The sequence below is a fragment of the Pseudomonas sp. BN411 genome (assembly GCF_029871235.1).
GTDB lineage: Bacteria > Pseudomonadota > Gammaproteobacteria > Pseudomonadales > Pseudomonadaceae > Metapseudomonas.
The window spans coordinates 1-45,340 of sequence record NZ_SSOM01000085.1; the positions used below are offsets into that span (position 1 = coordinate 1).

Sequence of the window (45,340 nt, forward strand, 5' to 3'; positions counted from 1 at the left end):
TACCCCCACCAGGGTGATGTGGTTGCCACCGATGGTGACCAGAGTGTCCGCCCCGACATCGGTGATCGATACGCGGGTTGCGAAGTTCGCCGCGGTGATGCCCGGCACTGTCAGTTGCATCAGGTCCTGGCCACCTGCCGGGTTGGCGTCGAAGTCCAGGATATTGTCGTTGCCAAAGCCTGCGGCAAACACGAAGGTGTCATTACCGAGACCGCCAGTCATGAAGTCGTTACCGGCCCCACCGATCAGCCGGTCATTACCGAGGCCTCCAGTCAGTGCGTCGTTGCTCGCACCGCCGCTGAGAGTATCGTTACCCGCACCACCACTCAGGCTGTCATTACCGGCGCCGCCGATGATCATGTTATTCAGGTCATTGCCAATCCCCGCGAACGCGCCCGCCCCAAGGTTGGTGAGGTTCTCGAGGTTCGCGCCCAGCACATAGCCCGATCGTGTGGCCTGAACCAGGTCGATACCTTCACCAGCGAGTTCGGTCACGACATCCGGGGTGTTGTCGATGAGATAGACGTCATTACCCGCACCGCCGACCAAGGAATCAGTGCCGGCGTCGCCACGTAAACTATCCGCACCGGAACCGCCAACCAAGGTGTCGTTGCCACCGCCACCGCTTAGGCTGTTATTACCTGCCCCCCCCGTGATCACGTTATCGAGCCCATTGCCAATCCCCGCGAATGCCCCTGCGCCCGTGTAGGTGAGGTTCTCGACGTTCACGCCCAGCGCATAGCCCGATCGTGTGGTCTGAACCAGGTCGGTACCCTCACCACCCAGTTCGATCACGGCGTCCAGGGTATTGTCGATGAGATAGACATCATTCCCCGCACCACCGGCCAGGGCATCGATGCCTGCGCCGCCGTTGAGTGAGTCATCCCCTGCGCCCCCGTTCAGGTTGTCATTCCCACTGCCGCCAATAAGCACATCGTTGCCGACACCACCAACCAGCGAGTCGCCGCTCGCACCACCAATCAGGGTATCGTTACCGTCACCACCGCTTAGGCTGTTACCAGCTGCGCCGCCGGTGATCACGTTATCCAGCCCATTGCCAATCCCCGCGAATGCCCCTGCGCCCGTGTAGGTGAGGTTCTCGACGTTCGCGCCCAACACATAGCCTGACCGCGTGCTCCGAACCAGGTCGACACCTTCGCCAACAAGTTCGGTCACGACATCCAGAGTGCCGTCGATGAGATAGATATCATTCCCCGTGCCGCCGATAAGCGTATCGACGCCAAGGCCACCATTGAGCGTGTCATCGCCATCACCGCCGATGAGCACGTCAGCTCCAGCCAGGCCATTCAGGGTGTCATTACCAGCAAGCCCCTGAATCTCATCGATTCCTGCCGTGCCGTTAAGCACGTCGTCCCCTGCCGTACCGACGATCAGTGTCCCCACCGCCGTCGTTGCCGCCGAGGCCACCGACTCCGCGGTGCCGCCGTCATCCGTAAAGCTCGCCACCACCCGCAGCAGTTGCCCCAGCTGCGCCGCCCCGACCGTGAAGCTCGTCCCCGTGGCGCTGGCAATATTGTCCCAGGTCGCCCCGCCATTGGTGGAGAACTGCCACTGGAAGCTGAACACCGAGGTAGCGGTGCCATCCGCGTCGGCGATGGTCCCGCGAGTCGCCGTCAACACCTGGCCCAGGCTCGGCGTGGTATCGCTGATCGCCGGCGCACCCGTCGGCGCATCGTTTGACGGAGTCGCCGAAACCAAATCCGTCACGTTCGACAGCACGGTCTCCAGCACACCATTGGCGTCCTTGTAGATGGCCATCACCCGCAAGGCCAGGCCGGCCAGGTCGGCGGTGACGCGGAAGCTGCGGCCCGTGGCGCGGGAGACCTCGCCGGCGGCGACGAAGGTGATGTCGTCGAAGATGCCGCTGCCCGCGTTGGTTTCCACCTGCCAGTAGTAGGACACCGCTCCGGTGATGGTGCCGCCGGCATTGTCGGCATCGGTTACGCCAGCCAGGGAAGCGGTGAGCAGCGTGCCGACTTCAGGTGTAGCGTCGTTGATGCTCACCGCGCCTACCGGGCGTGCGTCGACGCCGGACAGGTCGATGACGCCGTCGGTGAACTGCAGGCGCTCGATGCTGTTCAGTTGGTCGGTACCGTCACGTCCAGCCACCGAGTCAGTCACGGTGACCGTGCCATCGGCATTGACCACGAAGTCGTACTCCGACGACAGGCCGCGGTACGCCGCCGTATCCAGCGCGGCAGTGCCTTGCAGGAGCTCCCGCACGATCACCAGTTGCCCGGCGTGATAGGTACCGTTGACCATCAGCGGCACCATCTCGGTCATGTTGTTGAAGCTCGCGATCTCCGCGCCGCTGCCATCGAGGTTGGCCCGCACGCTGATGCGTACGTTCAGCCATCTGTCGCCATCGATCAGGTCATCGCCACCCCGTCCCATGATGATGTCGCTGCCGCTGCCGCCGAGCATGATGTTGCCGCCGTCGAAGAAGGCCACGGACGGCACGGCCACGGTACCGAGCATCTGGTTGAGGAAGCCCTGGAGCCCGGAGATCAGCGCGATGTTGGTCAGCACGCTGCCCTTGGCGCCGGCCACCGGCAACGAAGCGGCATCGGAATCGTCACCGCTCAGCACGTCACCGAAGGCGGAACCCGACAGACCTTCGACGAAGTCGAAGCGGGACAGTACCGAGGCACCTGAACCCGGCTGTTGCGGCTGGTCGAAGAAGCGGTCACTGATGTCGATGGTGACACCGCGGGTATCGTTCTTGAAGGTCGCCCAGTCGTAACCGGAGGAACCGATGTAACGGTCACCCTGGCCAGCGCTGCCGACCATGATGTCGTCACCGCCCTCGGCGTTGAACTTGTCGTTTTCGCCGCTGCCGACGTAGACGTCGTTGCCGGCGATCGGGTCGTTGCCAGCCGGATCGAAGTTGTCGCCAGGGGCGCCGTCCGAGGTACCGGCTTCCAGCCAGTCATCACCCTCGTTGCCCATGTCCTGCTCGTTGGCTTTGGAGCCCAGGATGAAGTCGTTGCCCTGGCCGCCGAAGGCTTCGCTGGCGTCTTCACCGGTGATGATGAAGTCGTTGCCGAAGCCGCCGAGGATCAGGTTGACGCCGTTGCCACCCTGGATCACGTCGTTGCCGTTGTCACCCTTGATGTTGTCGTCGCCACCCACGTCCGTGATGATGTCGTCGTTGTCGCCACCATTGATGAAGTCATTGCCGTAGCCGCCATCCAGACGGTCATCTCCGCCGTCGCCGTAGAGGGTGTCGTCGCCCTCGCTGGAGCGCAGGATGTCGTTGCCGGCACTGCCGCCCAGTACCACATGGTCCGGACCGCGATACATCAGGTAGTTGGTGTCCAGCCCGGCAGTCGCCGGATTGTCGCGATCCACCAGCGGCAGCAGCGGGTTGTCACCCAGCGGGTCGGAGTTGCCGGCTATGGCATCGGTGCCGACCACATCATCCAGGGTGCCCTGGATGCCATCCGCGCCGGCATCATTGAGGCCGGTGTGCTGCACCAGCGGATTGACCTCAAGGGTAAAGGCCGGGGTCAGGAAGACCACGCCCGGCAGGTGGGTGGCATGGGTGTTGGCCATGATCAGCTTGGCGAACGAGTTGCCTTCCAGCTCAGCGTTGAAGTTCAGGCCGGCGGTACGTTCCAGGTAGTAGAAGCGGTCGCCGTCCTGGAGTTTCTCCAGCTGGTTCTCGAACACGAAGTTGAAGGTCGAGCCCAGCATGCCGCCGAACGGCGTGACCTTCTCGGCCAGGCCACCGATCCAGAAGTCCACCAGGTTGAGGCCGGTTTCCACGCCGGTCCATGCGCCAGTGCCATTGAGGAAGTCCAGCCGGTCGGCAGGTGCCGCTGCCCCGCCCAGGACGATGGCGGTCGCCGCGGCGCGCTTCTCGGCCAGGGTAGTCGCCGTTACGTCGATGGAGTCATGGGTACCGTAGGCCGCGATGAAGTTGATCAGCGACTCCGGATGCTTCAGGTGCATCACCATGTCGGCCCAGCTCACGTAGGGCTTCAGGTTGGCGTCGCCGGTAGCGTCGTAGAACGAGGCCCGGGCATGGTTGAGGCTCGGCACGCCGGTGTCGCGGCCACGGGCGATGTTCAGCGCTGCCAGGTCCAGCGGCAGGCCCACCAGGTTGTTGCGCAGCGCCTCGGTGACGAACTCGTCGATCTGGTTGCCCACGGTACGGGTCACGCCACGCACGATGGCACTGGTAGCGTCTTCCGGGGTCACGCCGCTGGCGGCATAGGCCAGCGGGTTGAGGAAGGCGGCGATCAGGCCCAGTTGCTGGTCGTTGGTCGGGTGCAGCGGGTCAGCGACGATCGGGTTGAAGTTGGCGTCGAAGCGATCGACTGTCTCGGTCAGCATCGAGTGGCCGAAACGGTAAACCGTGTGGGCGAACTCGGCGACGATCGACGGATCGAGGTTGACGTCATAGACCTGGGTCGGCGCGAAGAACGGGTCGACGTTGGGCTGGATGGTCCGCGCGAACTCTTCGAATACCAGGTGCTGGTACTGCATTTCAGTACCGAACTTGGCGGTCTGGAACAGCCGCTCGCCATTCCACTGCAGGGCATTGATGTCGGCCGCGGTGGTCGGGAAGGCAGCCGGAGCCGTACCCGGCAGCAGCCACTCGGCGAGGAACGCCAGGTCGTTGCTGGCCAGCACGGTGGACTTGGTCTGTGCCACCAGGCGATTGTGCTCGGAGTGGAAGATCGCGTGGACGGAGGTCAGGCCGATGTTCTCGTTGACCCGGCCGTCGCCGGCCATGTAGTGCGCGTCGAGCAGCTCGTTGTCGTAGGTTCCCGCTGCCGGCGGGGTGCCCACGTTGACGATGTTGTCGGCGTCGGCGGTCAGGCCGCCGGTGGGATCTGCGCTGTGGGCGATGTCGATGAGGAACTGGTGACCGGTGCTCACTGCACCTACCAGGCTGATACCCAGGCCGCCGTTGGCAGCCGGGTTGCCCTCCACCAGCTCGTCGTCGGCAGTACCCACAATACCGTCCGCGCCGGGGAACACCACTTGCGGGAAGCCGTTCGCCCCCTTGATGAAGTTGCCGTAGTCGTCGGTGGCCAGCAGCGGCACATCGAACACGTTGGCATCGGTCAGGTTGATCCCGAGGATGTCACGAGCCTGGGCCTTGACCACTGCCCAGGTGGCCATGCCACCGATTTCCACGTCGTCGGCTGTGCCGAACTCGCCATCGGCACCCAGGTTGCGGTTGGTGATCAGTTCACCGGTCGCCTTGGGCCCAGTCGGGGTGGAGATGTACTCACGCAGGAACACCTGGTGCGACGGGTGCGAGCTGTAGGTCTGGTTCTGGTCGACGAAGGGCGAGGTGGTGTTCTCGTTCTGCCCCGGTACGCCGCCCACCTGGGTAGCGCGGGTGAGGACCATGAAGTTGGTCGGGCTGCCCGCGACGAAGCGCGGATCATCCGGCTGCAGCGGGATGAACACGGTGCCGCTGCCACCCTTGGTCACCAGGTCCAGGCCGTGGTCGAAGAACTGCCCGAAGAAGGTCATCCAGGCGTTGAACGGAGCGGTCAGGCCAGCATCCGGCATGGTGTTGGCGATGAAGTTCACCTGCTGGTCATCGCCCGTGCCGAACAGACCGTCCAGTCCAGGACTGGTCACGACCAGATTGCCGTCCTTCAACACATCGTCGGCTGTCCCGAGAATCCCGTCCACGCCAGGATCGAAGGTCGACGCCACCGCCGCCGGGTTGTTGGCGGTCTGGTCGACGATCAGATTGCTGATGGTGCGCGGGTCGCTGTCCACCACACTGACGGAGCTGTTGTAGTTGGTGTTGGTGACGCCGTTGAAGGCGGCCTCATCGTTCTCATTGGTGAATTCAGGCGGCAACAGGCGCGGGAAGGTGTTGTCGGCTGCACCGAACTGGCTCTGGTCGATACCGGAGAAGTTCAGCAGGTTGTTGAACTCACCGGTGACCGTGCGCAGGCCCATGGAGGCGCGGATGTTCGGCAGCAGGGACAGCAGGTCGGCACCGCCAGCATGAGCCTCGGCGATGCGGATCTGATCGAGGATGAAGTTCAGGTCCCCGCGCACCAGCTGGATGCCTGGTCCGCTCTGGGTAACACCCGGCCCCACATCGACCACCGGAGTGGGCGGCGGCGGAGTGAAGGCCGCCACGGCGGCGGACGGTGCGGAGAACACCTGCTCGGTGACGCCGCCGGCATCCTGGTAGACGCCCTTGACCCGGATCGACAGACCCGCGAGGTCCGGAGTGATCCGGAAGCGGATGCCGTTGGCGCTCTGGAAGGCCAGGTCGCCCGCCGGTGCGGCAATGATGTCCTCGAATACGCCGCTGCCCGGAACGCGCTCGACCTGCCAGACATAGTTGACGTCGGTGATGTCGCCACCAGGGTTGTCACCGTCGTTGACGCCGGCCGCGGAGACGGTGAGGAAATCACCCACCTCCAGGGCGCCACCGTTGGTATCGCCGATGGTCAGCAGTCCCGTCGGCTCGGCATTGAGACCGGCGACCAGCACCTGCCTGCTGTCGGAGAACTGGATACGCTCGACGTTGGTCAGGCGATCGATGCCGTCACGGCCAGCCACCGAGTCGGTCACGGTGACGGAGCCGTCGGCATTGGTTACCACCGTGTAATCGGCAGCACGGCCTTGGTAGTTGGCGGTGTCGAAGCCGGCACCGCTATCGAGCAGTTCACGCACCGCCACCAGCTGACCGGGGTTGAAGGTGTGGTTCAGCATCAGGGGGATCAGGTCCACCATGCTGTCGAAGGTGGCGATTTCCGCGCCGGTGCCGTCGGCATTGGCACGTACGCTGATGCGCACGTTCAGCATCAGGTCGCCATCGATCAGGTCGTTGCCGCCGCGACCTTCCATGATGTCGCTGCCGCCACCGCCGAGGATGATGTTGCCGCCGACGAAGGTGTCCACCAGGTCGTCCGCGGTGCCGAGGATGCCGTCCGCACCTACCGCGGCCTGGTCACCGAGGAAGGCCCGCAGGCCGGTGATCAGGTCGAGGTTGGTCAAGGCACCGCCGGTAGCGCCGCCGTGGTTGATGATGGTGGTCGGGTCCACGTCGTCGCCGCGCAGGATGTCGGCGAAGGCGGAACCGGACAGGCCTTCCACTTCGGCGAAGCGGTCGAAGATCGAAGCCGGCGACTGTGCCACCGGGAAGGCGATGTGGTCGCCCACTTCACCGATGCCGAGGAAGGCCGCCAGCGCCAGGTCGACGGTGACGCCGATGTTGTCGTTCTTGTAGGTGACCCAGTCATAGCCGGACATGCCGTCCATCTTGTCCTGGGCATCGCTGCCCACGAAGATGTCGTCGCCGCCCTCCCCGATCATTTCATCGAAACCGCCGCCGCCGATGAAGATGTCGTGGCCGATCACGTTGTCAGCCAGCAGAGGCGCGAAGTTGTCGCCGGGCGCGCCGTCCTGGGTACCCCACTCGATCCAGTCGTTACCCTCGTTGCCGGTGGGCGGCAGGCTGGTCTTGGCGCTGTAGATGAAGTCGTCGCCCTGGCCGCCGAAGGTGGTGGACATGTCTTCGATGGTGACGATGAAATCCTTGCCGTTGCCGCCGAGGATCAGGTTGCCGGCGCCGCCGGCCATCATGTTGCCGACTTCGATCACGTCGTTGCCGTCGCCACCTTCCATGCGGTTGTCGCCACCCATATCGGTGAGGACATCGTCACCGGCGCCACCCATGACGGTGTCGTTGCCGTACCCGCCTTCGAGTTCGTCGTTGCCGCCATCGCCGTAGAGGGTGTCGTCGCCGTCGCCGGAGATGAGGGTGTCGTCAAGCGCTGTGCCACCGAGCACTATGTGGTCTTCCCCGGTGTAGCGCAGGTAGTTGGTTTCCACGGCAGCGGTATTGGGATTGTCGCGGATCACCAGCGGGGTGATTTCAATACCGTTGATGACGATACCGCCGGTGGGGTCGGAGTTGCCGGCGATACCGTCTGCGCCGACCACATCATCCGCCGTGCCCTGGATGCCGTCCGCGCCGGCGTCGTTCAGGCCGGTGTGCTGCGCGGCCTGGTTGACCTCAAGGGTCCAGGTCGGTGTGGAGAAGATCGCGTTGGACAGGTGAGTGGCATCGGTGTTGAGCATCACCAGTTTGGCGAAGGAGTTGTTCTCCAGCTCGGTGCCGAAGTTCATCCCCGCAGTACGCGACAGGTAATAGAAGCGGTCACCGTTCTGCAGGGACTCCAACTGGGTCTCGAACACGAAGTTGAAGGTCGAGCCCAGCTTGCCGCCGAACGGCATCTTCTCTTCGGCCAGGCCGCCGATCCACAAGTCCACCAGGTCCAGGCCGGTAGTGGTCACGCCATCGGCGCCGCTGGCCCAGGCCCCGGTGCTGTGCAGGAAGTCCAGGCGGTCAGTCGGTTCGCCGGCGCCGCCCAGCACCAGCAGGGTCGCAGCGGCACGTTTGGCCGCCAGGGTAGTAGCGCCGGTGATGCTGGTATGGGTGCCGTAGGCGGCGATGAAGTTGATCAGCGATTCCGGGTGTTTCAGGTGATCGAGGAAGTCCACCCAACTGGTGTAGGGGTTCAGTTGCTCGTCGCCGGTCATGTGGTAGAACTCGCGGCGCGCGGCGTTCAGCGAGGGAATGCCGGCATCGCGGCCACGGGCGATGTTGATGGCGGCGAGGTCCAGCGGCAGGCCTACCAGGTTGTTGCGCAAGGCCTCGGTGACGAATTCGTCGATCTCGTTGCCCACGGTGCGGGTCACACCACGGACGATGGCGCCGGCCGCAGCTTCCGCAGTCGGGCCACTGGCGGCGAAGGCCAGCGGGTTGAGGAAGGCGGCGATCAGGCCCAGTTGCTGGTCATTGGTCGGGTGCAATGGGTCGACTGTGACCGGGTTGAAGTTCGGATCGAAGCGATCGATGGTCTCAGTCAGCATCGAGTGGCCGAAGCGGTAAACCGTGTGGGCGAACTCGGCGACGATGGACGGATCGATGGTGGTGTCATAGCCCGATGGCGCCAGGAATTCGTCCACCTGCGGCTGGATGGTACGGGCGAACTCTTCGAACACCAGGTGCTGGTACTGCATCTCGGTGCCGAACTTGGCGGCCTGGAACAGACGCTCGCCGTTCCAGTCCAGGGCAGCGATATCGGCCGCAGTGGTCGGGAATACGGTTGGTGCCGTACCCGGCATCAGCCAGGGAGTCAGCTCCGCCAGGTTGCCGGAAGCCAGCAGTGTGCTCTTGGTCTGTTCCACCAGGCGGTTGTGCTCGGAGTGGAACACGTGGTGCACGGTGGTCAGGCCGATGTTTTCGTTGACCCGGCCGTCACCGGCCATGAAGTGCGCGTCCAGCAGCTCGTTGTCGTAGGTCCCGGCTGCGGGCGCGGTTCCCACGTTGATGATGTTGTCGGCGTCGGCGGTCAGGCCGCCGGTGGGGTCGGCGCTGTGGGCGATGTCGATGAGGAACTGGTGACCGGTACCGACCGCATTGGTCAGGTCGATCGGTGCCAGCGGGTTGCCTTCCACCAGGACGTCGTCGGCGGTGCCGGCCAGGCCGTCGACCCCTTTCATCACCACCTGCGGGAAGCCATTCGGCCCCTTGATGAAGTTGCCATAGGCATCGGTGGCCAGCAGCGGCACGTCAAACACGTTGGCATCGGTCAGGTTGATCCCGAGGATGTCGCGGGCCTGCGCCTTGACCACCGCCCAGGTGGCCATGCCGCCGATTTCCACGTCGTCAGCGGTGCCGAATTCGCCATCGGCCCCCAGGGCACGGTTGGTGATCAGCTTGCCGGTGGCATGGGGATGACCATCGGCACCGATCTCGTAGGCACGCAGGAACACCTGGTGCGACGGGTGCGAGCTGTAGGTCTGGTTCTGGTCGACGAAGGGCGAGGTGGTGTTCTGGTTCAGGCCAGGGCCGCCGAACTGGGTGGCGCGGGTCACGACCATGAAGTTGGTCGGACTGCCGGCAACGAAGCGCGGGTCGTCCGATTGCAGCGGGATGAAGATGATGTCGTTGCCGCCTTTGGTGACCAGGTCCAGGCCGTGGTCGAAGAACTGACCGAAGAAGGTCATCCAGGCGTTGAAGGGTGCGGACAGGCCGGCATCCGACGCAACGTTGGGAATGAAGAAGGTCGGCTTGTCATCTGCCGTGCCGAACAACCCGTCAAGGCCGGGGCTGGTCACGATCTGGGCGCCGTCCTTCAGCACGTCGTCGGGCGTTCCGAGAATCCCATCCACGCCAGGGTCAAAGGCCGTCGCGACTGCCGCCGGGTTGCTGGCGGTGTCATCGACGATCAGGTTGCTGATGATGCGCGGCTGGGCGTCGATTACCGTCCCGGTCGTCTGCGCGTAGGACGTGCCGGCATCGGCTGGCCGGAACACCGGGTCCAGCAGACGCGGGAAAAGGTTGTCCGCGGAACCGAACTCGGTCTGGCCGGCGAACAGGTTGTTGAACGAGCCGTCTATGGTGCGCAGGCCGAAGGGCACCTGCACGTTGGGCAGCAAGTCAATGAGCTCCTCGCCATTGGCGTGGGCTTCAGCGATGAGAATCTGCTGGAGAATGAAATCCAGGTCCGCGAGGTTGAAATTGGCCATTTGCTGATTCCTCAATTCCGACTGCGTAAGGGCGTGCGCCATGGCAGCAAGGACAGGGCTCCACGCTTTCGACTTGACTTCGGGATTTGGGGGACTAGATGACGCCTACCTTGAAGCGACGCTGGTGCTAGCGCGATTCACGCTCTTCAGCAGGAGGTTCTATCCCTGAGGGTGCCGGCAATATCGTGCCGACACCGGGGCGTCATCCGCCCGGCGGACCGTGAAATTCGGAAAGATGCTGCGAGACGGGCGAAAACGCCCCTGGTGATGCGGTGTGCGAAACAGTGCTCATGACGTTCTCCCTAGCGTTCATTGTTTCTCGGCTAAGGCTGCAACGCCCTCACGATGCAGCTATCCGCATTGCGAAACAATTTCTTACATACCTGACTAAAGATTCGCCAAAAAACACTGTCAAGCGTCCGTCATTCCCACCAAATTCGACCGTTTATATCATTTAAGTCATTGTTTTTAATCGCATTATCCATGAAATATGTTCTTACAAAGGCAATTCCGAGGGGCACTCCGGGGCCATCTCCACCCATTTCGGGGGCCATCCCCAATTGCTGGAACACCCGTTCTAGAGCGCTTCGCGACTGACGCTTCCGTTAATCCGCTGTTTGCCACCGCCCGGAGGAGCCGGGCCTAGCCTTGCAAAATCCGCGACTTCATGAGTCAAAAAACCGTGCTTTTTGCCTGAATGGGCAGCAGGAGTGGAATTTGTGTAGGAGCGAGCTTGCTCGCGAAGTGGCGGCTCAGGAGGTTCGCGAGCAAGCTCGCTCCTACAGTCCGCTTGCGCCCCGGGATGAGGCGCGGGAAATGGGATCAAGCCAGGCGAACGCCGGGGGTGCTATGGGCGACTTCCAACTCGCCAATCTTCTCCAGCCGCGCCCTTACGATGTTGCGGCTGATGCCCAGCAGGCGGGCGGTCTGTAACTGGTTGCCGTGGCAGAAGCGGTAGGCGGTGCGGAACAGGCGTTCCTCGATGTGTTCGTAGAGATCCGGCCGGTTCTCCTCGAATAGCGCCTCCAGCGCGGCTTCCAGGCCAACGGGCTGGAGCGGCTGGTCCTGGCGGATGGAGGCCAGGCGAATGTCCACCAGGTGCAGGTCGGCCGGTTGTACCTGGCGGTTGCGGCACACCAGCAGCGCGTGGTGGATAGCGTTTTCCAGTTCACGGATGTTGCCCGGCCAGCCATGGGCGAGCAGCTTGCGCTCGGCTTCCGGACTCAGGCTCGCCGGGGTGTAGCCCAGGCGTCGGCAATGTTCTTCGAGGAAGAATGCCGCCAGGGGCAGGATGTCCCCCTTGCGCTCGCGCAGCGGCGGCAACTGGATCTTGGCCACATGCAGCCGGTAGAAGAGGTCCTCGCGGAAATGTCCGGCGATGACCGCATCCGCCAGGTTGACGTTGGTCGCCGCCACCAGGCGCACGTCAATGGGGATCGGTGTGCGCGAGCCGAGCCGCACCACTTCCCGCTCCTGCAGCACCCGCAGGAGCTTCACCTGCATGTTCAACGGCAGGTCACCGATTTCGTCGAGGAACAGGGTGCCGCCGTTGGCCGCCTCGAACCAACCGGCCTTGCTCTGCGTGGCGCCGGTGAAGGCCCCCTTCTCGTGACCGAAGAGCTCGCTCTCCACCAGGGTTTCCGCGAAGGCGCCACAGTTCACCGCCACGAACGGACCACCGGAGCGGCGACTGAGGTTGTGGATATGCCGGGCCACCAGTTCCTTGCCAGTGCCGGTTTCCCCGACGATCAAGGCGTTGGCCTCGCTGGGAGCCAGGCGCTCGATGCGGCCGAGCAGGTCACGGGAGGCCGGGTCCTCGAAAACCAGCACGGTGGCCCGTACGGACTTGGTCAATTCACGGGCATTGGGGAGGGTAAGCAGAGACATGGTGCATTCCTGGCATCCGAAAGCGCAGAGGAATGATGCCCGATGCCCATATAGATAAAAAAATTATCTATTCGCATTTATATATTCCAATTTTACATATACGAGAACACCCCATCGCCAGCAGAGGTGTTGCCAGGGCAACACCCAAGCAACACAACTGCTGCCCATCAGCCAGAGAACATCCGCAAAACATCACCGAACTGCCCTGATTCCGCACACTTTGCGCTTTGGTACGCCCCTTGCTCTGTCCTGCTGCACACCCAGCAACATCACAAGGGATACCTCATGAGCAAGTCGATCAAAGTGGTCGCTGTTACCGGCAGCACCTTCCGTCCTTCCCGCACCCTGGTGCTGATCCAGGCCATCGTCGCCGAGCTGGGCAGGCACCTGCCCATCCAGAGCCACCTGATCGAACTGGGCGACATCGCCCGCTCGGTGGGCGGCGCGCTGTCGCGCAAGGAACTGCCGGAGACCGTCGAGCACGAACTGCGCGCCATCGAGAATGCCGACCTGCTGGTGGTGGCCACTCCGGTCTATCGCGGCACCTATCCGGGCCAGTTCAAGCACCTGTTCGACCTGATCGACCAGAGCGCGCTGATCGACACCCCGGTGCTGCTCGCCGCCACCGGTGGCAGCGAGCGCCATGCGCTGGTCCTCGACCACCAACTGCGTCCGCTGTTCAGCTTCTTCCAGTCGCTGACCCTGCCCATCGGGGTCTACGCCTCCGAGTCCGATTTCGACAACTACCAGATCAGCAGTGACGCGCTGAAAGCCCGCATCCAGCTCGCCGCCGAACGTGCAGCGCCTCTATTCCCCGGCGCTGCCGCCGACCTGCTGAAGATCGCCTGAAGGACCTGACATGAACGTTTTCTGGTTTCTCCCCACCCACGGCGATGGCCATTTCCTCGGCACCACCCAGGGCGCCCGGCCGGTCTCCCTGCCCTACCTCAAGCAAGTGGCGCAGGCCGCCGACAGCCTCGGCTACCACGGCGTGTTGATCCCCACCGGCCGCTCCTGCGAGGACTCCTGGGTGGTCGCCTCGGCCCTGGCGCCGCTGACCGAGCGTCTGCGCTACCTGGTGGCAATCCGTCCGGGGATCATCTCCCCCACCGTCTCCGCGCGCATGGCCGCTACCCTCGACCGTCTCTCCGGCGGACGCCTGCTGATCAATGTGGTCACCGGCGGCGACCCGGACGAAAACCGCGGCGATGGCATCCACCTGAGCCATGCCGAACGCTACGAGGTCACCGACGAGTTCCTGCGCATCTGGCGCCGCGTGTTGCAGGGCGAGTCGGTTGATTTCGAGGGCAAGCACATCCAGGTGGAAAACGCCAAGGCGCTCTACCCGCCGCTCCAGCAGCCCTATCCGCCGCTGTACTTCGGCGGCTCTTCCGACGCAGCCCATGACCTGGCCGCCGAGCAGGTGGACGTCTACCTGACCTGGGGCGAACCGCCTGCAGCAGTGGCGAAGAAGATTGCCGACGTACGCGAACGCGCCGCCCGCCATGGCCGCACCGTGAAGTTCGGCATTCGCCTGCACGTGATCGTGCGTGAAACGGCGGAAGAAGCCTGGCGCGCCGCCAGCAAGCTGATCGAGCACATTTCCGACGACACCATCGCCGCCGCCCAGCAGTCCTTCGCCCGTTTCGATTCCGAAGGCCAACGGCGCATGGCCGCGCTGCATGGCGGACGCCGCGACAACCTGGAAATCGCCCCGAACCTCTGGGCCGGCGTCGGACTGGTGCGTGGTGGCGCCGGCACCGCCCTGGTGGGCGACCCGCAGCAGGTGGCGACGCGCATCAAGGAATACGCCGACCTCGGCATCGAGAGCTTCATCTTTTCCGGCTACCCGCACCTGGAAGAGGCCTACCGCTTCGCCGAACTGGTGTTCCCGCTGCTGCCCGAGCCCTACGCCAGTCTGGCCGGTCGCGGCGTCACCAACCTCACCGGCCCGTTCGGCGAAATGATCGCCAACGACGTATTGCCCAAGGCCGCTGCGAGCTGAGCCTGCCCGCCCCTTCTCGCCAAGGGGCGTCCCAACAAGAATCTCACCTGAAGAGGTATCCCGCGTGAATGCCCTGCAGCATCTCCCCCATCCCTCGCCGCTGGAAATTGCCCGCGAGCTGGCGGCCGGCTTTGCCGAAACGGCCGCCGAGCGCGACGCCCGTGGCGGTACACCCAAGGCCGAACGCGATGCCATCCGCCAGAGCGGCCTGCTGTCACTGATCATTCCCGAGCAATACGGCGGACTCGGCCAGGACTGGCAAACCACCCTGGACGTGGTACGCGAATTCGCCCGCGTGGACAGCTCCATCGCCCACGTCTTCGCCTTCCAGCACCTGATGCTCGCGACCGTGCGGCTGTTCTCCCGCCCCGAGCAATGGCAGCCCTGGTTCCAGCTCACCGCACGCAGCCAATGGTTCTGGGGCAACGCGCTGAACCCGCTGGACACCCGAACGACGGTGAAGCGCTTCGACGGCTGGCGAGAATTCTCCGGCAAGAAGAGCTTCTGCTCCGGTGCCCTCGATTCGCAGATGCTGATCGCCTCTGGCCTGGACGAAGAAACCGGCAAGCTGCTGATCGCTGCCATCCCCACGGCCCGCAGCGGCATCAGCCTGGCAGACGACTGGGACAACATCGGCCAGCGCCAGACCGACAGCGGCAGCGCCATCTTCGAGCGGGTGCGGGTCGAGGAAAACGAACTGCTGCTGGACCCGGGCCCGCTGAGCACACCCTTCGCCTGTCTGCGCCCGCTGATTGCGCAACTGATCTTCACCCATATCTACCTGGGCATCGCCGAAGGCTCCTTCGAGGAGGCCCGCGCCTACACGCTCAAGGAAGCCCGCCCCTGGTTCAAATCGCCGGCCAGCCACATCGGTGAAGATCCCTACGTGCTGGCCCATTACGGCGAGTTCTGGGTTGGCCTGGAAGGCGTCCGCGCCCTGGTGAGGCGCGCCACCGCCCTGCTGGACGCAGCCTGGAACCAGGGCCCCGACCTCGGTGATGCCCAGCGGGGCGAACTGGCCCTGGCCATCGCCACCGCCAAGGTAGCGGCCACCCGCACCGGCCTCGACCTGTGCAGCCGCCTGTTCGAGGTGACCGGCGCGCGCTCCACCCATGCCGCCCTGCGCCTGGACCGCCACTGGCGCAACCTGCGCACCCAGACCCTGCACGACCCGGTGGACTACAAGGTCCGCGAACTGGGCGAGTGGGCCCTCAACCAGACCCTGCCGAAGCCGACCTTCTACTCATGAAAGCACCGCGCCAAGCCCCTTCCGGCCTGCTCACCCTCCCCCCGTCCCCGGCCCTGGCCACATCCGTGCGAGCCACCGCCCAGGTGTTCGAAGACCCCAAGTCCCAGGCGCTGCTGGCGCACCTGCAGCAGGTTGCGCCGAGTGAGGCCAGCGTGCTGATCATCGGCGAAACCGGTACCGGCAAAGAGCTGGTGGCGCGCCACGTGCACAACCTCAGCAGTCGCCGTGACGGCCCCTTCGTGGCGGTCAACTGCGGCGCGTTTTCCGAGTCCCTGGTGGAGGCCGAACTGTTCGGCCATGAGAAAGGCGCCTTCACCGGCGCGCTGGCGGCCAAGGCCGGCTGGTTCGAAGCGGCCAACGGCGGCACCCTGTTCCTCGATGAGATCGGCGACCTGCCCATGCCCATCCAGGTCAAGCTGCTGCGGGTGCTGCAGGAGCGGGAGGTTGTGCGCCTGGGTTCGCGCAAGAGCATCCCCATCGACGTGCGGGTGCTGGCCGCCACCAACGTGCAACTGGAAAAGGCCATCAATGCCGGGCATTTCCGCGAAGACCTGTACTACCGGCTCAACGTCGTCAGCCTGGAACTCAGCCCCCTGCGCGAGCGGCCCGGCGACATCCTGCCGCTGACCCGCCACTTCATCGACGAATACAGCCGCCGCCTCGGTTACGGCCGCAGCGAACTCAGCGCCGAAGCCGAGCACAAGCTGCGCGGCTATTCCTGGCCGGGCAACATCCGCGAGCTGGAGAACGTCATCCACCACACCCTGCTGATCTGCCGCGACGGGCTGATCCAGGCCGCCGACCTGCACCTGTCGAACCTGCGTATCGACCGCCCGGAGGAACCCCGTGCCCACGAAGGCGGCGCCGAGGCGCAATTGCAGCAGGCGTTCCAGCGCCTGTTCGCGGAGCAGGCCGACAACCTGCACCAGAAGGTGGAAGACGCCCTGCTCCGCGCGGCCTACCGCCACTGCCACTACAACCAGGTGCACACGGCCAACCTGCTCGGGCTCAGCCGCAACGTCACCCGCAGTCGCCTGATCGCCATCGGTGAACTGGTGGTGAGCCGGCGCGGCGTGCAACGCATCGACGGCCAGCGCGAGGTGCAGCTATCGGTCTGATGGCTCAGCTCGGCCGCAAACCCTGAGTGGGCAACGCCGCGGGACCGCAGCATTCGCCCGTCTCCGGCGAAGAATCGTCGGTGGCGCTGACCTGTCGTCCCTCGGCATCCAGCCCGACAACGCCCACCACCCGGTAGCAGTCGACGTCATCTTCCAGCGGAATGGCAAACAGCCGCACCGTTTCATCCAGGGCGAAGTGGTGCACCTCCTCGCCTACCGCAACACCATCGCGATAAGCCTGCAGGTACAGCTCGGCGGCCACCGCGTCGCCTTCTTCGGCACGGCTGAGCACGCCGACCAGGCTGTCCTCGTCGTCCACCACCTGCAGCCAGTGCCCACGCAGATGCACCTCGGCCGCCCACACCGGGGCGGCGGCCAGCCCTAGCAGGCAGCAGATCGCCAATGCCCGCAGCGGAAATCCCATCAGCGGCTGCTCAACTGGCTGTAGTCGTCGGGTGTCGGCAGACCCAGCCATTCCTGCCAGCGCTGCAGGTCGCCACGGGCACTTTCGAACAGGGCACTGGCCTTCATCTTGTCCAGGGAACTCACGCACTCCTCCAGCGGCGCCTCCTCGCGCAGGCAGGGGTTGCCCGGCGGCAGCTGGGTTCCCGCCAGGTACGACACCAGGAAGTAGGTGGCCGCGTTGTCGGTGGGGAAGATGTGCCGGCCGCCGGTACGCAGCCAGCCGCGCAGGGCTTCGGTCAGGTTGTCGGCATAGGCCTTGGCGTCGGGGGTGAAATCGACTTCGGTGCAGTCCTTCAGGTAGAGATTGCTTGCGGTTTCATCGCTGACCTTGCCGTACACGGTGCAATAGAGGTCGACGTATTTGCCCTCGACTACCGGCTCGGAGAATTTCTTCGGATCGCTATGGAGTTCCGCCTGCACGTTGAACATGTCGTTGGCGCCGGGCAGCTCCAGGATCACGTCATCGGCATAGTCGATGCGAACGGCCAGGACTTCGCCGGTAACGATGAGCTTGCGCCCCCTGAAGAAGGGATCGACCGCCTCGTCGTCACCTTCATACAGCCGCGCCAGCTTCGAGCTGGGCATGCGCTCCACCGGGTTGACCATCGACAGCGCGTTCAGCGCCGACTTCCCCCCGGCCAGGGCAACCAGGTAGTCCTGCTCCATGATGTGGCGAAAGAAGTTCAGGGCGCCCGGGTCCACCTTCGGGTGATCGCCACTCTCCTGCCTGGACAGGGCATCGCCATCCTTGGCCTGCAGCGCGGGAGCGGGCGCCGAGACCAGTTCCCTGGCGGTGGTACTGATGTGCACGCCGAGAAGGAACAGCGGCACCGCGAGAATGGCCACGGCGACACTGCTGCCGGCTTTCCCGGTGAGGCTTTCGATCGCGCACCAGGACGCCGGGCACAGCCAGATCGCACCGGACAGCATCAGCAATCCGCCGATGATGGAACTGCCCATGACCCCGAAAGACGCGGCAACCAGGACCGAACAGACGATCCAGCAGATCGGCCGGATGACAGGTACGAACTTCATTCAATGCCCCTTCTCGTAGCAAGACTGGTCCCGGATGTTCCCGGAAGGCCGTGACCCTCCCCGGGTCATCGACCTCGGGACAGCAGGATTCTTGGAGGGGGAAGGCGGAAATCAAAATCAGCAATCTTCATTTCCCGTCAGCAATGCGCCGCCTGCGGATTCCGGGGATTGAAGGGTATGTCTGCGTTAGTGGTTGCGACGTTGGCGGGAGCCTTCTTGCACACGACTTCCAAGCTCAGCCGCCAGTCTGATTCAACCCTCTCCCCCGGCCCCTCTCCCGCAGGCGGGCGAGGGGTGACTCGCGCTGGCGCGGCATAAGCCATCCTGAGGCAGCCAGCGGCCTGAAACCGGGTAGAAGCGGTGGGGCGGCGACTCCGCCCCTTCAGGAGGCCGAGCGGAATCATTGTGGAGGGGGACGAGCGGCATGGATGCCGCGAGAGGCGTGTGGGGCCATGGATGGCCCCTCTCGCCGTGCCCCCGGAACAACGATGGAGGGAGGGCACCCCGGCGAAGCCGGGGCCGGATGCAGGGGCAAGCCTTTTGGTTCCTTTTTGGCGTTTGAAAAAGGGACTCGCCTGGGAAGGCGAAACCAAAACCATCCGCAGAACTCGGCAAGCGGCTTGGCTCAGGAATCTCTAGCAACCCTTAACACGGACATCGTCTTTTCAAACGGGCCATGGCGATAGCTCCCACGCTTTGAGCAGCACCGGCAGCAATGACCATTTTTGATTCGCATCAGGCGCGGAGCGGCTTCGACAATCGGCGGCGTGACAACTTCAGTGGAGCGTTTGAAATGCTGGTCCTGTGTCGAAACGTCGGGGAATCCCTGGTCATCCAGCAGACGCCGGAGACCCTCACTCGCATCAAGGTCATTCGCACGGAGCGGCCCACGGTCATCCTGAGCGTGGAAACCCGAACCCTGGATGGACAACTCATGGAGCGGACCGAGCTGCACCTGCCGGAAACCGCCTGACAGGGACGGGCGTCGGAGAGCGGTCCGCCCGAGGCCGCCGCTCCGCCCCGGCCTGGGACTCAACGGTTGAGACAACGGACGTTGTCGATCTCGCGGGCGTAGTAGCAGATCACCCTGTCATCGGGCACCGGCAGGAATTCCAGGCGCAGTGTCGCCCCTGTCGCCAGACCGTACTGTCGCCCGAAGAACACATCGGGAATCTCGCTCAGCTGTTGCAACGGCTTGGCACGGCTGGTCTGGGCTTTCTGCAACTGGAGTTCGAGACTGCGGGGACCGACATGAACGACGTCCGCCAGCAGGGACGCGTAGTTCACCTCCGAGCCGACCCGCTCCATGGCGGCAAAGCTCAGCACATCACCGATGATGACCCGCTCTTCCGAACGTATCAGGCTGCCGTCGTTGAGCACGATGCGATTCGCGCCATGGTAGGAAACCCCGCGCGAATAGGCCGCGTGATCGAACGCCAGTCCGGCCACCGCCAGCAGGGCAAGGCCACCGAGGATGAAGGCATGCTTGTAGCGGCGCAGCATCATGGCCAGCCCCTCATGCAGCGGCGGACCATCTCCAGTTGCAGATTGGCCATTGGGTTGTCCTCCAGAAAGATCAGGTTCTCCGTCGCGCCATCGGTACGGACGCAACTGAGGTCGTAGAGACGGTTGGAGCGGTTGATCCAGATGTGCCCGGCCAATCCATCCTCACGGGCGTCCAGCGCCGGCTTGAACGCTTCGCGGCTACGGGCGATCTCCTCTGCACTGTCACCGACGAAATGGAAGGTCGTCGGCCCCGCCACCACGTCCTCGACCACCAGGTCGGACGCGGCGCCATCGAATACGCCCAGGCGATACAACGCCACCAGGGCGAGCAGGCAGAGCATCGCCCCATAGGCCGGCACCAGCAGCTTCGGCGAGCGCAGCAGGCGCGCCAGCCGATTTTCGCGAGCGGTGATTGGCGCAGCCGACGCAGGCACAGATTCCACCGGCTCAATAGCGGTTGGCGCATCGGCAACGGCCGCTGCGGACTCAGGTGCGGAATCGTCCACCACGTACTGCGCATTGAACCGATAGCCCCGGCGCGGGACCGTCTGCAGCAGTTCGTGGTCGGTGCCGTCTTCGATCAGATTGCGCAGGGTGAATATCGCCTGGTTGAGACTTCCAGCGGCAACGACGCGATTGTCCCAGGCGTATTCCATTATTTCGTTGCGACTGCGGGTTTCCCCGGGACTATCCAGCAGAAGTTGCAACAGGCGCGATTCCGAATAGGACAAGGTCACCGCACGCGGATCGCCGGAAGTCAAACTTATATGTAACTGATTATTCGCGGCATCGAATACTGCAGTGCCGCCACTTTTCAGCTGAAACTTGAACTGGCTTTTCATGAAAGTTTTCTGAGCTTATTGATTTCATTACCCGCAGGAGAGACTGCGAATTCTCTCGCACATCGACTTACCGCTGCACGCTCCACGGCATAAATAACGATTTTTGATTCTTGTTTTCCGCGCCCCTGCTTCAGAGTGCCAGGGCGCCGGAAAAGGCGCGGCAGCGCGGCGTTGCAGTTCTCCTCCCCTCCTGGCGGCACGCCGCGCTGCCACTTTCGAAGCCGGTACCGGCGAGCCTTTGCCGGTCTCAGGCGCGCGCATGCCGACGCGTCTTCAACAGGAATCCCCATGCATTTCAAAGAACTTTCCATCCTTGCGCTTTCGACAGCGCTGTTCGGTTGTTCAATGGCGCCGAGCATCGACCCCTCGATAGTTTCAGGAAAACAGACCGATGTGCTGATGAAAGTCATCGAACGAGATGACAGCACAATTGCCTGGAAAAAATACCCGGCACCTTTTTCCAACAACCATGACAAGGTCGTTTTCATCGACTTGCCAAAAACCTCTTCATTCGCCAGCAGCGACTTGGAGCTCGGCGCGTCCAATACGGATATCAACAAACTGCTCCTCCACTTCCGTGGCCAACTGGAACGGCAACTGACATCCGCCGGCTACCGCCTGGTGGCACGCCCCACACCGGGGGCTCTGTCGTTGCGCGTGTCGATCAGCGACCTGGAACGTACACCGCGCGATCCGAGCGTCATGGAATACATCCCCATCGGCTTCCTGGTCGGCCTCTCCCTGCACGCCACCGGCGTACGCGACGAGACCCTCTACGTGTTCTTCGACAGCGAGGTCCGTGACGGCCTGACCGGCGAAACCCTCGGCCGCGCCGTCGACCGGGCCAAGGGCCGCAATCTCGGGCAGTCCGACAAGCCCGTGGTCGAGGACATCTACCCCGCCATGGACGCGGCGGTGCTGCGCATCCGCGAGCGCCTGGACCGCGAGTTCCAGCGCAAGGGACCGGCCTGATCCCTCCATTCCCATTCCAACCAACAAACCATGCAGGACCACAGATGAAATTCGGAAAACACCTTGCAGCTGCCTTCCTTGCCTTCAGCACCCTCAACGCCGTCGCGGATGACCGCGGCTTCTACGTGGGTGGCGGCGTGACCAAGGTAGAAACCGACGAGCACAGCCTCGGTGACGACGACAACGCCTACAAGGCCTACATCGGCTACCGCCTGAACCCCTACCTGGCCTTCGAAGGCGCCTGGGTCGACCTCGGTAGCTTCGAGGGCGAGCGTGGCGACTTCGACGGCCACTCCGTACAGGCCGCCGCCCACTTCGGCGTACCGGTGGGTGACCGTGTGCGCCTGTTCGCCAGCGCCGGCGTCCATGCCTGGGATGCCGACGCAGACGTCGCCGGCGACAGCAACGATCTGGACCTGACCTACGGCCTCGGCGTCGAGCTGGATGTATTCCGCAACGTCGGCGTGCGCCTGGAACAGGAAGTGCTGAAGGTCGGCGACATCGAGCTCGACCAGACCACCGCCAGCGCCTACCTGCTCTTCTGACGCCCTTCGCGGCCCCTGCCCCGGCAGTGGGCCGCGCCCTCCTCAGATTCCCTCCAGCCTGCCCAGCATCCTTGCCGGCTGTGCTTCCTCCCGGTCCCGGGCGAACTTGTAGGCGATGTAGTACTTGTACACGTTGCTCACATAGTCGATGGGCTCGCGGCCCAGCTCCCTCGCCACCACCGCCTCCACATGGCCAAACCAGCGGTCCGGGTCCAGGCCGCTTTCCCGCGCCATGCGCCTGGCCTTCTGCAGGTTGCCCGGCCCGGCGTTGTACGCCGCCAGCAGCATGAACATGCGATCGTCCGGATCGAGCGCCGGATCGTCGAGATAGGTGTCGGCGAGAAAGCGCAGGTACTTGCTGGCCGCCTCGACGTTCCGTTCCGCGCTATTGCGCACACCCGCCACCCCTACGTTGGGGTCGGCCGCCGTGCTCGGCAGCACCTGCATCACGCCCACCGCGCCCTGGCTGCTGCGTGCGCGCTGGTTGAAGCGGGACTCGTGGAAGGCCTGGGCCATCAGCATCAGCGGGTCCAGGTCGTAGCGTCCGGCGGATGCAACGAAGGCCTGGTTGAGCTGACGGAAACGGCGCAGCTCCTCAGCCGATGCCGGTTCGCCGAGAAAGCGTCCCGGATCGCGTCTGCCATTGCGCAGGTCCCGTCCGAGGCGGCTGCCGCGATCCTGTTCGGCGAGGAATTCCGCCAGCACTGCATGCAGCTCGGGATTGTTCTGGCGCACCGCCCAGGCGTAATGGCCGCCCCAATCGAGCTCCACTGGCCGCTGGATTGCGATCCGGCCCAGGGTCGGCTGCCAGGCCTGGGCCACGCGCCGATCCACCACGGCGGCGGCATGGACGCCGGCATCCACCAGCGCCAGCAGTTCTTCAGGCTCGGTCCCTTCGGCCAGGGGCACCACGTGGATCGGCGCCAGACCGCGCTCGATGAAGGTCCGGTTCAGCGCCAGCAGTTCCCAGAAATCATTGCCAAGTGCCGGCACCGCCACTTCCTTGCCGGACAGGTCATCGAGACTGCCGATCGGCTCGCCAGCCGGGCCGGTCACCAGCACCGGGTCGGCGCGGAACGAACCGGGGGCGGTGACCACCTGCCCGCCAAAGCGCGCGGTCTCCCCTTCCACCAGCCCGCCCGCGGCGATATCGCCGACGCCCCGGACCAGGCTGGGCAGCAGCTGTTCGCGGCTTACCGGAATGAACATCACATGCCAGCGGCGCTTGCCGGCCTGGCGCGGGTAGCGCTGGTTCAGCCAGCGTTCGAAGGCGAGGCCAACCTCGTGGCTCACGCCTTTCTGGCGGCCCTGGTCGATGTGGAAGAAGGTTCGGCTATAGGGCACCAGGATGCGGATGCTGCGGCGCTCGCGGAGGCAGTCGAAATCGTCCGTGCGATCCGGCGGCGGCTCGGGGGCGAGAATCGGCACCGCAATCCGCGAGGCTTCCTGCTGCATGGCATTGGCCAGGGCCACCTGCAATGGCAGCAACCCCATCAGCAAGCCGGCCGGAAGGGCAAGCGATCCCATCAGAGAGCGCAGCGGTCCGCGCCGTGTTCGAGTTCCCATCGGGGTTCCTGTCGTCTGGTTCGTGGAGCGTATCGCTCCGCCCCAGGCCGGACAGGTCGGTCTGAGAGCGGCGATGCACGCAAGGCAAGGGTCAGCGCCCGTGTGTCGGGTCAGTATTTTTCTTCGATGTAACGGAAGGGATAGTCGGGCGACTGGTAGGGCCCCAGCTTGCCGCGCTTCGGCAGCCTGACTTTCTTCTCATCGGGGACGTCCTGGTAGGGCACCTGGTCCAGGATGTGCCGGATGACATTGAGGCGCACCCGGCGCTTGTCCTCGGAGCGGGCGATGTGCCAGGGCGCCCAGGACGTATCGGTGGCGATGAACATTTCATCGCGGGCGCGGGTGTATTCATCCCAGCGGCCAAAGGAGCGGATGTCCATCGGCGACAGCTTCCAGGTCTTGCGGCCGTCGTTGATCCGGTCTTCGAGCCGACGCTGCTGTTCCTCCGGGCTGACTTCCAGCCAGTACTTCAGGAGGATGATCCCCGACTCCACCACCGCTCGCTCGAACAGGGGCGTGAAGGCAAAGAACTTCTGCACGTCCTTTTCACTGCAGAACCCCATGACCCGTTCGACGCCGGCGCGGTTGTACCAGCTGCGGTCGAAGATCACGACCTCCCCGCCCGCCGGAAAGTGGCTGATGTAGCGCTGCACGTATATCTGCGACTTCTCCCGCTCGGTGGGCGTCGGCAGCGCGACGCTTCGGAAGATGCGCGAGCTGGTGCGTTCGGTCAGCGCCTTGATCACGCCGCCCTTGCCCGCTCCGTCCCGCCCTTCGAAGACGATGCAGATGCGCATGCCTTCCTGGACGACCCAGCGTTGCAGCTTCACCAGTTCGACATGCAGTCGCTTCAGCTCCGCCTCGTATTCCTTGCGCGGCATTCTGGGCGCTTTGCTTGATTCCCTGGATTTGTCGGATTTCCCGGTCATACATCCCTCTCTCTTCCAGACATCCGGACTCCGCAGGGCGGAATCCAGCCGATTGTCCGGACACGCTCGGGTACTCCCTGTGACCGTCCCGCATCCGGCCGGCGGGAACGTCCCGCCAGTCCTTGAAACCGGAGGGCGGCAAACCGTTGCGCCGCCCAAGCCGGATTTCCCGCAGCCAAAAAAAATCACCTGCCCGTCGCCCCGGCACCCGCAAGGGGCTCCGAGACGAAAGGCAGGTGCAACGCTCAATGGAAGGGGAAGATGTAGTTCATCCAGGCCGCCATGCGCAGGAGGATCTTGCGCATCACCGCCACATGATGGAAATGCTCGCTGTAGAGCGCCGCCTGGCCGTAGGCGCCGCCGGGCATCAGGGCCGCGTACTGGGCATAGTCCGGGTCGGTGATCTCGACGATCACCGGCACCCGGCCAGGAGGCGGCGTGCCGGTGAAGCTGAGCAGGTTGCCGGAGGGTTGCACCTGGCCTTCGCCGATCACCGAAATCACCTGTTTCACCTTGCCCTTGAACACCTGGCCCGGGATGCCGTCGAAAGCCACTTCGGCCTCGTCACCGGGGGTCAGGCGCAATTGGCTGTTCTGGCGCATCCAGGCGGCGATGTAGTGCCCCTCGTCCGGGATGAACACCATCGAGGGACGCAGCGGCAACCGCGTGGCCATCATTCCCGGGCGCAGCGACACATGGGTCACGAAGCCCTTGCTCGGCGCGCGCACCACGGTGTGATCCAGGTCGAACTGGGCGATGTTCAGCTGCGCCTGCAGGTCATCCACCCGCGCCGTGGTGAGGTCCACGTCGCGGCGGTTGCCGACATTGCGCGCCGCCAGCTCACGAGCGCGGGATTGGTCGGCGCGGGCCGACACCAGCTGCGCCTTGATGGATTTGACCTTGTTCTCGAACGGCGTCGGGTCGATGCGGAACAGCACATCGCCCTTCTCCAGGGGCTGGTTGGTCTTGACCGGCACCTCCACCACCTGGCCGCTGACCGTCGGAATCACCGGCGTCGACACGAAGTAGCTGCGCGCCACTTCGGAGTACGGGTGGTTGTAGTTCATCAGGAAGATCAGCGTCCCGATCAGAACCACGCCGCCCAGCGCGGCAGTGGGCACCGACCACTTGTTCAGCGGAATCTTGAAGATCTTGAAGATGGCGACGCAGATAGCCGTGTAGGTGAGGATCAGCAACAGGTCCATATCAGGCCTCCTCTACCGCGCGGGCCGAACGGGACGCGCCCTGCCCTTCGAGGCGTTCGAGGCGCCAGCGCATCTCGGCCAGTTGCTGCTCCAGCTCCGCCTTCGGCGTGCCGAAGCCCCAGCCACGATCGTCGCGGTACAACATTGCCCAGATCCACAGGAACGGCCAGATCGCATGCAGGGTGAACAGGCTCACCCAGCCAGCGGCATGGATCGCGTCCTGGTGCGGGTGGTTGCGCCGCTTGGAGATTTCATAAGGGATGTCGTGGATCACGATGATGCCGTAGAACAGCACGATCACGACGAAGAACAGCACGCCAAGGGCGAAGTAATCGAGAATCCCGTCACTTACCATTTCATCACCTGGTTTTCGGGGGGAGGACATCCGCATCCGGTTGGGTTGTGCAAGGCGCCGGACTTGTTGCGGATTTGTGGCCAGGCCGTCGCGCACCAGGGTTTCCGGCACACGCGAAAGGGAACCGGCCATCGACCGGTTCCCGCCTGGAGGTTTATCGGGGGAGGCCCGTCAGGGCCTGAAGTCGCGCGCGTCCCGCGCCCAGTCGTCGAGCACCGGCTTGAGGTCATCCAGGACCAGCGGCGTCTTGCGGTTTTCCAGGCTCAATCCCTGTCCCTTGCGCACCGCCCTGACGACGGGCTTGCCGCTGGCCGCGTCCACCGCTTCCACTTCGGCGTAGATGGCCACTTCCTGGTCGCGCGTTCCCGCCGCCGTGGTGGTGGCAGCCGCCAGCAGGGCAATCGGAATGACCTCGTAGGCCTTCAGGTGCTCGGTGGAGATCGCCACGGCAGAGATGGACGGACGCACGATCAGCGTGTCCGCCTCCGGTGTGCCGACCAGACGGGCCTTGCCGATCAGCTCGCGCTGCAGCGCCAGGCGCATGTAGGTGGCGATCTGGTCCATGGTCTGCTGGCTCATCTGGTCGCTGGGGGCCGGGGCCGGGGCCGGATGGAACACCGGCTTTTCCACCAGGAGCGTGCCGTAGCGCTTCGCGTCGAAGCCCGGCGCCGTCCAGCGCAGCACGGGCTGGCCGCTGGCAGACATCTTCTCTTCGAGCTGCGAGTAATCCCTCAGGAAGCCCGAATACTCCTCGGGCTGGGTGACCTTGCTGGAACAGCCGCTGGCCAGCATAACGATCGCTGCCAGCGCAAATCCGAATAGCGGTTTCACCATAGAAGACTCCAGGTTTGACGGGGTTGAACCTGCGGGTTGCACCCCTCTTCTGACTGGCGGCAAAGCCTATGGATGAGCGCTTTTCAGCACTTCGCATTTCACGACAGTTATTTAGCACTTCATGACAGTGTGACGGGGTTCCTTGCAACAAAACGTGTCGCCCCACTGGAACACCGTTGTCGAACGGATCATGCAACCCAGCGCGGGTGGCACCGGGTTGCATGGGGGATGGGACGGGATGGAGTGGCGCTCCGACCTCCAAGGGAGCGCCGGGCGGTGGAGCTTCAGACGACGCCGATGAAGTCACTCGCTGCCAGGGCGACGTGCCCGACGAGGTCGATCTGGAAGTCGGCGGCATTGTTGTTGTTCACATTGCCCTCCACATAGGTGTGCTCTACACCGCCGACGTTGACGTAATGGAACCTCAGCTGGGCCTGTCCATTGAATTCGTTGCCAGCGCCATTCCATTCACCCAGGAAGCTGAAGTCCTGATTCCCTGCATTGCCAGGTCCGGTCGTCCTCGCATCGATCTGGCCGAGGTCGATGCGATCACTCCCCTGCTGGAAGTCGTTGATCACATCCCGGGTACCGCTGCTGGTACCCGAGTCGCTGAGCACGGCGAAAACGAAGGTATCGGCATCCGCACCGCCGCTGAGCAGGTCGCGTCCCGCACCGCCGGCCAGGACATCGGCACCGACACCGCCACTGAGGACGTCGTCGCCACCACCCCCGGCAAGCTGGTTGGCCAGTGCATCACCGGTCAGGGTATCGGCACCCGATCCGCCTATCACGCTCTCGATACCGCTCAACAGGTCACTGCCAATCTGACTGCTGCTGGCCGCCCCCGTGGCCAGGTTGACCACGGCTGCAGCTCCGGTGGCGGAAAGGTCGTAGGTATTCAGGCCGTCGTTACCTGCATAGACGTCATTGCCGTCGAACAGGCTGGCAATGAATCGGTCGTCACCCTGGCCACCGCTGGCACTGTCATTGCCCTGTCCTCCCACCAGTACGTCGTTACCCCCTGCACCCGCCAGGTTGTCATTGCCGCTTAGTCCTTCGAGGCGGTTGTCGGCCGAGCTGCCGGTGATCTGGTTGGCGCCGCTGCTGCCCAGGACGTTCTCGATGGATACCAGCACATCATTGCCGGTCTGCGCGCTGCTGGCGGTACCAGCGGTCAGGTCGACGCTGGCGTTGGCGGACGTGCCGGAGAGGTCATAGGTGTCCACACCGTCGCCGCCGTCGTAGTGGTCGTTGCCGTCGCCCACTGTCGCCACGAGGGTGTCGCTCCCCGCGCCGCCTTGCACGCTATCGTTGCCAGCCTGACCAATGAGCCGGTTGTTGCCGGTGTTACCCACCAGCAGGTTGTCCAGCCCGTTGCCCACACCATTGATGTTGGCGGTGCCGGTCAGCACCAGGTTTTCGACGTTGGCCGCGAGGTTGTAACTCACCGAGGACTGCACCGTGTCGCTACCACCGTTCAGGGCCTCGTTCACCGCGTCGCCGGTGGAGCCAACCACGTAGGTGTCGTTGCCCGCACCGCCGCTCATGCTGTCATTGCCACTGCCACCATCCAGCAGGTCGCTGCCGTCGCCGCCGCTAAGTACATCGTTGCCGGCATAGCCGAGCATGACGTCCTGGAAGGCCGTCCCCACCAGAGCCGCGCGATCCAGGAAACCGCCCAGGCCGTTGTCGTTAAGGGAAGTGCCTTCGATGAAGCGCCCGACCGCTTCGGTGGGATCGGAGTAGACCGTCTCCACTACCCCGTGGTTGTCGGTGAAGCTGACCGCTACCCGCAACTGCTGCCCGACCTGCGCGGCCACCGGTGCATAGGTCGAGGCAGTGGCGCCATTGATGGCAGCCCAGACGGCCCCCGAAAGTACCTGCCACTGGAAGCTGAACGCGCCAGCACCGGAGGGAATGCCATCGGCGTCCTGGATGGCAACGGTGCTGGCGGTCAGGCGGTACTGCATCGGCAATGGCCGGCTGGGGGTGGTTGGAGCCGTGGCGAAGCCGGAAACCAGCGGTTTACCGGTAGGCAGCTGGTTATTGACGTCCAGGCTGACAGTGCGGTCCGCGAAGCGGACTTTCTCGATGCCGACGAGGATGTCGGTTGCATCGAGGTTGGCGGCACCGACGCGCTTGTCAGTGATCCTGAAGCCGCGAATCTCGTTGCTTCCCGAATTGGTATCGCTGATCAGGGTAATGCTGTAGTCGGCGAAATTGCCGCTGTAGACCGCCTCGTCAGCAACACCATCCGCCGTTCCACCGGCGTGGTTGTCGCCGAGTACGAAGCCCGAACGTGCGGCCTGCAGCCCGGTGAAGTGCTGGGCGAAACCCTGGGCGGCCAACAGGTGGTTGAGGTCGGCCAGGCCAATGGAGTCACCCACCAGCACATCGTTGCCGGCATTCCCCTGCACCACGTCGTCGCCGCTGCCGCCCACCAGCCAGTTCTCGTTGCCATCACCGATCAGGCCCGCCGTCGGGTTGGCAGGACTGGCGGGATTGGCCCGTGCGTCACTGAAGCGCGAACCGACCAGGCCTTCGATGTTCGCCAGCAAGGCGTTGAACGGCTGGAATAGCACGGCGGTGCCCGGCGCCGCGACGATGTTCTGCTGGTTCAGGTTTGCAGCGGCATCCAGCTGGATGTTCACATCGCTGAACGCTGCGATATCGAAGCCGACATCGCCGAGCGCTTCATCCCCGTCACCCTGTCCCGGCGCACCGCCGATACCCGGCAGGAGAATGTCGTCGCCCTCTTCCCCGAACAGCTGGTCGCCGGTCGAGCCGCCGGAAATGATGTCGTCCCCGGCTTCGGCAAAGAGGATGTCCGGCCCGTCGCCACCGTAGATTTCGTCGCTGCCATCGCCGCCGTGGACCAGGTCCGTGTCACCACCGGCGTCGATGTAGTCGTTGCCGGCGCCGCCGTAGAGCTCGTCGATCCCTGCCTCGCCGTAGAGATGGTCATTGCCATTGCCGCCGATGACGATGTCGATGGCGCCCGCACTGGTACCGGCATAGACGATGTCATCGCCGTCACCGCCGTCGAGGAAGTCCTCGATGTCACCGCCGTAGATCACGTCATTGCCATTGCCGCCGTAGAGGTGGTCGGCGCCGGCCTTGCCGTCGAGGATGTCGTTTCCATCCTCGCCATAGCCGGTGTCGTCGCCATCACCCAGGTCCAGCCAGTCGGCATAGTCGGTCCCGGCTACCACCTCGTGGGAGTTGTAGCCCACCGCTGCGGTGCCATCCGGATTCTCGCCCTGGTCAGGACGGTAGTCACGGATGAATGTGCTGGACGCATGGGTTTCCGGGTTGATCAGGCTGAGCAGCAGGCCGTTCCCGCCGATCCCCCCGGAGCCACCGGTGGAGTAGACGCCCATTTGGTTGGCATCCACCAACCGGCCGTACTTGTGCTCGCTCTTGTAGGCAGTAGCAGTCGCCCCGGAGTCCTGGTAACTGAGCTCGATGTAGCTGTCCATGTAGCCGAACACATCACCCGCCAGGTGCCGGGCATCGGTGGTGCGCTCGATGATGTCCTTGAACTGTTCGGTGACCACTTGCTCGTTGAGGTTGGTCATGCCCGGCAGGCCGAGGTCGAGACGGAACAGGTAGTAGAAGCGGTCGCCATCCATGAGCCGCTCCATCTGGTCTTCGAATATGGCGTTGAAGGTGGTGCCGAGCTGGCCGGTGTAGACGTGTTTCTCTGCCAGTCCGCCAATCCACAGGTCGATGTGGTTGAAGCCATCGGAACCTGCGACGAAGTTTCCGTTCTGGTCGGCGGCATTGGACAGGAAGCGCGCTGCGTCTTCGGCGGTCACCACGCCACCGGCCCAGCTGACGTCTATCCCGGTCTGGTCGGCATCGATGATGGCCTGGGCATGCGCCACGTCGCCATCGAAGGAATACGCGCCGATGAAGTTCACCAGGGACTCAGGGTGGATCATGTTGTTGGCGAAGTCGCTCCAGCTCGTATAAGGCGTCAGCGCATCCACGATCAGGTTGGTGTGGTGCTGGGAGCCGGCCGGCGTTTGCCGCTCGGCGATCAGCGCATCGTGGATCTGCTGACGCGCCGCATTGAGCGTCGGTAGCCCCAGGTCACGGCCGCGCGCCAGGTTGATGGTGGCCAGGTCCAGCGGCTGGCCCAGCAGCCCCTGCTGCAGCGCCGGGGTGACAAGCTCGTCGATCTCGTTGCTTACCTGCCGCGTCATACCGAGGGCGATGGCGGTCGGGCCGATATCGGCGAAGCCGCCGGGGTTGAGGAAGGCTTTCTCCAGGGCGTAGCGGGTTATGGCGCCAGTAAGGTCATAGACGCCGCTGGCATCGCGCTCCAGTGCGTCGATGGTTTCACGCAACTGCGAGTGCCCGAAGCGGAATGCCGCCTGGCCATACTCCAGGGAGATATTGGCGTTGATGCCGGAGTCGTAGGTGACGAACTCTGGCAGGTCGGGCGTGATCAGCCGCGCGTACTGGTCAATGGCAACGTGCTGGTACTCCATTTCCACCACCAGCTTGGCCCCCTGGAACAGCAGGTCATGGTTCCAGGAAACAGTCACGCCATCAGTCAGCGTGTAGTTGCCGGCCGCGTCGGTGTAGTAACCCCCGGCTCCGTTGTCGATGCCGACCTGCCAATTGTGGCGAACCCCAACATCGGCCTGGAGAATCTCCTGTTGCAGGTTGATCAACTGAACGTTGTGGTCTTCGTGGAAGACATGGTGCATGGCGGTCAGACCGAAGTTCTCGTTGGCACGGCCGTCGCCCGCGATGTAGTGGTCACCCACCGATTCCAGCAACAGCTCATTGGCAACCGCGTAATCGGCAGTGCCCGGATCGGCAAAGATCGAGAAATCAGAGGGATTGACCAGACCGAACAGGGACTTGGTCGGGCCGTTGTCGTAGTGGAACAGGATCCCGTAGGGGTTCGTCGGGTCGAAGGTCACGCCCAGCAGGTGACTGTCCAGGGCCATGAGGCGCGCCACATCGATGTGCACGTCGTCGAAGTGCGGGTTCATGTCCAGCAACAGGGCCTCGCGGGCATGGACCGCCTGGACGCCGGAAGTGGAAGGGTCCGCGTCCAGCACATGCCCTGCGTCGTCGCGCACGCGGAAATTGGCCAGGTCATCCCAGGTCAGGTCATCGCGCCCAGTGGCCACGATATGGGCGCGTAACTCGTTCAGGGTTGGCAGTGTCTGGTGGGTGAGCACGCCATTGAGCGTCCAGGCGGCCTCATCGCTCAGGGTAGTGCCATCGAACAGGCGAGCTCCCGGCCGGAACTGTCCAGGGTTGGACGGGTCAGCCACCCATTCGCGCAGCAGCTGAGTGACAGTGGCCTCGGAACCGTAAGTCTGGTTCTGGTCGATGTAAGGCGAGTCCAGGTTGAGGTATTGCGGATTGCCTGCGGCATCGACGCTGCCCACGCTGGCCCTGTGGACGGTGATCGAATGCACCGGCTGGCCGTCCGGGCCGATGGAGCCGTAGAGCGGGTCGTCGGGTGCCAGAGGAATGGTGATGGTGGCGGTCCGGCTCGGCTTGTCGATGAAGTCCAGGCCGTGGTCGAAGAACTGGCCGAACAGCGTGAACCAGCCGGTGGTCGAGGGGTCGCCGGAAACCGTGTTGAGATTGCGGATGAAGTACTGACCGCTACTGGGGGAGGTCGGATCGGCTTCGCCCAGTTGGCCGAGCAACCCCGGGTCGCTGACCACCGCCACACCATTGGCGTCATGCAGGATGTGGCCCATGGCGTCAGTGGCGAAGACCACGCCGCCACTGACGATGGTCTGGCTGACCATCCTCGGCGTGTAGTCCACCAGCGAGGCGAACGGGTCGGCGTAGGAAGCCGGCGTGCCCAACTCGGCGCCAGGGTGACTGGAGAGGTAATCCTGCCAGGCCGCGTTGTCGGCGTTCTGCTGCACGTACTGGCTGTAGTCCGGCAGGGTCAGGCGGATGAAGTCCTGGCCGAAGCTGCCCCAGGCATGGCCATCATGCGTGAGGTTGTTGAAAAAACCGGACACGTTGCGCAGGCCGATAGGGTCGCGCGCGCCGTTGTACCAGACGCTCTCTCCGGCTGGGATGGCCAGGGGATCGAAGCTGCCATCAGTACCCAGCACATGCACCGAACCATCCGATCCCGTGTAACCGAACAGGGGGGTTCCATCGACCGTGTAACCCACCACGCGCAGGGTGGGGAAGCTGACCTGCTGCAACAGGTAGCTAATATCCTTCAGGTTGAGCGTGAAGCTTTTCAGGCTGTACATAACGATCTCCCACTGCCCTGTCCGGGCATTGCCAGGGGCCTGGGAGAAAGCATCGAGGAGTCCGGCGAATGCCCGCAGATGCGAAGGTCGAACCAAATCAGCAGACCTTGGGACAAGTCGGCGCCCCGACTTTGGTCCAACCCGACCCCGGACCAATGTCGGGGCCGCACCGCTCCTGGGGAAGCCGTATGCGCCAGCGGATTCGCCAGCTGAAGCGCTCCACTCAGTTCGTCATCGCCGCCAGCCTGATCCTCGGCCTGACCATGAGCCTGGTGGGCAACCTGGTGAGCCAGCGCATCGAGCGGGCGGCCGTGCAGTCGGCGGCGCAGGCCGGTGCCGTCTACATGGAAAGCTTCCTCGAACCCTTCGTGCAGGAGCTGGCGAGAACCCAGGACATTCCCCCGGAAAGCGCGGCGGCCATCGACCGGCTGATCATCAACAGCAGCCTCAACCGCCACGTGGCTTCGGTGAAGATCTGGCGCCCGGATGGGACTGTGATCTACAGCACCGACAAGTCGGTAGTGCACCGCAAGTTCCCTACCGATGAGATCGACGAGGCATTGCAGGGCCAAATCGTCACCGACCTGGAAGACCTCGGCCAGGACGAGAACGCGTTCGAGCGCAGTCTCAAGGTGCCCCTCTACGAAATCTACGCGCCCCTGCGGGAAACCGGCTCGGGCAAGGTGGTAGCGGTGGGTGAGTTCTATGAACGCGCTGACCAGTTGGAACGGGAAATCCGCACCGTGCGCCTGCAGGTCTGGGCAGTGGTTGGCTCTGCCACGCTGGCGATGCTGGGCTTGCTCTTCTTCGTGGTACGCCGCGGCGAGCGCATCATCGAGCGCCAGCAGATAGCCTTGAAACAGCGGATGGTCGAACAGGCACGCCTGCATGCCCGCAATACCCAACTGCAGCGCCGCATCACCACTGCCAACCAGGAATTCTCGCGCATCAGTGAACTGACCCTGCGACGCCTGGGTGCCGACCTGCATGACGGCCCGGCACAGTTGCTGACACTCATCCTGGTCCGCCTGGATGAACTCGCCCAACTACGCGAGCGCCTGCAACAGCAAGGCGAACCATTCGACGGCGATGCCCTGGAAACCTTGCGCAGTGCCGGTCAGGATGCCCTCCGCGAAATCCGCGACATTTCCCGTGGACTGGCGGTCCCTGAAATCAGCGAACTGGGGCTGGAACAGGTGCTGCGCCTGGTGGTGCAGCGCCACGAACAGCGCACCGATACCCAGGTGGAGCTGGATATCCAGCCGTTGCCTGCCGACGCCACGATGTCACTGAAGATCTGCCTCTATCGCTTCACCCAGGAAGCCCTGAACAATGCCGTGATGCACGCAGGTGGCCAAGGCCAGAAACTCTCGGCCCGTATGGTTGAGGGGCAACTGGAGGTACAGGTGGCCGACTCGGGCAATGGTTTCGTCCCCAGCGACCAGGCCAGCAATGGGCAAGGCCGCCGCCGACTGGGGCTCGCCGGCATGCGTTACCGAGTGGAAGCACTGGGTGGGCAGTTCGACATCCATTCAGCGCCAGGCGAAGGCACCCGCGTCAGTGCCCGCTTCAGGATGGACGACGTAGCGGCCGGCTAGCGCGCCTTGCCCTGCATATCGAGCGATTGCTCGTGGTCTTCATCCCATTGGCGCCGCAGGGCGGTGACGGCTTCCACGCGATTGCGTGCATGGAGTTTCTGCATCACGTTGGTCATGTAGTACTTCACGGTCTTCTCGCTCAGCTTTAGCTTGTCGGCCACTTCGCGATTGGTCAGGCCGTTGGCCACTTCTCGGATGATCTGCTCCTCGCGGTGCGTCAGCTCGATCCTGTGCCGCTCCACATCCTGCCGATGCCGCATTCGCCCCAGTAGCCGGCTGGCGAAGGCCGGCGTGATGAAGCTTTCGCCTCCGGCCACGGTGCGGATCGCCTGCACCAGCTCAGGCCCGCTGACACCCTTGAGCACATACCCCTGGGCCCCGGCTTCCAGTGCCGCATAGGCATCGTCTTCGCTTTCCGAAACGGTCAGCATCAGTACCCGCACGCCCGTCGCCTCGGCGGTGATTCGGCGCACGGCGGCAAAGCAGTCGCCCGGCATGTTCACATCCATCAGCAGCACGTCGGGTCGAAGGCGCAGGGCAATATCCACAGCATCCTCCGAGCAGGCGCCCTGCTCCACGACCTGGAAGTCCCCGATACGCTTGAGTGCGGAGGCCACGCCTTGCCTGAGCAGGGGATGGTCGTCAACGATGCCGATCCTGATCCTGGCTTCCACGAAAGGTTACTCCCCGAGTGACGCAGGCCCACCTCACCGGCGGCAGCAAGCCAGCGGAGGCGGGATTGGGGACTGCCCCGATGGCGAGGCGTACGTCCCCCGACAACCCTGAGTAGTAGCAGCGCCCTGCCTCCCATGCCGATGAGGGGTCGCAGCCCCCGCCGAATGCGCGGTTTTCCAGAACGGACGGTACTCCGGGCGACGGGCGGCACCCTCATCCATCTCCCTACCGCCGAAACTCGCCAGGAGCTCGAAAGAGCGCTGTCAGCTTATCGCCGTTGGCAATAAACCGATGCCAGATAATTCCTTTGCTTCATCAATCGAGCGTGATCAGCTCTACCCGCAGGATTTTTGTGGGAAATTCGACGACTGCCTGTTCGCCAATGCCCTTCCACCTGCTAAAAAAAGGAAGCGGGCGGGGAAAGTCCGCACATCATCGGCATCCGCAGTACGCTTATGACCGGAAGCAACCACGACACACCTTTCACGCCCTACCCGCCGCTGCTCGATCAGCCGGCGCAACTCACCCGCGCCGAACTGCTCGCCTCCCTGGAAAACACCATGGCCCGCCATCGCGGCGGTCCGGTCTGGCTGTTCGCCTACGGCTCGCTGATCTGGCGGCCGGAATGTCCCACGGAAGAAAGCCGCCGCGCGCGCATCCACGGCTACCATCGCGGGCTTTACCTCTGGTCCCTGATCCATCGCGGCACTCCGGAATCGCCAGGGCTGGTGCTCGGCCTGGACCGTGGCGGCTCCTGTGCAGGTTTCGCCTACCGACTGCCGGAGGAACAGCTGCAGGAACACCTGATCGCCCTTTGGCAGCGGGAAATGCCCGATGCGGCCTACGAGCCCAAATGGCTCAACTGCCAACTGGAGAGAGGCCCCAAGGTGAAGGCCCTGGGATTCGTGCTGCGTCGCGACTTCGCCTGCTATGCCGGCGCACTGCCGGACCACGTGCTGCGCCAGGTCTTCGACGGCGCCAGCGGTCACTACGGCAGCACACGGGACTATGTGGAAAAGACCGCGAACATCCTGCGAGCCCACGCCATGCCCGACCGCAAGCTGGAGGAAGCCCTGGTGCGCTGCTGCAAACAGGGTGCGCTGAGTTTCAGCTGATCGCTGTGGGTCCAACCTCTCGCCTGCGATCGCTGCCTGGCGCCTCGGATTCCTTATCGATAACACGAAAAATCACACAATGTGTTTGCCTTGAATCCCTACAGGTCCCGTGCGTAGCGTTTCGAGCCCGCCAGCAGCTACGAGCACCCCGCACATGACTTCGCATCGCTTTCCCACCCTGGAAGACTTCCCCATCGACGTTCTGGATGTGCACGCCGACGCCAGCCCCGAGGATTGCCACCGGCTGGGCGACTACCGCCTGGTTCAGGTTTCCAGCCTGATCGAGCGCCTGCGCCACGAGCGGAACGCCGGCGCATCCGGCCAGCTGCGCCAGGAGGTCCTGCTATCGACAATGGAAGCGCTGCTGATGGATGCCCACCTGATGTACGCGCGGGCTCATGCGCGGGCCGGTAGCAAGGCCTAGCCCGAGCTGGCACCTCTTTTGTTTTGTGGGGGCGAATTCATTCGCGAAAGGGATTGGCACCACGCTGACCTGACACCGCCCTCACCCCAACCCTCTCCCAGAGGGAGAGGGAGAGGGAGCCGTCCGTGCCAGCCCGGCAGCAACGTAGGATGGGTGGAGCGGAGCGATACCCATGCTGTTCGTTGGAGCCGATGGGTATCGCTTCGCTCCAGCGGAACGCCGCCCGCCACATCCTACGAACGTCTTCCTGTTTCCTGGGTAGCCCAATCGTCACAGGCAGAGCCGATGACTCAGGACCACGTCCTCGGGACGTGGTTTCCCAAGTCCAAATGAACTCACTCCACAGAGTTAGCTCCCCCTCAACAAGCGTCGCGAACGTCGGGACTACTCCACCCCAAGCTCCACCACATCCCCTTGCAACCTGACCGGCCATACACGCAGCTTCTGCTCCGGATACTCCAGGCAAGAACCGTCCTCCAGGCGGTAGTGCTGCTTGTAGAGCGGCGAGGCGATCACCAGGGAGCCGCCCAGGTGGCCGACGATGCCACGGCCGATCACGTTGGCATGGGCCATTGGGTCGTGGTTCTGCACCGCGAACAACTGCTCGCCCTCCTCGCCGTTCAGATAGAAGAGCGCCACCTGGATATTGCTCACCCAGGCCACCACGCCCGAGTTGGGCACCAGGTCTTCCCGGCGGCAGACGGGCTGCCAGCGGCCCCGGACTTCACTGCGTTGCAGGCTTGCTTCGATCATCAGACCACCTCCTCGGCTACAGGGATCAGCGTGAGCTCGGCCGCCGTCACCGGACGGATCTGCCCACGTTCATTGACGAAATGGATATCCGGATCACCGCGCCCGTCGTTGACGAAGGTGCGGAAGCGCTTGAGCTTCTCCGGGTCCTTGATGGCGTTGGCCCACTCGCATTCGTAGCGGTCCACCACCAGTTGCATCTGTGCTTCGAGCTCCGCACCCAGTCCCAGGCTGTCGTCGATGATCACCGCCTTGAGGTAATCCAGGCCGCCCTCCAGGCTCTCACGCCAGACCGAGGTGCGCTGCAGCTTGTCGGCGGTGCGGATGTAGAACATCAGGAAGCGGTCGATGTAGCGGATCAGGGTTTCGTCATCGAGATCGGTGGCGAACAGCTCGGCGTGGCGCGGACGCATGCCGCCGTTGCCGCAGACGTAGAGGTTCCAGCCCTTCTCAGTGGCGATCACACCCACGTCCTTGCTTTGCGCCTCGGCGCATTCGCGGGTGCAGCCGGACACGGCGAACTTCAGCTTGTGCGGCGAGCGCAGGCCCTTGTAGCGATTCTCGATGTCCAGGGCCATCTTCACGCTGTCCTGGACGCCGTAGCGGCACCAGGTGCTGCCCACGCAGGACTTCACGGTACGGGTGGACTTGCCATAGGCGTGGCCGGTTTCAAATCCGGCGGCGATCAGCTCGCCCCAGATATCCGGCAACTCGTGGAGCTGGGCGCCGAACAGGTCGATGCGCTGGCCGCCGGTGATCTTGGTGTAGAGCTTGTACTTCTTCGCCACCTCGCCAATGGCGATCAGGCCTTCCGGGGTGATCTCGCCGCCGGGGATGCGTGGTACCACCGAATAGGTGCCGTTCTTCTGCATGTTGGCCATGAAGGTGTCGTTGGTGTCCTGCAGCGGCACCAGCCAGGGGTTCTGGATCGGCCGGTTCCAGCAGGAAGCGAGGATGGAGCCGATGGCCGGCTTGCAGATCTCGCAGCCGACGTGGCCACGGCCATGCTTGGCGAGCATCTCCTCGAAGGTCTCGATGCCTTCCACCCGCACCAGTGCATAGAGCTCCTGGCGGGTGTAGGCGAAGTGCTCGCAGAGGCTCTTGTCCACAGCCACGCCACGGGCCGACAGTTCGTGCTCGACCACCTGCTTGAGCAGTGCCGCGCAGCCGCCGCAACCGGTGGCCGCCTTGGTGCAGGCCTTGACCCCGGCGACGTCGGTGCAGCCACTGTCGATGGCGGAGCAGATGGCGCCCTTGCTGACGTTGTGGCAGGAGCAGACGGTGGCGGTGGCCGGCAGTGCATCGGCGCCCAGGGCCGGCGCGCCCTCACCCACCGGCAGGATCAGGCTGGACGGGTCGGCCGGCAGCTTGATGCCGTTCTGCACGTACTGCAGCAGGGTGTCGTAGTAGCTGTTGTCACCCACCAGCACCGCACCCAGGGCCTGCTTGCCGTCGGCGGAAACCACCAGGCGGCGATAGCTGGAGGTGGCTTCGTCGATGAAGCGGTAGCTGCGGGCGCCCGGCAGCGCACCGTGAGCGTCGCCGATGGAGCCCACGTCCACGCCCAGCAGCTTCAGCTTGGTGGACATATCGGCACCGATGAAGGGATCGGCGTCTTCACCACAGAGCTGCGCTGCGACGCTGCGGGCCATCTGGTAACCGGGGGCGACCAGGCCAAAGATGCTGCCGTTCCAGGCGGCGCACTCACCAATGGCGTAGATGTCCGCGTCCGAGGTCAGGCATTGGCCGTCGATGGCCACGCCGCCGCGCGCGCCCAGTTCCAGGCCGCACTGGCGGGCCAGGGCGTCCTGCGGGCGGATGCCGGCAGAGAAGACGATCAGGTCGGTTTCGAGGAAATCCTCACCGGCGAAGTTCATCCGGTAACGGTATTCCTCGCCGGCACTGATGGACTGGGTCGCCTTCGAGAGATGCACCCCCACGCCGAGGTCTTCGATGCGAGCCTTGAGCGCCTGGCCGCCCTGGTCATCGAGCTGCACCGGCATCAGGCGCGGGGCGAACTCCACCACATGGGCGTCGAGCCCCAGGGACTTCAGCGCGTTGGCGGCTTCCAGGCCCAGCAGGCCGCCGCCCACCACCACACCACGGCGAGCCTGGGCGGCAGCGGCGCGGATGGTGTCGAGATCGGCCAAGGTGCGGTAGACCAGGCGCGAGTCGCCTTCGGCCCCTTCAATGGGAGGCACGAAGGGATAGGAACCCGTCGCCAGTACCAGCTTGTCGTAGGCCAGGCTGCCATTGGCAGTGATCACCTCACGACGCTCGCGGTCGATCTCCAGTACCGGCACGCCCAGGTGCAGGGTCACGCCCGGCGTCTGATAGAGGCTGGCCTCGCTCAGGGCCAGGGATTCGGCATCGCGGCCCGTGAAGTATTCGGAGAGGTGCACGCGGTCATAGGCGCGCAGCGGCTCCTCGCTGAAGACTTCGATGCGATAGCGATCCAGGGCGCCGCGCTCGACCAGTTGCTCCACACAGTGGTGGCCGACCATGCCGTTGCCGATGACGACCAGCGTTTGCACATCAGGAGTGGAAGTGTTCATAGGTAGCACCCGACCCAAGCCAATCACGTTTTCTGGGGGCAAAAAAAAGCGCCTGGGACTCGCCGTCCCAGGCGCCTTTGCCTGTTCGTTCATGGGTGCTGCCGGGCCACACTGCCTGGCGCACCTGTCAACCCGGGGAAGTGATCGCCATTGATCTGCCGGGCCGCCCGCCACGCTGTTCGTGGTGAGCCTGGAACTGCCTATGCAGTGGCTGTGCCAGATTGCCGAACCGCGCTTCCCTCTCTCTCCCCAACGCCAGAAACGACGCGGCTTCCAGCAGATCCGGCAGCTGCCTCGACCGTTGCCACTGGAGAATCCAGCAAGCATCCGGACAAGAACCAAAACGGTGCGAATGCACCGTCCGCGCCCCATCCTGAAGCTCATCCAGCACATTGCGAATCAAGCGGGAATTTACCCGCAAGCAGCGTCCCGCCAAGCCTTCACGCGCATCACAGGGGACTTGGCATGTGCCTTGCGATAGCTGCAACAAGGCAATCAATGCCGATTGCCCTACCCCACGACAAAGGCGCCGTGTCTCCCCCGTTCCGACGGTGGGTGGCATGGCGCTTTTTCGTTTCTGCGCAAGGTACGGATATGGCGAACAAGACAGTGCGAAGCGTGTGTCCCTATTGCGGCGTCGGCTGCGGCATCGTCATGGAGGTGGCGGACAACCGCGTGGTCAAGGTGAGCGGCGACAAGTCCCACCCGACCAACTTCGGCCGCCTCTGCACCAAGGGGAACACCTGCGCCCAGCCGTTGACCGACTCGGGCCGCATGGAGCATGCCTACCTGCGCCACGAACGCAGCCGCGACCCGGTGCGCGCAGGCATCGACCAGGCCATCGGCGACACCGCCCGGCGCCTGCGCGAGCTGCTCGACGCCCACGGCCCGGACGCCATTTCCTTTTATGTGTCCGGGCAGATGTCCCTGGAGGCCCAGTACCTGGCCAACAAGCTGGCCAAGGGATTCATCCGCACCCGTCACATCGAATCCAACTCCCGGCTGTGCATGGCCAGCGCGGGCAGCGGCTACAAGCTCTCCCTCGGCTCGGATGGCCCGCCCGGCTCCTATCAGGATTTCGACAAGGCCGACCTGTTCCTCGTGACCGGCGCCAACATGGCCGACTGCCACCCGATCCTCTTCCTGCGCATGATGGACAGGGTCAAGGCCGGGGCGAAGCTGATTGTGGTCGACCCACGCCGCACCGCCACCGCCGACAAGGCCAGCCTTTACCTGCCGATCAGGCCGGGCACCGACCTCGCCCTGCTCAACGGCCTGCTCCACCTGCTGCACAGGAACGGCCATACCGACCCGGCCTTCATCGCCGCCCATACCCGGGGCTGGGAGGCCATGCCGGACTTCCTCGCGGACTACACGCCGGATCGCGTCGCCGCCATCACCGGGCTGCCCGAAGCGGATATCCGCAAGGCCGCCCAGTGGATCGGCGAAGCACGGGACTGGATGAGCTGCTGGACCATGGGCCTCAACCAGAGCACCCATGGCACCTGGAACACCAACGCCCTGTGCAACCTGCACCTGGCCACCGGCGCCATCTGCCGGCCGGGCAGCGGCCCTTTCTCCCTCACCGGCCAGCCCAACGCCATGGGCGGACGCGAAATGGGCTACATGGGCCCCGGCCTGCCCGGCCAGCGCTCGTTGCTGGTGGACGCCGACCGGGCCTTCATCGAAGACCTGTGGCAGCTACCGCACGGCCACCTGCGCCAGGACGGCGGCAACGGCACCGTTGCCATGTTCGAGGCCATGGGCGCAGGCGACATCAAGGCCTGCTGGATCATCTGCACCAACCCGGCGGCCACCGTGCCCAACCGTCGCCTGGCCATCGAAGGCCTGCAGGCGGCCGAACTGGTGATCACCCAGGACGCCTTCCTCGATACCGAAACAAACCGCTACGCCGACATCCTCCTGCCCGGTGCCCTCTGGGCCGAGGCGGAAGGCGTGATGATCAACTCCGAGCGTACCCTCACCCTCACCCAGAAGGCCGTGGACGCCCCCGGCGACAGCCTGCCGGACTGGCAGATCATCGCCCGCGTCGCCTGCGCCATGGGCTTCGAAGAGGCCTTCAGCTACGCCTCCGCCGCCGAGGTGTTCGAGGAAATCAAACGGGCATGGAACCCGAAGACCGGCTACGACATCCGCGGCGCCAGCCATGAACTGCTGCGCCAGGGACCGATGCAATGGCCCTGTGCGCCGGGCAGCTCCGCCAACGCGCGCAACCCCGTCCGCTACCTCAACGACGGCGCCAGCCAGGCGCCCAGGACCGATACCGACAGCAATCGCCCGGCCATCGCCTTCGCCACCGAAGACGGCAAGGGCGTGTTCCTGGCCCGCCCCCACATGGAGCCGGCGGACCTGCCCGACGACGAGTTTCCCCTGATACTCAACACCGGGCGCGTGCAGCACCAGTGGCACACCCTGACCAAGACCGGCAAGGTCGCCACCCTGAACAAGCTCAACCCCGGCCCCTTCGTGGAGATCCACCCGAGCGATGCCAGCCGCCTCGGCATCGTCGACAAGGGCCAGGTGGAAGTGCGCTCCCGCCGTGGCCGCGCGGTGCTGCCGGCGGTGGTCAGCGACCGGGTGCTGCCGGGCAACTGCTTCGCGCCCTTCCACTGGAACGACCGCTACGGCGACGACCTGGCGATCAACGCGGTAACCAGCGACGCCATCGACCCCATTTCGCTGCAGCCGGAGTTCAAGTACAGCGCCGTTGCCCTGGCACCCGTCGCTCCGACCAGCCCCCAGCTCATCCCCTTGGTAGAAGTCGAGCCGGTCGCGGCCAGCGCCGCTGCCGGTTTTCCGGAGGAACTCGCCGACATGCCGATCAACGCCTTCGCCCGTCTGCTGAACCTCGATGTCAGCGCCGAGCTCTGCCTGGCGCCCACCGAACAGCGCTACCTCCAGGGTTACCTGCTCGGCCTGCGCAGCGAAGAGAGCCGCAAGCTGGGTGGCGTGCCCACCTTGCCGACCTGCGCTCCACTTGCCCCGGAAACCCGCCTGCTGCTGGACGGCATCCTCGCCGGGCTGTTCTCCCGTAGCTGGGAGGCGCCCGCGCCTGTAGCAGCCGAGGCACCGGTTGCGGAAAAGCCGCTGCTGGTGCTCTGGTGCTCGCAAACCGGCAATGCGGAAAGCTTCGCCACCCTCTGCGCCGACAGCTTCAAGGCCGACGGCCGCACGGTACAGGTACGCTCCATGGACCTTGCCCAACCTGCCGATCTGGCTGGCGTCGGTGCCGCGCTGCTGATCGCCAGCACCTTCGGCGACGGCGACCCGTCCGACAATGGCGCCGCCTTCTGGGACGCCCTGAATACGGACGGTGTCCCCTCACTGTCCGGGCTGGACTTTGCCGTGCTGGCCATGGGTGACTCCAACTACGACCAGTTCTGCGGCTTTGGCCGCAAGCTCGACGCCCGCCTCGAAGCCCTCGGCGCGCGCCGCCTTGCGCCACGGGTGGACTGCGAACCGGAGTACGAAGAACCGGCGCAGGCCTGGCTGGACAACGTCCGCGCCGCCCTGGCCGGTAACTTGGTCACGCAACCCGTGCCGGAAACCATCGGAGCACCGTCGGAGGAAGCCGATGCGCCCACCTACAGCCGCCAGCGCCCCCTGGTGTCCCGCCTGCTGCGCAACCCGGTGCTGAATGCGCCTGGCTCCAGCAAGGAAACCCGGCAGATCGTGCTCGACCTCAAGGGCAGCGGCTTGCGCTATCAGGCCGGCGATGCCCTGGGGGTGTGGCCGAGCAACTGCCCGAATCTGGTGAACGAAGTGCTGGCCGCACTGAAGCTGGACGGTGACCAGCCGGTGGAGGTGAAAGACCAGGGCGCGATGCCACTGTCGACCGCCCTGGGTCGCCACTTCGACATCGCGAAGATCACTCCCGACCTGCTGCGCTTCGTCGCCGAACGTTCGGCGAGCGGCGAACTCACGGCCCTGCTGGAACCAGCGAACAAGGCCGGGCTGGACGACTGGCTCTGGGGACGGCAACTGGCCGACCTGCTACGCGCCCATTCCGTCCGGATCAGCGCGGATGAACTGCTGGGCCGGCTGAAACGCCTGCAACCGCGCCTCTACTCCATCGCATCCAGTCCCCTGGCGACGCCGGATGAGGTGCATCTGACAGTGTCTACTGTGCGCTACCAGTGCGAGGGCCAGGACCGCGCCGGCATCTGCTCGGCCTTCCTCGCCGACCGCGCGGGCCAGGGCGATGTGTCGATCTTCATCCAGAAGTCAGCCCACTTCCGCGTACCAGCCGACCCCGAGCGGCCGATGATCATGGTCGGCCCCGGCACCGGCATCGCCCCTTTCCGCGCCTTCCTCCAGGAACGCCAGGCATCGGGCGCCAGAGGCCGCAACTGGCTGTTCTTCGGCGAACAGCGGGAAGCCACCGACTTCTACTACCGCGACGAGCTGGAAGCCTGGCAGGCCTCCGGCCACCTGCACCGCCTGGACACCGCCTTCTCCCGCGACCAGGCGGAGAAGGTCTATGTGCAGCAACGCATGCTGGAACAAGGCGCCGAGCTGTGGCGCTGGCTGGAGGACGGCGCGCATTTCTATGTCTGTGGCGACGCCAGTCGCATGGCCAAGGACGTGGACGCGGCGCTCAAGGCGGTGGTGCGGGAGCACGGCGGGATGAGCGCAGCACAAGCCGAGGCCTACGTCAGCGCCCTGGCCAGGGACAAGCGCTATGTGCGGGATGTGTATTGAGGGCGGACCTGCGACCCGTTTGGCGAGTAAACATCCACGTTCGTAGAACGTGGACTTACTTTTGGCCCCCTATAAGGGGGCATCTCGGAGCGGGCTGAGCAATCGTAGCTCGGCTGCAATCCAGGAGCGGCGGTGGGATAGCCCCGGATTTCATCCAGGCTACGGACTGCTGGCTGCCGCATAACC

Annotated in this window: 26 protein-coding genes; 11 read left to right on the forward strand and 15 right to left on the reverse strand. The window is 64.4% G+C overall.

Annotated elements, in window-relative coordinates:
• Positions 1-10,551 (reverse strand): peroxidase family protein (locus E8F06_RS27105; RefSeq protein ID WP_280372258.1); only part of this gene is annotated, 10,551 nt, incomplete at its 3' end.
• Between the two features lie 822 nt (positions 10,552-11,373).
• On the reverse strand, positions 11,374-12,438 hold the full coding sequence (locus E8F06_RS27110; protein WP_280372259.1) for a sigma-54 dependent transcriptional regulator: 1,065 nt from the start codon (positions 12,436-12,438) through the stop codon (positions 11,374-11,376).
• Between the two features lie 285 nt (positions 12,439-12,723).
• Between E8F06_RS27110 and msuE the strand changes: the two genes are divergently transcribed.
• The 4 genes from msuE to E8F06_RS27130 all read left to right on the forward strand — a co-directional run bounded on the left by msuE (position 12,724) and on the right by E8F06_RS27130 (position 16,810).
• Positions 12,724-13,287, forward strand: coding sequence for an FMN reductase (gene msuE, locus E8F06_RS27115; RefSeq protein WP_280372260.1), 564 nt, complete (start codon positions 12,724-12,726; stop codon positions 13,285-13,287).
• A 10-nt stretch (positions 13,288-13,297) separates the two neighbouring features.
• The gene (gene ssuD, locus E8F06_RS27120; RefSeq protein ID WP_280372261.1) at positions 13,298-14,443 is read left to right on the forward strand and encodes an FMNH2-dependent alkanesulfonate monooxygenase; all 1,146 of its coding nucleotides are present in this window, start codon (positions 13,298-13,300) and stop codon (positions 14,441-14,443) included.
• Positions 14,444-14,507: 64 nt separating this feature from the next.
• Positions 14,508-15,692: an acyl-CoA dehydrogenase family protein gene (locus E8F06_RS27125; protein WP_280372262.1), complete on the forward strand. Its 1,185-nt coding sequence runs from the start codon at positions 14,508-14,510 to the stop codon at positions 15,690-15,692.
• Positions 15,689-16,810, forward strand: coding sequence for a sigma-54 dependent transcriptional regulator (locus E8F06_RS27130; protein WP_280372263.1), 1,122 nt, complete (start codon positions 15,689-15,691; stop codon positions 16,808-16,810). The genes E8F06_RS27125 and E8F06_RS27130 overlap by 4 nt, the downstream gene beginning before the upstream one ends.
• A 4-nt stretch (positions 16,811-16,814) precedes the next feature.
• Here the strand turns inward: E8F06_RS27130 and E8F06_RS27135 are convergent, their stop codons facing one another.
• Together E8F06_RS27135 and E8F06_RS27140 are read right to left on the reverse strand one after the other, a co-directional pair.
• The gene (locus tag E8F06_RS27135) at positions 16,815-17,234 is read right to left on the reverse strand and encodes a hypothetical protein (RefSeq protein WP_280372264.1); all 420 of its coding nucleotides are present in this window, start codon (positions 17,232-17,234) and stop codon (positions 16,815-16,817) included.
• Positions 17,234-18,310, reverse strand: a complete 1,077-nt coding sequence (locus E8F06_RS27140; protein WP_280372265.1) for a hypothetical protein — start codon at positions 18,308-18,310, stop codon at positions 17,234-17,236. The genes E8F06_RS27135 and E8F06_RS27140 overlap by 1 nt, the downstream gene beginning before the upstream one ends.
• A 793-nt stretch (positions 18,311-19,103) precedes the next feature.
• On the opposite strand from E8F06_RS27140, the gene E8F06_RS27145 reads away from it, so the two are divergent.
• Positions 19,104-19,283: a hypothetical protein gene (locus tag E8F06_RS27145; RefSeq protein ID WP_280372266.1), complete on the forward strand. Its 180-nt coding sequence runs from the start codon at positions 19,104-19,106 to the stop codon at positions 19,281-19,283.
• 59 nt (positions 19,284-19,342) lie between these two features.
• Here E8F06_RS27145 and E8F06_RS27150 read toward each other — a convergent pair whose 3' ends face one another.
• The gene (locus E8F06_RS27150; RefSeq protein ID WP_280372267.1) at positions 19,343-19,816 is read right to left on the reverse strand and encodes a hypothetical protein; all 474 of its coding nucleotides are present in this window, start codon (positions 19,814-19,816) and stop codon (positions 19,343-19,345) included.
• Positions 19,813-20,658, reverse strand: a complete 846-nt coding sequence (locus E8F06_RS27155; protein ID WP_280372268.1) for a winged helix-turn-helix domain-containing protein — start codon at positions 20,656-20,658, stop codon at positions 19,813-19,815. Before E8F06_RS27155 ends, E8F06_RS27150 begins: the two co-directional genes overlap by 4 nt.
• Before the next feature lie 288 nt (positions 20,659-20,946).
• On the opposite strand from E8F06_RS27155, the gene E8F06_RS27160 reads away from it, so the two are divergent.
• Together E8F06_RS27160 and E8F06_RS27165 are read left to right on the forward strand one after the other, a co-directional pair.
• Positions 20,947-21,630: a DUF3313 family protein gene (locus E8F06_RS27160; RefSeq protein WP_280372269.1), complete on the forward strand. Its 684-nt coding sequence runs from the start codon at positions 20,947-20,949 to the stop codon at positions 21,628-21,630.
• A 44-nt stretch (positions 21,631-21,674) separates the two neighbouring features.
• Positions 21,675-22,175 carry an outer membrane beta-barrel protein gene (locus tag E8F06_RS27165; RefSeq protein ID WP_280372270.1) on the forward strand — a complete coding sequence of 167 codons (501 nt, stop codon included), beginning with the start codon at positions 21,675-21,677 and terminating at the stop codon, positions 22,173-22,175.
• A 42-nt stretch (positions 22,176-22,217) separates the two neighbouring features.
• Here the strand turns inward: E8F06_RS27165 and E8F06_RS27170 are convergent, their stop codons facing one another.
• The 6 genes from E8F06_RS27170 to E8F06_RS27195 form a co-directional block, all read right to left on the reverse strand.
• Complete coding sequence (locus E8F06_RS27170) at positions 22,218-23,702, reverse strand: transglycosylase SLT domain-containing protein (RefSeq protein WP_280372271.1); 1,485 nt, start codon at positions 23,700-23,702, stop codon at positions 22,218-22,220.
• 149 nt (positions 23,703-23,851) lie between these two features.
• Positions 23,852-24,670 carry a polyphosphate kinase 2 gene (gene ppk2, locus E8F06_RS27175; protein ID WP_280372272.1) on the reverse strand — a complete coding sequence of 273 codons (819 nt, stop codon included), beginning with the start codon at positions 24,668-24,670 and terminating at the stop codon, positions 23,852-23,854.
• A gap of 245 nt (positions 24,671-24,915) precedes the next feature.
• Positions 24,916-25,875, reverse strand: a complete 960-nt coding sequence (locus tag E8F06_RS27180) for an HlyD family secretion protein (RefSeq protein WP_280372273.1) — start codon at positions 25,873-25,875, stop codon at positions 24,916-24,918.
• 1 nt (position 25,876) lies between these two features.
• On the reverse strand, positions 25,877-26,215 hold the full coding sequence (locus E8F06_RS27185) for a DUF3302 domain-containing protein (RefSeq protein ID WP_280372450.1): 339 nt from the start codon (positions 26,213-26,215) through the stop codon (positions 25,877-25,879).
• Positions 26,216-26,401: 186 nt separating this feature from the next.
• Positions 26,402-27,064: a DUF3313 domain-containing protein gene (locus E8F06_RS27190; protein ID WP_280372274.1), complete on the reverse strand. Its 663-nt coding sequence runs from the start codon at positions 27,062-27,064 to the stop codon at positions 26,402-26,404.
• 284 nt (positions 27,065-27,348) lie between these two features.
• Complete coding sequence (locus E8F06_RS27195; RefSeq protein ID WP_280372275.1) at positions 27,349-33,315, reverse strand: peroxidase family protein; 5,967 nt, start codon at positions 33,313-33,315, stop codon at positions 27,349-27,351.
• A 188-nt stretch (positions 33,316-33,503) separates the two neighbouring features.
• Here E8F06_RS27195 and E8F06_RS27200 point away from each other — a divergent pair, with 188 nt between their 5' ends.
• Positions 33,504-34,913 carry an ATP-binding protein gene (locus E8F06_RS27200; protein ID WP_348532269.1) on the forward strand — a complete coding sequence of 470 codons (1,410 nt, stop codon included), beginning with the start codon at positions 33,504-33,506 and terminating at the stop codon, positions 34,911-34,913.
• On the opposite strand, the gene E8F06_RS27205 is transcribed toward E8F06_RS27200, so the two are convergent.
• Positions 34,910-35,587, reverse strand: coding sequence for a response regulator transcription factor (locus E8F06_RS27205; RefSeq protein WP_280372277.1), 678 nt, complete (start codon positions 35,585-35,587; stop codon positions 34,910-34,912). The two genes, E8F06_RS27200 and E8F06_RS27205, sit on opposite strands and share 4 nt — an antisense overlap.
• Before the next feature lie 456 nt (positions 35,588-36,043).
• On the opposite strand from E8F06_RS27205, the gene E8F06_RS27210 reads away from it, so the two are divergent.
• Both E8F06_RS27210 and E8F06_RS27215 read left to right on the forward strand, forming a co-directional pair.
• On the forward strand, positions 36,044-36,703 hold the full coding sequence (locus tag E8F06_RS27210) for a gamma-glutamylcyclotransferase (protein ID WP_280372278.1): 660 nt from the start codon (positions 36,044-36,046) through the stop codon (positions 36,701-36,703).
• A gap of 154 nt (positions 36,704-36,857) precedes the next feature.
• Entirely contained in the window at positions 36,858-37,127 is a 270-nt protein-coding gene (locus E8F06_RS27215) for a hypothetical protein (protein WP_280372279.1), read from the forward strand.
• A 384-nt stretch (positions 37,128-37,511) separates the two neighbouring features.
• Here the strand turns inward: E8F06_RS27215 and nirD are convergent, their stop codons facing one another.
• Together nirD and nirB are read right to left on the reverse strand one after the other, a co-directional pair.
• Positions 37,512-37,880: a nitrite reductase small subunit NirD gene (gene nirD / locus E8F06_RS27220; protein WP_280372280.1), complete on the reverse strand. Its 369-nt coding sequence runs from the start codon at positions 37,878-37,880 to the stop codon at positions 37,512-37,514.
• The gene (gene nirB, locus E8F06_RS27225; RefSeq protein ID WP_280372281.1) at positions 37,880-40,432 is read right to left on the reverse strand and encodes a nitrite reductase large subunit NirB; all 2,553 of its coding nucleotides are present in this window, start codon (positions 40,430-40,432) and stop codon (positions 37,880-37,882) included. The genes nirD and nirB overlap by 1 nt, the downstream gene beginning before the upstream one ends.
• A gap of 594 nt (positions 40,433-41,026) precedes the next feature.
• Here nirB and E8F06_RS27230 point away from each other — a divergent pair.
• A complete protein-coding gene (locus E8F06_RS27230; RefSeq protein ID WP_280372282.1) occupies positions 41,027-45,154 on the forward strand; it encodes a sulfite reductase subunit alpha in 4,128 nt (1,375 codons plus the stop codon).
• The last annotated feature ends 186 nt before the right edge of the window (positions 45,155-45,340 follow it).

Bases quoted from the DNA above. Each gene is read 5' to 3' on its own strand.
- E8F06_RS27160 (WP_280372269.1), top strand. From the start codon at position 20,947: ATGCATTTCAAAGAACTTTCCATCCTTGCGCTTTCGACAGCGCTGTTC.
- E8F06_RS27195 (WP_280372275.1), bottom strand. From the start codon at position 33,315: ATGTACAGCCTGAAAAGCTTCACGCTCAACCTGAAGGATATTAGCTAC.
- E8F06_RS27170 (WP_280372271.1), bottom strand. From the start codon at position 23,702: ATGGGATCGCTTGCCCTTCCGGCCGGCTTGCTGATGGGGTTGCTGCCA.
- E8F06_RS27155 (WP_280372268.1), bottom strand. From the start codon at position 20,658: ATGAAAAGCCAGTTCAAGTTTCAGCTGAAAAGTGGCGGCACTGCAGTA.
- E8F06_RS27230 (WP_280372282.1), top strand. From the start codon at position 41,027: ATGGCGAACAAGACAGTGCGAAGCGTGTGTCCCTATTGCGGCGTCGGC.
- nirB (WP_280372281.1), bottom strand. From the start codon at position 40,432: ATGAACACTTCCACTCCTGATGTGCAAACGCTGGTCGTCATCGGCAAC.
- E8F06_RS27215 (WP_280372279.1), top strand. From the start codon at position 36,858: ATGACTTCGCATCGCTTTCCCACCCTGGAAGACTTCCCCATCGACGTT.
- E8F06_RS27180 (WP_280372273.1), bottom strand. From the start codon at position 25,875: ATGGACCTGTTGCTGATCCTCACCTACACGGCTATCTGCGTCGCCATC.
- ppk2 (WP_280372272.1), bottom strand. From the start codon at position 24,670: ATGACCGGGAAATCCGACAAATCCAGGGAATCAAGCAAAGCGCCCAGA.
- msuE (WP_280372260.1), top strand. From the start codon at position 12,724: ATGAGCAAGTCGATCAAAGTGGTCGCTGTTACCGGCAGCACCTTCCGT.
- nirD (WP_280372280.1), bottom strand. From the start codon at position 37,880: ATGATCGAAGCAAGCCTGCAACGCAGTGAAGTCCGGGGCCGCTGGCAG.
- E8F06_RS27135 (WP_280372264.1), bottom strand. From the start codon at position 17,234: ATGGGATTTCCGCTGCGGGCATTGGCGATCTGCTGCCTGCTAGGGCTG.
- E8F06_RS27200 (WP_348532269.1), top strand. From the start codon at position 33,504: ATGCGCCAGCGGATTCGCCAGCTGAAGCGCTCCACTCAGTTCGTCATC.
- E8F06_RS27165 (WP_280372270.1), top strand. From the start codon at position 21,675: ATGAAATTCGGAAAACACCTTGCAGCTGCCTTCCTTGCCTTCAGCACC.
- E8F06_RS27150 (WP_280372267.1), bottom strand. From the start codon at position 19,816: ATGATGCTGCGCCGCTACAAGCATGCCTTCATCCTCGGTGGCCTTGCC.
- ssuD (WP_280372261.1), top strand. From the start codon at position 13,298: ATGAACGTTTTCTGGTTTCTCCCCACCCACGGCGATGGCCATTTCCTC.
- E8F06_RS27210 (WP_280372278.1), top strand. From the start codon at position 36,044: ATGACCGGAAGCAACCACGACACACCTTTCACGCCCTACCCGCCGCTG.
- E8F06_RS27140 (WP_280372265.1), bottom strand. From the start codon at position 18,310: ATGAAGTTCGTACCTGTCATCCGGCCGATCTGCTGGATCGTCTGTTCG.
- E8F06_RS27130 (WP_280372263.1), top strand. From the start codon at position 15,689: ATGAAAGCACCGCGCCAAGCCCCTTCCGGCCTGCTCACCCTCCCCCCG.
- E8F06_RS27145 (WP_280372266.1), top strand. From the start codon at position 19,104: ATGCTGGTCCTGTGTCGAAACGTCGGGGAATCCCTGGTCATCCAGCAG.
- E8F06_RS27190 (WP_280372274.1), bottom strand. From the start codon at position 27,064: ATGGTGAAACCGCTATTCGGATTTGCGCTGGCAGCGATCGTTATGCTG.
- E8F06_RS27110 (WP_280372259.1), bottom strand. From the start codon at position 12,438: ATGTCTCTGCTTACCCTCCCCAATGCCCGTGAATTGACCAAGTCCGTA.